This window comes from Bacillus sp. G402, from assembly GCF_051172515.1.
Lineage (GTDB): Bacteria > Bacillota > Bacilli > Bacillales > Bacillaceae > Bacillus > Bacillus altitudinis.
Window position 1 is genome coordinate 515,933 of the sequence record NZ_JBPIZC010000002.1, and the last position, 57,671, is coordinate 573,603.

57 protein-coding genes and 1 pseudogene (2 of these 58 running past the window's edge) are annotated in these 57,671 nt (G+C 42.2%); 34 read left to right on the forward strand and 24 right to left on the reverse strand.

Annotation, left to right across the window (positions count from 1 at the left end; all coding sequences use genetic code 11):
• Positions 1-389: the 5' portion of a LacI family DNA-binding transcriptional regulator gene (locus tag ACSBQP_RS11230; protein WP_272511179.1), read on the reverse strand. 622 nt of this gene lie to the left of the window's left edge; the window shows 389 of its 1,011 coding nt (coding positions 1-389); it begins with the start codon at positions 387-389; its stop codon lies beyond the left edge, outside the window.
• Between the two features lie 257 nt (positions 390-646).
• Here ACSBQP_RS11230 and kduI point away from each other — a divergent pair, with 257 nt between their 5' ends.
• The 5 genes from kduI to ACSBQP_RS11255 all read left to right on the forward strand — a co-directional run bounded on the left by kduI (position 647) and on the right by ACSBQP_RS11255 (position 6,069).
• Positions 647-1,474, forward strand: a complete 828-nt coding sequence (gene kduI, locus ACSBQP_RS11235; protein ID WP_342494329.1) for a 5-dehydro-4-deoxy-D-glucuronate isomerase — start codon at positions 647-649, stop codon at positions 1,472-1,474.
• A gap of 4 nt (positions 1,475-1,478) precedes the next feature.
• Entirely contained in the window at positions 1,479-2,252 is a 774-nt protein-coding gene (kduD, locus tag ACSBQP_RS11240) for a 2-dehydro-3-deoxy-D-gluconate 5-dehydrogenase KduD (protein WP_017368170.1), read from the forward strand.
• Between the two features lie 104 nt (positions 2,253-2,356).
• Positions 2,357-3,823: a spore germination protein gene (locus ACSBQP_RS11245; RefSeq protein WP_060832707.1), complete on the forward strand. Its 1,467-nt coding sequence runs from the start codon at positions 2,357-2,359 to the stop codon at positions 3,821-3,823.
• 3 nt (positions 3,824-3,826) lie between these two features.
• Positions 3,827-4,927, forward strand: coding sequence for a GerAB/ArcD/ProY family transporter (locus ACSBQP_RS11250; RefSeq protein ID WP_060832708.1), 1,101 nt, complete (start codon positions 3,827-3,829; stop codon positions 4,925-4,927).
• Positions 4,924-6,069: a Ger(x)C family spore germination protein gene (locus ACSBQP_RS11255; protein WP_060832709.1), complete on the forward strand. Its 1,146-nt coding sequence runs from the start codon at positions 4,924-4,926 to the stop codon at positions 6,067-6,069. The genes ACSBQP_RS11250 and ACSBQP_RS11255 overlap by 4 nt, the downstream gene beginning before the upstream one ends.
• A gap of 204 nt (positions 6,070-6,273) precedes the next feature.
• On the opposite strand, the gene ACSBQP_RS11260 is transcribed toward ACSBQP_RS11255, so the two are convergent.
• Together ACSBQP_RS11260 and ACSBQP_RS11265 are read right to left on the reverse strand one after the other, a co-directional pair.
• Entirely contained in the window at positions 6,274-7,671 is a 1,398-nt protein-coding gene (locus ACSBQP_RS11260; RefSeq protein ID WP_435028421.1) for a glycosyltransferase, read from the reverse strand.
• 136 nt (positions 7,672-7,807) lie between these two features.
• The gene (locus tag ACSBQP_RS11265; RefSeq protein WP_089374136.1) at positions 7,808-9,172 is read right to left on the reverse strand and encodes a sugar porter family MFS transporter; all 1,365 of its coding nucleotides are present in this window, start codon (positions 9,170-9,172) and stop codon (positions 7,808-7,810) included.
• A 270-nt stretch (positions 9,173-9,442) separates the two neighbouring features.
• On the opposite strand from ACSBQP_RS11265, the gene ACSBQP_RS11270 reads away from it, so the two are divergent.
• Together ACSBQP_RS11270 and ACSBQP_RS11275 are read left to right on the forward strand one after the other, a co-directional pair.
• Positions 9,443-10,408 (forward strand): LCP family protein, encoded by a 966-nt coding sequence (locus ACSBQP_RS11270; protein WP_035389731.1) that lies wholly within the window; start codon positions 9,443-9,445, stop codon positions 10,406-10,408.
• Between the two features lie 348 nt (positions 10,409-10,756).
• Entirely contained in the window at positions 10,757-11,638 is an 882-nt protein-coding gene (locus tag ACSBQP_RS11275) for a Cof-type HAD-IIB family hydrolase (RefSeq protein WP_193751541.1), read from the forward strand.
• 56 nt (positions 11,639-11,694) lie between these two features.
• Here the strand turns inward: ACSBQP_RS11275 and ACSBQP_RS11280 are convergent, their stop codons facing one another.
• The 5 genes from ACSBQP_RS11280 to pgsB form a co-directional block, all read right to left on the reverse strand.
• Positions 11,695-12,918 (reverse strand): C40 family peptidase, encoded by a 1,224-nt coding sequence (locus tag ACSBQP_RS11280; RefSeq protein ID WP_035389736.1) that lies wholly within the window; start codon positions 12,916-12,918, stop codon positions 11,695-11,697.
• 106 nt (positions 12,919-13,024) lie between these two features.
• Positions 13,025-13,195, reverse strand: a complete 171-nt coding sequence (locus tag ACSBQP_RS11285; protein WP_008343253.1) for a hypothetical protein — start codon at positions 13,193-13,195, stop codon at positions 13,025-13,027.
• Positions 13,192-14,358: a CapA family protein gene (locus tag ACSBQP_RS11290; protein ID WP_017360004.1), complete on the reverse strand. Its 1,167-nt coding sequence runs from the start codon at positions 14,356-14,358 to the stop codon at positions 13,192-13,194. The genes ACSBQP_RS11285 and ACSBQP_RS11290 overlap by 4 nt, the downstream gene beginning before the upstream one ends.
• 18 nt (positions 14,359-14,376) lie before the next feature.
• A complete protein-coding gene (gene pgsC, locus ACSBQP_RS11295; protein ID WP_007497520.1) occupies positions 14,377-14,826 on the reverse strand; it encodes a poly-gamma-glutamate biosynthesis protein PgsC in 450 nt (149 codons plus the stop codon).
• A gap of 15 nt (positions 14,827-14,841) precedes the next feature.
• Positions 14,842-16,023: a poly-gamma-glutamate synthase PgsB gene (pgsB, locus tag ACSBQP_RS11300; protein WP_007497522.1), complete on the reverse strand. Its 1,182-nt coding sequence runs from the start codon at positions 16,021-16,023 to the stop codon at positions 14,842-14,844.
• A 747-nt stretch (positions 16,024-16,770) separates the two neighbouring features.
• Between pgsB and ACSBQP_RS11305 the strand changes: the two genes are divergently transcribed.
• From ACSBQP_RS11305 to rbsB, 9 genes are all read left to right on the forward strand, one after another.
• Positions 16,771-18,252 carry a spore germination protein gene (locus ACSBQP_RS11305; protein WP_435028422.1) on the forward strand — a complete coding sequence of 494 codons (1,482 nt, stop codon included), beginning with the start codon at positions 16,771-16,773 and terminating at the stop codon, positions 18,250-18,252.
• The gene (locus tag ACSBQP_RS11310; protein WP_046526702.1) at positions 18,242-19,339 is read left to right on the forward strand and encodes a GerAB/ArcD/ProY family transporter; all 1,098 of its coding nucleotides are present in this window, start codon (positions 18,242-18,244) and stop codon (positions 19,337-19,339) included. The genes ACSBQP_RS11305 and ACSBQP_RS11310 overlap by 11 nt, the downstream gene beginning before the upstream one ends.
• Positions 19,329-20,471: a Ger(x)C family spore germination protein gene (locus tag ACSBQP_RS11315; protein ID WP_046526703.1), complete on the forward strand. Its 1,143-nt coding sequence runs from the start codon at positions 19,329-19,331 to the stop codon at positions 20,469-20,471. Before ACSBQP_RS11310 ends, ACSBQP_RS11315 begins: the two co-directional genes overlap by 11 nt.
• Before the next feature lie 117 nt (positions 20,472-20,588).
• On the forward strand, positions 20,589-21,575 hold the full coding sequence (locus ACSBQP_RS11320) for a LacI family DNA-binding transcriptional regulator (protein WP_007497527.1): 987 nt from the start codon (positions 20,589-20,591) through the stop codon (positions 21,573-21,575).
• Positions 21,572-22,450, forward strand: a complete 879-nt coding sequence (gene rbsK, locus ACSBQP_RS11325) for a ribokinase (RefSeq protein WP_435028423.1) — start codon at positions 21,572-21,574, stop codon at positions 22,448-22,450. The genes ACSBQP_RS11320 and rbsK overlap by 4 nt, the downstream gene beginning before the upstream one ends.
• Positions 22,447-22,839 (forward strand): D-ribose pyranase, encoded by a 393-nt coding sequence (gene rbsD, locus ACSBQP_RS11330; protein ID WP_428828652.1) that lies wholly within the window; start codon positions 22,447-22,449, stop codon positions 22,837-22,839. The genes rbsK and rbsD overlap by 4 nt, the downstream gene beginning before the upstream one ends.
• Positions 22,840-22,854: 15 nt before the next feature.
• Positions 22,855-24,336: a sugar ABC transporter ATP-binding protein gene (locus ACSBQP_RS11335; RefSeq protein ID WP_435028424.1), complete on the forward strand. Its 1,482-nt coding sequence runs from the start codon at positions 22,855-22,857 to the stop codon at positions 24,334-24,336.
• Position 24,337: 1 nt separating this feature from the next.
• On the forward strand, positions 24,338-25,291 hold the full coding sequence (rbsC, locus tag ACSBQP_RS11340) for a ribose ABC transporter permease RbsC (RefSeq protein ID WP_008343271.1): 954 nt from the start codon (positions 24,338-24,340) through the stop codon (positions 25,289-25,291).
• A gap of 13 nt (positions 25,292-25,304) precedes the next feature.
• Positions 25,305-26,222, forward strand: coding sequence for a ribose ABC transporter substrate-binding protein RbsB (gene rbsB / locus ACSBQP_RS11345; RefSeq protein ID WP_046526705.1), 918 nt, complete (start codon positions 25,305-25,307; stop codon positions 26,220-26,222).
• A 236-nt stretch (positions 26,223-26,458) separates the two neighbouring features.
• Here rbsB and ACSBQP_RS11350 read toward each other — a convergent pair whose 3' ends face one another.
• Both ACSBQP_RS11350 and alsR read right to left on the reverse strand, forming a co-directional pair.
• The gene (locus ACSBQP_RS11350; RefSeq protein WP_026050161.1) at positions 26,459-27,076 is read right to left on the reverse strand and encodes a flavin reductase family protein; all 618 of its coding nucleotides are present in this window, start codon (positions 27,074-27,076) and stop codon (positions 26,459-26,461) included.
• 59 nt (positions 27,077-27,135) lie between these two features.
• Entirely contained in the window at positions 27,136-28,023 is an 888-nt protein-coding gene (gene alsR, locus ACSBQP_RS11355; RefSeq protein ID WP_039962952.1) for an acetoin biosynthesis transcriptional regulator AlsR, read from the reverse strand.
• Positions 28,024-28,173: 150 nt separating this feature from the next.
• Here alsR and alsS point away from each other — a divergent pair, with 150 nt between their 5' ends.
• The 5 genes from alsS to ACSBQP_RS11380 all read left to right on the forward strand — a co-directional run bounded on the left by alsS (position 28,174) and on the right by ACSBQP_RS11380 (position 32,441).
• Entirely contained in the window at positions 28,174-29,874 is a 1,701-nt protein-coding gene (alsS, locus tag ACSBQP_RS11360; RefSeq protein WP_182488954.1) for an acetolactate synthase AlsS, read from the forward strand.
• Positions 29,875-29,909: 35 nt separating this feature from the next.
• On the forward strand, positions 29,910-30,680 hold the full coding sequence (gene budA, locus ACSBQP_RS11365; protein WP_017368184.1) for an acetolactate decarboxylase: 771 nt from the start codon (positions 29,910-29,912) through the stop codon (positions 30,678-30,680).
• 153 nt (positions 30,681-30,833) lie between these two features.
• Entirely contained in the window at positions 30,834-31,310 is a 477-nt protein-coding gene (locus tag ACSBQP_RS11370) for an Lrp/AsnC family transcriptional regulator (RefSeq protein ID WP_017360010.1), read from the forward strand.
• A 37-nt stretch (positions 31,311-31,347) separates the two neighbouring features.
• Positions 31,348-31,908, forward strand: a complete 561-nt coding sequence (locus tag ACSBQP_RS11375; RefSeq protein ID WP_039963093.1) for a chromate transporter — start codon at positions 31,348-31,350, stop codon at positions 31,906-31,908.
• A complete protein-coding gene (locus tag ACSBQP_RS11380; protein WP_007497548.1) occupies positions 31,908-32,441 on the forward strand; it encodes a chromate transporter in 534 nt (177 codons plus the stop codon). The genes ACSBQP_RS11375 and ACSBQP_RS11380 overlap by 1 nt, the downstream gene beginning before the upstream one ends.
• Before the next feature lie 40 nt (positions 32,442-32,481).
• Here the strand turns inward: ACSBQP_RS11380 and ACSBQP_RS11385 are convergent, their stop codons facing one another.
• Both ACSBQP_RS11385 and ACSBQP_RS11390 read right to left on the reverse strand, forming a co-directional pair.
• The gene (locus ACSBQP_RS11385; protein WP_435028425.1) at positions 32,482-33,801 is read right to left on the reverse strand and encodes a UDP-glucose dehydrogenase family protein; all 1,320 of its coding nucleotides are present in this window, start codon (positions 33,799-33,801) and stop codon (positions 32,482-32,484) included.
• A 114-nt stretch (positions 33,802-33,915) separates the two neighbouring features.
• Positions 33,916-34,059 carry a hypothetical protein gene (locus tag ACSBQP_RS11390; protein WP_003214884.1) on the reverse strand — a complete coding sequence of 48 codons (144 nt, stop codon included), beginning with the start codon at positions 34,057-34,059 and terminating at the stop codon, positions 33,916-33,918.
• Positions 34,060-34,245: 186 nt separating this feature from the next.
• Between ACSBQP_RS11390 and ACSBQP_RS11395 the strand changes: the two genes are divergently transcribed.
• Both ACSBQP_RS11395 and ACSBQP_RS11400 read left to right on the forward strand, forming a co-directional pair.
• Positions 34,246-35,853, forward strand: coding sequence for an SWIM zinc finger family protein (locus tag ACSBQP_RS11395; protein WP_017360013.1), 1,608 nt, complete (start codon positions 34,246-34,248; stop codon positions 35,851-35,853).
• Positions 35,840-38,617, forward strand: a complete 2,778-nt coding sequence (locus tag ACSBQP_RS11400) for a DEAD/DEAH box helicase (RefSeq protein WP_008343293.1) — start codon at positions 35,840-35,842, stop codon at positions 38,615-38,617. Before ACSBQP_RS11395 ends, ACSBQP_RS11400 begins: the two co-directional genes overlap by 14 nt.
• Positions 38,618-38,689: 72 nt before the next feature.
• Here ACSBQP_RS11400 and ACSBQP_RS11405 read toward each other — a convergent pair whose 3' ends face one another.
• The 3 genes from ACSBQP_RS11405 to ACSBQP_RS11415 form a co-directional block, all read right to left on the reverse strand.
• Entirely contained in the window at positions 38,690-39,478 is a 789-nt protein-coding gene (locus ACSBQP_RS11405) for an STAS domain-containing protein (protein WP_017360015.1), read from the reverse strand.
• A 153-nt stretch (positions 39,479-39,631) separates the two neighbouring features.
• Positions 39,632-40,492, reverse strand: a complete 861-nt coding sequence (locus ACSBQP_RS11410; RefSeq protein WP_025208115.1) for a Cof-type HAD-IIB family hydrolase — start codon at positions 40,490-40,492, stop codon at positions 39,632-39,634.
• A 391-nt stretch (positions 40,493-40,883) separates the two neighbouring features.
• Entirely contained in the window at positions 40,884-41,240 is a 357-nt protein-coding gene (locus tag ACSBQP_RS11415; protein ID WP_025208116.1) for a hypothetical protein, read from the reverse strand.
• A gap of 117 nt (positions 41,241-41,357) precedes the next feature.
• Here ACSBQP_RS11415 and ACSBQP_RS11420 point away from each other — a divergent pair, with 117 nt between their 5' ends.
• On the forward strand, positions 41,358-41,768 hold the full coding sequence (locus ACSBQP_RS11420) for a YwpF-like family protein (RefSeq protein WP_003215215.1): 411 nt from the start codon (positions 41,358-41,360) through the stop codon (positions 41,766-41,768).
• A gap of 224 nt (positions 41,769-41,992) precedes the next feature.
• Here the strand turns inward: ACSBQP_RS11420 and mscL are convergent.
• Both mscL and fabZ read right to left on the reverse strand, forming a co-directional pair.
• Positions 41,993-42,389: pseudogene (gene mscL, locus ACSBQP_RS11425) on the reverse strand (large conductance mechanosensitive channel protein MscL).
• 126 nt (positions 42,390-42,515) lie between these two features.
• The gene (fabZ, locus tag ACSBQP_RS11430) at positions 42,516-42,950 is read right to left on the reverse strand and encodes a 3-hydroxyacyl-ACP dehydratase FabZ (RefSeq protein WP_007497564.1); all 435 of its coding nucleotides are present in this window, start codon (positions 42,948-42,950) and stop codon (positions 42,516-42,518) included.
• Between the two features lie 219 nt (positions 42,951-43,169).
• On the opposite strand from fabZ, the gene ACSBQP_RS11435 reads away from it, so the two are divergent.
• Entirely contained in the window at positions 43,170-44,225 is a 1,056-nt protein-coding gene (locus ACSBQP_RS11435; protein WP_008343319.1) for a tetratricopeptide repeat protein, read from the forward strand.
• 14 nt (positions 44,226-44,239) lie between these two features.
• On the opposite strand, the gene ACSBQP_RS11440 is transcribed toward ACSBQP_RS11435, so the two are convergent.
• The 4 genes from ACSBQP_RS11440 to spoIIID form a co-directional block, all read right to left on the reverse strand.
• Positions 44,240-45,058 (reverse strand): flagellar hook-basal body protein, encoded by an 819-nt coding sequence (locus ACSBQP_RS11440; RefSeq protein ID WP_007497568.1) that lies wholly within the window; start codon positions 45,056-45,058, stop codon positions 44,240-44,242.
• Positions 45,059-45,088: 30 nt separating this feature from the next.
• Complete coding sequence (locus ACSBQP_RS11445; RefSeq protein WP_017360018.1) at positions 45,089-45,928, reverse strand: flagellar hook-basal body protein; 840 nt, start codon at positions 45,926-45,928, stop codon at positions 45,089-45,091.
• A gap of 134 nt (positions 45,929-46,062) precedes the next feature.
• Complete coding sequence (gene mbl / locus ACSBQP_RS11450; protein ID WP_007497573.1) at positions 46,063-47,064, reverse strand: cell shape-determining protein Mbl; 1,002 nt, start codon at positions 47,062-47,064, stop codon at positions 46,063-46,065.
• A gap of 185 nt (positions 47,065-47,249) precedes the next feature.
• Positions 47,250-47,528: a sporulation transcriptional regulator SpoIIID gene (gene spoIIID / locus ACSBQP_RS11455; protein WP_008343327.1), complete on the reverse strand. Its 279-nt coding sequence runs from the start codon at positions 47,526-47,528 to the stop codon at positions 47,250-47,252.
• Positions 47,529-47,875: 347 nt separating this feature from the next.
• On the opposite strand from spoIIID, the gene ACSBQP_RS11460 reads away from it, so the two are divergent.
• The 3 genes from ACSBQP_RS11460 to ACSBQP_RS11470 all read left to right on the forward strand — a co-directional run bounded on the left by ACSBQP_RS11460 (position 47,876) and on the right by ACSBQP_RS11470 (position 50,201).
• The gene (locus ACSBQP_RS11460) at positions 47,876-48,289 is read left to right on the forward strand and encodes a MarR family winged helix-turn-helix transcriptional regulator (RefSeq protein WP_026050165.1); all 414 of its coding nucleotides are present in this window, start codon (positions 47,876-47,878) and stop codon (positions 48,287-48,289) included.
• Between the two features lie 15 nt (positions 48,290-48,304).
• Positions 48,305-49,492 (forward strand): MFS transporter, encoded by a 1,188-nt coding sequence (locus ACSBQP_RS11465; protein ID WP_007497577.1) that lies wholly within the window; start codon positions 48,305-48,307, stop codon positions 49,490-49,492.
• Between the two features lie 109 nt (positions 49,493-49,601).
• Entirely contained in the window at positions 49,602-50,201 is a 600-nt protein-coding gene (locus ACSBQP_RS11470; RefSeq protein ID WP_008343330.1) for an undecaprenyl-diphosphatase, read from the forward strand.
• A 33-nt stretch (positions 50,202-50,234) separates the two neighbouring features.
• On the opposite strand, the gene ACSBQP_RS11475 is transcribed toward ACSBQP_RS11470, so the two are convergent.
• Positions 50,235-51,626: an MFS transporter gene (locus tag ACSBQP_RS11475; protein ID WP_435028426.1), complete on the reverse strand. Its 1,392-nt coding sequence runs from the start codon at positions 51,624-51,626 to the stop codon at positions 50,235-50,237.
• 176 nt (positions 51,627-51,802) lie between these two features.
• On the opposite strand from ACSBQP_RS11475, the gene ACSBQP_RS11480 reads away from it, so the two are divergent.
• From ACSBQP_RS11480 to ACSBQP_RS11500, 5 genes are all read left to right on the forward strand, one after another.
• Entirely contained in the window at positions 51,803-52,690 is an 888-nt protein-coding gene (locus ACSBQP_RS11480) for a transporter substrate-binding domain-containing protein (RefSeq protein WP_144683479.1), read from the forward strand.
• A 41-nt stretch (positions 52,691-52,731) separates the two neighbouring features.
• Positions 52,732-53,409: an amino acid ABC transporter permease gene (locus ACSBQP_RS11485; protein ID WP_007497584.1), complete on the forward strand. Its 678-nt coding sequence runs from the start codon at positions 52,732-52,734 to the stop codon at positions 53,407-53,409.
• 10 nt (positions 53,410-53,419) lie between these two features.
• Positions 53,420-54,160 (forward strand): amino acid ABC transporter ATP-binding protein, encoded by a 741-nt coding sequence (locus tag ACSBQP_RS11490; protein ID WP_035389775.1) that lies wholly within the window; start codon positions 53,420-53,422, stop codon positions 54,158-54,160.
• Positions 54,161-54,353: 193 nt separating this feature from the next.
• A complete protein-coding gene (locus ACSBQP_RS11495) occupies positions 54,354-55,562 on the forward strand; it encodes an ammonium transporter (RefSeq protein WP_435028427.1) in 1,209 nt (402 codons plus the stop codon).
• 19 nt (positions 55,563-55,581) lie between these two features.
• Complete coding sequence (locus tag ACSBQP_RS11500; protein WP_007497589.1) at positions 55,582-55,929, forward strand: P-II family nitrogen regulator; 348 nt, start codon at positions 55,582-55,584, stop codon at positions 55,927-55,929.
• 86 nt (positions 55,930-56,015) lie between these two features.
• On the opposite strand, the gene ACSBQP_RS11505 is transcribed toward ACSBQP_RS11500, so the two are convergent.
• Entirely contained in the window at positions 56,016-56,912 is an 897-nt protein-coding gene (locus ACSBQP_RS11505; protein WP_008343344.1) for a M23 family metallopeptidase, read from the reverse strand.
• Positions 56,913-57,039: 127 nt separating this feature from the next.
• Here ACSBQP_RS11505 and ACSBQP_RS11510 point away from each other — a divergent pair, with 127 nt between their 5' ends.
• A complete protein-coding gene (locus ACSBQP_RS11510) occupies positions 57,040-57,537 on the forward strand; it encodes a GNAT family N-acetyltransferase (RefSeq protein WP_008343345.1) in 498 nt (165 codons plus the stop codon).
• Positions 57,538-57,570: 33 nt separating this feature from the next.
• Here ACSBQP_RS11510 and ACSBQP_RS11515 read toward each other — a convergent pair whose 3' ends face one another.
• On the reverse strand, positions 57,571-57,671 hold the 3' portion of the coding sequence (locus tag ACSBQP_RS11515; RefSeq protein WP_007497592.1) for a TlpA family protein disulfide reductase. It continues 430 nt past the right edge of the window; only the last 101 of its 531 coding nucleotides appear in the window; its start codon lies beyond the right edge, outside the window; its stop codon occupies positions 57,571-57,573.

Here is a 57,671-nt window from a genome sequence, read left to right on the forward strand (position 1 = left end):
TTGATGATCAGCCCTTCAATATAATGAGCATGCAGCTTCAGTAGCATTTCTCGTTCTTTTTCTGGACGATTATCTGTGTTGCACACCATGATGCTGTATCCATATTCATCACAAATCTCTTCCACACCACGAAGTGTCGCAACAGAGAATGGGTTCGTAATATCAGCCACAATAAAACCAATGACCTTGCTCTTTCTTACTTTCAATCCTTGGGCAAGCTGACTCGGACGATAATGGAGCTCCTCAATGGCTTTTTTAATCTTTTTTACCTTTTCAGGAGAAATTTCATTTGTTCTGCCATTGATGTATCTGGATACCGTTGATTTTGAGACACCTGCATATGCTGCAACTTCGTTAATGGTGACTTTCGTTTGCTTTTTCTCTTTCATACAAAAAACTCCCAAGATCGATCTTCTCATTTGTTTCGAAACCGATTTCAAATAAACTTAAAAAAAGCATACCACAAGTTAAGCTGTATCAGAAGATTTTTTTCATAAAAATGAAGAAAAAAAGCTTTTATACAAATAAAGAAAGCGATTTCAAATTAACGGTTGACGCCACTCTCTTTTTCCTCTAGAATTTTCCTTGAAACCGATACCAAATAAAACAATTATATGTTTCAGATGGAAAGGGAGGCTTATCTCAAATGGAAAATCGTTATGCTGTACATCCTGAGCAGGTCAAGCGTTTTACAACAGAGGAACTTCGTCGTCATTTTCATATTCCGATACTTTTTGTCAGTGGTGAATTGAAGCTGTATTATTCGCATGAGGACCGTGTGGTGATTGGCGGCGTTATGCCGATATCAGAACCGATCAAGCTAGATGCCGGCGACTTTTTACGTACAGAATATTTCCTTGAAAGACGGGAAATTGGCATTGTAAATGTCGGCGGCCAAGGTACGGTCACAGTCGATGGTGAGTCATTTGTGCTGGAGCATAAAGATTTCTTATATATTGGACTTGGACACGAACATGTACAGTTTGCTAGTTCATCAGGTGAGCAGGCCAAATTTTATCTTGTGTCAGCCACAGCTCATAGAGCGTATCCGACACAAAAGGCTGCGATCGCTGAATTAACACCGAATCATTTAGGAGAAGCATCCGCCTCGAACGTACGGAATCTGTATCAGGTCATTCATGCAGACGGCATCCAAAGCTGCCAGCTTATGATGGGCATCACTCAGCTTGAAACCAATAACACATGGAACACGATGCCTGCTCATATACATGACCGGCGGATGGAAGTGTACTTATATCTTGATATAGAGGAAGACGCACGTGTCTTTCATTTTATGGGGGAGCCATCTGAAACGAGACATCTCGTTGTGGCAAATGAAGAAGCCGTCATCTCACCTGCCTGGTCCATTCATTCAGGCTCAGGTACAGCAAATTATTCATTTATTTGGGCAATGGCGGGAGAAAACTATACGTTTAAAGATATGGACTTTGTCCCGATGGACCAGCTGAGGTAATGAGATGACGTCGACATCATATGTAGCGTCCCTCTTTTCCCTCGAAGGCAAAACAGCTCTTGTCACAGGTCCTGGAACTGGTATTGGGCAAGGGATTGCCGTAGCGCTTGCCCGTTCAGGTGCAGATATCATCGGCACCTACCACCATACGCCGCTTGATGAAACAAAAGAACTTGTCGAACAGACCGGCAGATCATTTCATGCGATTCAAGTAGACTTTTCAGATCCTCAGTCCGCAAAGCGGGATGTTGATGCCCTTTTAAAGCAGCATTCAATTGATATTTTGATTAATAATGCTGGGACCATTAAAAGAGAAGAGGCCGCTCAATATTCAGAGGAAAACTGGCATACTGTGATGGATGTGAATATCAACAGTCTCTTTTTCCTCACGCAAAAGGTCGGACAGCAGATGCTGAAAAAAGGGCGAGGGAAAATTGTCAATATCGCTTCCCTTCTATCATTTCAAGGTGGTGTCTTTGTTCCCGCTTATACAGCAAGTAAGCATGCTGTCGCAGGTTTGACGAAAGCTTTTGCAAATGAATGGGCAAGTCAGCATATTCAGGTCAATGCGATCGCACCTGGTTATATTGCAACCAATAACACGCAAGCCATTCGTGACGATGCGAACCGGAATGAAGAGATTCTGAAACGAATCCCCGCTGGACGCTGGGGACGGCCTGAAGATCTAGCAGGTGCCGCCGTCTTTCTCAGCTCCCCTGCCTCTGATTATATGAACGGTCATATTTTAGCCGTAGATGGCGGCTGGCTGGCGAGATAAACATGTGAAGAGAATTCCTATTTTAGGGGATTCTCTTTTTTCTATTTGCATAATTCTTCTCCTTCCGAGTCACTCTATAAAAAAAGACATGAGGGTGAGGTATTATGAAAAGTCGTATTGAACAAGATATAGAGTCCGTCATTCAGCGTGTCAAAAGCTTTGCCGGCAAAAGTGATGATATCGTGTTCCACTCTTTTTCATTTGGTCCTTCCGCTGTCTCTGCATGTCTCGTGTACGTTGAAGGACTCACAGAATTTGAGATGCTTTCCAAACAAATCATTTCACCTATGCAAAAGGAACTGACCATCACCAAGGTCGACCACACCACACTTTCTTCCCTTTCTAAAACGTTCTTTGGTATTCAAAATGATGTGCTGGAAGATATGAACCTTGCCATCGAGCAGTTATACAGCGGCAGGGCTATTTTATTTGTGGATAGGGCCACTCAAGCGCTTGCGCTCCATACGAATCTTTTTCAATTTAGAGAAGTAGAGGAGCCGCAATCAGAAGTCCTTGTAAGAGGACCCCGGATTGGATTTATTGAAAATCTTGAAAAAAACACGGCATTGCTTCGTGAAAGAGCAAATGATCCGAACCTTGTCATTCAAAAGGTAAACATAGGAACTCGCAACAAGAAATCTGCTGCTCTTGTGTATGTTCGTGATATCGCAGACCCCAAACTAGTAGATGATGTATTCTCTCGTATGAAGCAAATCAAAATGGATGATATTCCTGAGTCCGGCTACATAGAACAGCTGATTGAAGACAGTCATATCTCTATTTTCCCGCAGATTCAAAATACAGAACGTCCTGATCGGGTGATTGCCTCTGTGCTAGAAGGAAAGGTGTCTATTTTGCTCGATGGTACGCCATTTGCCCTCATTATGCCGATGACTCTCACTGCCTTGATGCAATCACCGGAGGATTATTATCAAAGATGGACAAGTGCGACTCTTTTGCGTTTGCTCCGTTATATTGCCGTGCTTTTGACGATCTTTTTACCGGGACTCTATATCGCCCTTGTTTCCTATCATCCTGGTTTATTACCAACACGAATGGCACTGACCATCGCAGGTAGCCGGCAAAATGTGCCCTTTCCTCCTGTAGTGGAAGCCATTTTGATGTCGTTTACGATTGAACTGCTGCGGGAAGCTGGACTTCGTCTTCCTAGGGCGATCGGGCAGACGATTGGACTGATTGGCGGCGTCATTATTGGACAGGCGGCTGTCCAAGCCAATATCGTCAGTGCCTTAATGGTCATTATTGTGTCTCTGACGGCACTAGCCGATTTCACTGCTCCATCATATGATTTCAGCTTTCCCTTACGCATCCTGCGGTTTATGGCGATCTTCAGTTCAGCCATGTTTGGATTATACGGCTTAATCATGTGTTATTTATTTGTACTTTGTCACTTGATGCAGCTAAAGACCTTTGGTTTTGACTATTTCACACCTGTTTTGTCTTCACCGTTTTCAGATTTAAAAGATACGTACGTTCGTTTACCAATAGGGCTATTTAAATCAAGACCGAAAACAGCCAAGACAAAAAATCTCAAAAGACAAGGAGAGTAAACGATGTACAGAGCTGAGAAGCTATCATTGTTACAAGTCACCATTCTGTGCAGTTCTACAATGATAGGCGCTGGAATTTTAACCATTCCACGCAGTTCTGCCAATTCAGGATTCCCTGATGGCTGGATCATTGTATTAATACAGGGAGTCATCTTTGCTTTCGTTGCTTTTTTGCTAGGTTGGATTGCTGAGAAGAATGCACCGGATACCATTTTTGAATCGAATACAAAAGGAGCCGGTGCATTCTTTGGCACGATCTTTAACCTAATGCTGATCGGTTATTTACTAGCCATTGTTGGCTTTGAGGCGCGTGTACTAGGGGAAGTGGTTCAATTTTTCCTGCTGCAATCGACCCCGATGACCGTGATTGTGATGATTTTTTTACTGGTGGCCACCTATCATTTAAAAAGCGGAATTTTTCCGGTAGTGAAAATGGTGACATATATTTATCCGATGACCATGATCATTTACATTGGGCTCATGCTGTTTAGTTTGAAAATATTTGATTTTGATTACTTACGCCCAGTGATGGCGCACGGGTTTAAAGATTTTAGTAATTTGTTCTCTCAAACATTTATTCAATTTACAGGCTTTGAAGTCATTTTGTTTGTCGTACCGCTTATCTATAAAGACAAATGGTCAAAAGCGAAATGGGCCGCAGCGATCGGTGTAGGGATCACCACACTTATTTACTCCCTCACGCTCTTTATTGTGATTGGTTCCATGACGGTTGGAGAAACGAAATCACTCACCTGGCCCACTGTCTCCCTCATTCAAGCGCTAGAACTAGAAGGGGTCTTCATTGAACGCTTTGATATTTTCTTACTGACGATCTGGACGTGCCAACAGTTTATTTGTATGCTTGGCTTTTTCCAATTTGCGATTAAAGGCTGTCAAACGGTGTTTAAGACGACCAATTTAACGAGACTGCTATGGTTGCTGTTTTTGCTGACCTCAGCTCTCTCTCTTTTTCCGAGAAATATCAATGAAGTCTTTTACTACTCGACTTTACTCGGCTATGCATTATTCGTTGTGTTAGCGATTCCTTTTTTAACAGCTGTTCTGCTCATGATACGTAAAAAATGGGGAGGTCGATCTGCATGAAAGGACGGCGTTTATGGCTCACCTTTCTGTCTTGCTGTCTTTTGCTTTTATCGACAGGCTGCTGGGACTTAAAGGATATTGAGAAATTATCGTTTGTGCGCGGTGTTGGCATTGACGAGGAAGATGATAACGGAGTCAAACTCACCTATCAAAACCTTGTCCCTAAAATGGGCGGAACACAAGAAGCAGATTCCCCTGGCTATGTGAATGTCGTCTCAAAGGGGAAAAATGTACTGGAAGCAGTCAGCAATGTCGCTTTGAAGGACCCGCCGATTTACAGTGATCACCTCAAAATCTTTTTGTTTGGCAAAAATCAAGCCGAGCATCATGATATTCAAGGAACACTCAACCACTTTATACGAGATGATGAGGTTCGAAGAAGCAGCTACCTCTTAGTGTCACGCCATGAGGCTTCAAAAGTCATCAATCAAAAATTAAAATCACAACAAAAGGTGCCAGTTGAGCATATTTTTGAAACATCAAAAAACCGGAGCTTTAACGGGAAGATTTTACTGCCAACACGTATTGGCCGAGCGTCCGATTACTTTCAGATGGGTACAAGCTTTCTTGTCCAAAGTGTGGATGTCGTAAACGGAGAACTCACCTATGATGGCGCAGGCATTATCCATGGGAAAACGCGAAAGCTGATAGGATTCATTCCAGCAAAAGATGTCCAATCTTTAAACTGGGTCATGAATCGCATCTCAGGCGGAGTCGTACCCGCCACCTACAAAGGCTTTCCGATTACGTATGAAATCAAGAAAGCAAAGTCCAAGATTGAACCCTATCTGAAGAACGGAAAGATTTCCTTTAAAATTAGTGTACAAACAAACGGGAAACTATCAGAAGATCAATATCCCCCTGAAAACTCATACGATGAGCAATACATCAAACGATTTGAGCGCATTTTTGAACGCAAAATCAAAGAACGCATTCAAAAAGCTGTCCACCACATGCAAAAAGAAGTTGGTGTTGACCCGATCCTTTTAAATCGGCAGGTGCGCATCAAGTATCCAGACTTTTGGGATCAGCACCGTAATGAATGGGATACACTATTTCAAGAAGTAGACATTGCATATGACGTCAAAGTTAGCATTTTGAACTTTGGTGCAGAAGGCGCAACGAAAAGCTTTAAATGGTAGCACAAAAGGCGGTCATCCGCCTTAGATGGTTGACAAAGGGCTAAAATGAACTTTGTTTTAGCCCTTTGTCTTCTTTTCAGCGTGATAGAAAACCTTTGCAGTCTAGGAAGGACGAGTACCGGAGCAGAGCGAATGAGGGATTCGCGAGCACCGGCGCAGAGGACTGACAAAAAATGCGATGGTTTGCCTACACGCTGAGGCGGATTACCCGGAGGGGGGACCGCCTTTTTTACGTGCAACGATCAAAAGCTGATAGAGCGTCACTTGATCAGATAATGCTTTTGTTTGAAAGCCAAGTGACTCTCCTACTCTCGCCACTTCGTCAAAAAACAATTGAACGTTTTGATCAATTGGCACATTGATCGGCTGTTCAATCACGCGATGAAATAAATGGTCTGGAAAGAGCGCCCGCATTGTGTTTGGTGTGAAAAATCTCATATGTGTTCGATCTAAAATCCCCACATCTTGATACGTAAAATCACCTGCCAATAAAGGCAGCAGTACTTCCGCATGCATCATATTAGGTAAGCAGCAAATGATCACGCCACCTGGTTTTAAAGACGCATGCGCTTGAGCAATCATCTGCCATGGGTCTGACACATGCTCTAACACATCAGAAAAGATAACAGCATCAAAAAAAGCTTCTTTCTCTGACCAAGGATACGCCTCCGCTTTTGTCTCAATCACTTCTTTGTAATACGCCTTTGCCATCTCTGCTTTTAATGCATCCGCCTCTACTCCGTACATGTCAACGGACTGCCGGTTGATCAGTTCAAGTCCTGTCGCCCCAGCACCACAGCCAACATCCAGCACACATCCGGCATCCTCAGGGAGCAGTGTTGCAAAATATGGATGGGGCGTTATCAGATTTAAATCAATGCCCCATTTATCTAAAAAACGAAGCCTGTTCTCCGCAAACAACGTAGAGATGTTCGTTTCTTCATTGGCATTGAAGGTAGCATGACCGTGATGATGCACAAAAGAATCATGGACGATTTGCAGCTGGTACCCCTTCAGCAATGAGCGCAGACAAAGGTCATCATCCTCAAATGATCCATATACAAACCGCTCATCAAATAACCCTACATCCTCGATCAGCTCTCTTTTGACCAGCAGACAAAAACCAACAAGTCTATGCACATATGTTCTTTGACCTTTTCTCGAAGCCGTATATGCCTTTGCAAAGGCAGGAAGCTCCTTCACATCTGTGTAAGATGGCTGAACGAGCTGAAGACCACTCACATAATTGGAGACAGGGCCTACCATGCCAATACGATCTGATGCAAAAAGGGCTTCTCTTAAAGGCAAAAGCCAGTTTTCGGTCACAATCGTGTCGTTATTTAAAAAAAGAATACTATCTCCTGTTGCCTTTTTCGCCCCTTGGTTACAGCCCTTGGCAAAACCTTGATTCTTCTCGTTGTCAATCAACACGACATCTTCCAGTTGTCTCACATATTCCTTTGTTCCGTCTGATGAAGCATTATCCACGATAATGAGTTCATATTCATCACGCCGAGTATGCTCCTTGATACTGTCGATACATTTTTTCGTTAGGTGCAGTTCATTGTACGTCAGCATCACAATGCTCGTTTTTCCTTTCATCTCATTTCCACCTTTCGCCCGCCTGTTCCATATGTATGTCATAGGCAGCACGTTCAGAAGATGAGTGATTGTCCTTTCTTGATTAAACGTTTGTTTAACAAAGGAAGACCAGCTGCCTCATGCAGCTGGTCTTTTTTCATACCGTTTCCCCTTCGTCATTCACGACGGCACGGTTTCTCTTTTTTAAATCTTCTTCAATCTCTTCAAGACTTTTTCCTTTCGTTTCTGTGACTAAATATTTCACAAATAAGAAGGCACCTATGCCGATGGCTGCATAAATAAGGAAAAGGTTACTGATGCCAATTGCACTTAACAAGGTTGGGAATGTGAGCGAGATGATCAAATTCCCTGTATGCAGTAGGAAGGTCGATACCCCCGTACCGATTCCCCGGACATGTACTGGGAACAGCTCCGGCAGCATCACCCATACGACCGGGCCCCAGCTGACAGCAAAAATGACGATGAAAAGTCCTAAACATATAATTGTCGTCCACCCTGCAGCTGTTGATCCCTCGAAAAAACGATTGACCACTGCTAGAACAATCAAACTAAGAACCATCCCTACATTTCCAAATAGGAGTAACGCTTTCCGCCCGACACGATCAATGATTTTAATCGCAACAAACGTCATGACAACATTGACTGCACCAATTCCTACAGTTCCTAAAATGGCTGCTGAATCGCCAAAGCCGACACTTGTAAATGTTTTTGGTGCATAATAAATGATCGTATTTGTCCCAATAAACTGCTGTAAAAAGGCTAAACCGACACCAGCAATTAAAGCGGGGCGCACCCATGGTTCGAGTAATTCCTTAAGACCGCCTTTTTCTTCACTTTCTGCTTTTTGAATATCCGCAATTTCGTCTTCAACTTCTTGCTTACTTTGTCTAAGTTTGGACAATATTTCTTTCGCCCGGTCCGCCTGTCCTTGGACAAACAGCCAGCGAGGACTTTCTGGCATAAACAAAATACCACATAACAAGAGAACAGAAGGAACAACGGCAATTCCAAGCATCAGACGCCATGCCTCTGCATCTGCTAAAACGTAGTTCACAATATAGGCAAGAAGAATACCAAATGTGATCATGAGTTGGTTTAATGAGGAAAGTGCCCCTCTTGATTCCTTTGGCGCAAGTTCAGATAAATATAATGGAACAATCGTCGTCGAGCATCCGACAGCAAGTCCTAGCACGATTCGGAATAAGACCATGACCTCCGTATTCGGTGCAAGGGCTGTTCCAAATCCGCCGATAATAAATAAAATGGCTGCGGCAATAATCGCTTTTTTCCGTCCGAATTGATCTGTCAGTTTTCCAGAAAGAGAAGACCCGAGCATCGCCCCAATTAAAATCGAGCTGACCACAAGTCCCTCTGTAAATGCATTTAAACCTAAATCCTCTTTCATAAATAAGATAGCGCCAGAAATGACACCTGTATCGTAACCATATAAGGCGCCGCCAAGTGCGCCGAAGAAATAAAGCCACCCATTCCGATTTTTCATGATCATAACCCCTCTTTTATCTATGTAATGACTGGATGTTTCTCTATGAAAAATCATTTTCCTCACTTCCTGTCATTTCAAACATTTCGATGTTTTATGACAAATATATTTCATTTGCGTATCATTGAAACTTTTTTAGATAAGGAAACGTCAATTAAGCGTTAGTGAAAAAAATGTCGCACTATATCCCGTTTTAAGGTATATTTGTTTTAGTTTGTAAGCAGGAAGAAGGACATCTTTACTATAAAATCATAGCGAGGGTTTAAATATATGGATCAAACAAGAAGTAAACGCAAAGGCAAAAAGCGTTTAAAACCATGGGTGAAAGTCACTCTTTTTATTTTTGGTATTCTTTTACTGACAACCGCTTCTGTCACCGGCTATGCCTACTATAAAGTGACAACAGCTGCGAAAAAAGCACAAGTCTCTCTAGACCGCGGTGCACAATCTGTCAAACGGATTGAAGCATTTGATCCTGGGAAAGACAGCTTTTCTGTCTTGCTGCTTGGCATTGACAGCAGACCAGGCGAAACCGTCAAACAAGCACGAAGCGATGCAATGGTATTAGCGACAGTAAATCGTACGAATAAAACCGTGAAATTATTAAGTATTCCAAGGGACTCATATGTTAATATTCCAGGTCATGGTTATGACAAAATTACACATGCACACGCATTTGGTGATGCAGACCTCACGGTGAGTACAGTTGAGAATTTACTAGATATCCCTGTCGACTTTGTGATTGAAAGTAATTTCAAAGCATTTAAGGAAATTGTGAACGAATTGAATGGTGTTTCCGTTAACATTAAAGATGAATATGTTGTGAAACAAATTCTTAAAGATACAAAGGGCAAAGTTCAGCTGCAAACGGGTACTCACACACTAGATGGTAATCAAGCTCTCGCTTATGTGAGAACAAGAAAAGCAGACAGTGATCTCATGCGTGGACAGCGTCAAATGGAAGTTTTAAAAGCCATTTTCGATAAATCAAAATCAGTAACGTCCATTCCGTCTTATGACAATATCATAGATACTCTAGGTGATAACGTCTCAACTAACCTGTCAATGAAAGAACTAGTCGGTCTTTTCCCACTACTCACTTCATTGAAATCTGTTGATACGATTCAACTAAAAGGATCTGATTACCAGCCAAATGGCGTTTATTATTACCAATTGGATCAAAACCAACTGAACGAAGTCAAAACGGAATTAAAGAAACAGCTTGAATTATCATAAACACAGAAAGCGTCCTTTTGGGCGCTTTTTATGTGTCGAAAAAGGTGTTTGCGCTTTTTCTTCTTTTCAGCGTGATAGAAAACCTTTGCAGTCTAGGAAGGACGAGCACCGGAGCAGAGCGAATTTGACATTCGTGAGCACCGGAGCGCAGGACTGACAAAGAATGCGAGGGTTTGTCTACACGCTGAAAGCGTCCTTTTGGGCGCTTTTTCTTATATCCTTGATCAATTGACCATTTTTGTTTAGCCTTAAAGAGAGGAATCCACGATCCGACTCTTTCATGAGAATGAAGGAAATCGTACATACTTTGAAGAGGCTATTGCATGAATGAAGGAGGATATAACAGCAATGAAAAAAATGATTGCGATTGATTTAGACGGTACACTCTTAAATACGAAAAGTGAAATATCCGCTCAAAACCGGCAAGCATTGATTCGTGCGAAGGAAGCTGGATATATTGTAACCATTTGTACAGGGCGCGCGACTTTTGATGTAAAAGAGCTTCTTGGGGATTTGGACATTCCCATTATTGCGGCAAATGGAGGAACTGTCCATACAGAAGGGTACAAGCTCTTCAGCAGAATCACCCTTGATCAAGAAGCTGGAAGACGTGCTGCAAAGGAATTAGTGGAACGGAACATTTATTTCGAGGTCTATACAGACGATGCCCTCCTTTCCCCATTTGATGGAAAAGAAAAGCTCAAAGCTGAATTTGATATGATCAAAAGCGCCAATCCTCATGAGGATGTAGCTGATTTATGGGAAGGGGCGATGACTCAATTTAAACAGTTTGGCATCAAACCTGTCGATGACATCCGTCAAATTTTCGAGTCGAATGAACCAACTTATAAATTACTATGCTTCTCCTTTGATATGAATAAGCTGCAAGAAGCACGAGATCTTCTTTCTAAGATGCCTGAGCTCTCCTTGACCTCATCTGGAGAACATATCATTGAGGTACTGCCAAAAGAGTCAGGTAAAGGACATGCCCTCAAAAAACTTGCAGCCCATTATGGCGTAGACTCATCCGATATTTATGCGATCGGTGATAGCCCTAATGATCTATCCATGTTCGATGAAGCAGGACACAGGATAGCGATGGGGAATGCGGTGGATGTCATTAAAGAAAAAAGCACCTATATCACAAAAGGCAACCATGAAGATGGCGTCGCCTATTTTATTGATCTGCTTTTGCAGAATCAATTTCAAGAAAAAAAGACGCTTGTCTGATCAGCGCCTAGTGAGAAGTCGAGAAGTCCGATCTGAGCATTGATCGGGCTTTTTCTTTATTTTTTGATTCTAACAGCCGTCTCATATTTATCCTTCCAATACGTACTTGTTTTCATATTGGTAATGACAACGCCATTTGAAACCGTCACATGAATGACTTGATTTGAACCAGCATAAATGGCTGGCATCAACGAAGTCCCTTTAAAAAAGACAAGATCTCCTGGCTTTAGTTCCGATCGTTTCACAGGTGTACCTGCTTTAACTTGTCCCGGCGCATAGCGAGGCATCTCCATTCCAAGCACTTCTTGATAGATATACTGCGTGAATCCTGCTGTATCAAAGCCTTGCTTTGGGCTCGCACCACCTTTTACATAGGGTACTTCTCCAATATACGTGGCAGCTTTTGATACGACTGGGTCTTCTTTCGCTAGTTTCAGCTCAGTTAATCGTTTCGCACCTGTCCATTTCTCACGCCAATACGATTCAGACAAATAAGAAATCGTCACACTTTCCGAACGGCTCGCATGAATAAAGCGGTCTCCTCCGATGTACATGCCTACATGTGAAATTCCTTTTTTATACGTGTTGCTAAAAAAAACAAAGTCTCCAGGGCGAATATCGTCTCGTGCTACTTTCTCTCCAACCATCCATTGCTGCTCAGCACTTCTTGGTAAATAAATCCCAAGTGATTTTTCAAATAAATATTGTAAAAAACCTGAACAATCGAAGCCTACTTTTGGATCTGATGCCCCGAATACATAAGGGATCCCCAAATATTTCATCGCATCTTTCACCAGTTGATCATCCGACATCTCTTGGGAGACAGGCAGCCGTTTGACCGCATAGAACCGATCGGTCCAATATTTACTTTTGCTGACATCTGTTTTCACCACCCCTTGACTGAGTGTGATGTGGATCACTTGATCATTTCCAGCGTACAAAGCAACATGTGTCGGGATGTCTTTTGTTTCTTCAAGACTGCGAAAATAGACAAGGTCTCCAGGCTTCGCTTTTTCCCATGATACGTTTTCACCGATTTGGTATTGATCAATCACCTTTCGCGGCAAATCAAATGCACCGGTTGTTTTATATACATATTGTATAAAGCCAGACGCATCAAAGCCCGTTTTCGGATCGATTCCTCCTTTATGATAAGGCGTACCTATCAGCGTTTCCGCTTGTTTTAAAGGAGATGTTGTTTGAGCAGACACCTCTGTTTGAGACATAAACATGAGTCCTACAATGGCACATCCTCCAAGCAGTATTCCTTTCCATTTCATCCTCTCTTCCCCCTTTCTTTTATAGTTTCGACATGACCCCTTTCATTTTACACCTTTTTCCGTCAAAAAAGAGCACGCCTCGCGTGCTCTTTTCATCATCATTTCTTTATTTACTCGCTTCCGCTTTTGACTGCTTTTGCTGTTCAATTTTCTGCATTTCAACCGAGATCTTTTGTTTCTCATGATCTGTGAGGCTGTCACTGAATTTAAAAGCAGACATAAAGACAAAGACTAAAATTAACGCAACAAACGGCCAGCTTGCTTTAAGGAATTTCATTTTTTATCCTTCCCTTCGTTTTCTTTTAATGTTTGAACTTTATCAGAATGATCGACTTCAAAGAAAATATGTCCGTCTTTTTCTTTCCAATCCGCATTCGTGCCATTTGTCAGCATACGGATAATCGATTTTGATTCAAGAGATCCTGCTTTGACTGGAGCAGGTGTCGCTTCTTTGATGTACATTGGAACCACTTCAAATGTCGCTTTTCCATCTTCATTCAGATGATACTGAACAATAGCAGAATCACGTGTTCTTGACCAACCTTGGTCAAAAATAAAGTTCCCCAAGCTATAGAAAATCGCTGTTCCGTTATAGACTTCCATCGGCTCAAGAACGTGCGGGTGTGCACCGATAATGATATCAGCACCAGCCTTTGACATCGCTCTTGCCAGCTCTCTTTGTCTGTCGTTTACTTCATTGTTATATTCCTGTCCCCAGTGCGCATGAACAACAACGATATCTGCCTTTTCAGCAGCTTGTGAAATCATCGGAATAAAGATAGATGGATCAGCTGGCAGAATACCTGCCTTTCGATTTGTTGCTTTAAAATCTTTTCCATATACATCTGTAAAACCAAGGGTAGCGATTTTAACGCCATTCACTTCTTTGTATGAAATGTTCTGCTTCGCATCATTGACGTTGCGCCCAGCCCCTGTATAATCCATGTCAGCTTTTTCAAAAGCATCAATCGTGTTATTTAAGCCTTTTTCACCGTAGTCTGCTGCATGGTTATTCGCAAAGTTTAGTACAGAGAAATTCAAATCCTTTAACGCTTGTACAGAATCTTCATCTGTTTTCAAATGAATATTCTTTTGTGCTGCCTGTTCCTTATCTGAAGCCACTGGATGCTCAAAATTCCCAGTTACATAATCTGATACATCAAAATACGGCTTCGCATAGCGGAACAGGTGCTGCTTTCCATAGCGGTCTGTTACTTTCTCTACATTTCTTCCAAACATAATATCTCCGACAAACGAAGCGGTCAGGATGTTTTCTGGATTCTTTTCTACAGTTGGTACTTGTGCTTTCCCGATAAATGTAAATAGAAATGTACAAGCAATGACAATCGGTAAAGCAATCAGTACGTGTTTATTCGTCTTTTTCTTTTGGTTCTTTGTGATTTTCAGCAGCTTTTCCTGAAAGCTCAATTTTTTATTCATCATTGGACACACCTTATCTTAAAATAGATAGTAAACATACATGATGGCAAATGTTGCACCACTTAGAAGTAATGTGCTTCCAAGGGTAATCGTAAGACCTTGCTTTTGAATCGTATTCGCAATCAATCCAGGCACGATGATTCCGATTCCGCGGAATTCTGCTATTTCAAACGGAACCACTGGATAGAAGAAATCAAATATGAGCTTTAGGGCAATTCCTGTAATCAGCATCGCCGCAAACTTTCTGCGTCCGTACAAAATCATAAATTTCGATAGACCAAAACGAACGATCACATATGTCAGCAAGCTGACAGATAAAACAACTAAAATGAAGACTGGCTGGTTAAAGACGAGCGCCAGATAACCTGGAACAACCAACCCAGCTGGTACGATTCCTGTTTTTTCTGCAAAAATTAAACTGAGTAGAACACCTAAAATTAACGAGATATAAAGATCTGATCCGAACATTTTCTATATTTCCTCCTAGCTGACAAGCTGCTTAATTTTGTATTCTTGAATTTTTTCGATTAAAGGTTCAGCGGCGCCGTGAATATTGCCGACTCCATAAACCACTCGATTATGAAGCTTTTTCTCAAGCATGTTCATAATTTGTTCTGTAGATTGATATTCAAGGTTGTGTAAGTGGTCAGCCGGAATTTTCCCATCCTCAAATGCCTTCACAATTGGATCTGTCGTTTCACCAATTAAGACAAGATCACTTGCTTCAATATAAGGAAGTACATCCTCCGCAAACTGGATCGTTCTATCTACGCGATCCGCACGACAGTTCATGATAATAATCGGTTCATCTGTTGGATACCCAATTTCCTTCACACGCTTCCAAATGTTCAATGTAGATGCTGCGTCATTAGCCGCAAATCCATTTACAAAATGTCCAGGTGTTTTTGCGTCCATTAATGGAAGAATTCTCATCGCTCCTGGATCAGGCGGCGCATTTAACATGCCTCTAAATGCCGTATCTTCATCAATTCCCAATGCTTGTGCGACACCAAGTGCAAGTGAAGCATTATCCGGGAACACCATATACTCAAATTTCCGTAAATACTCATCGGTAATCTTGGAATTATCTGCAACAATCACTTCAGTATTGCGTTTTTTCGCAATCTCTTTAAAGAAATCTGTATATTCACTATCCGTAATAACCAAGTGCCCATTGTAAGGAATTGTCGCTGTAAAGGCTTCAGCTATTTCATCAAGAGTTGGCCCCATCACATCCATATGATCTTCAAGAACGTTTACGATCACGCCAATATTCGCTTGAAGCAGCTCTTCCTGAAAGATAATTTGGTAATCTGGATTCACCGCCATACATTCACTGACGATGGCATTTGCTCCTCTTTCAACTGTTTCTCTCATAACTTCTTTCTGCTCTCCGATATTTGGTCCTTGCGGTTTCCTTTTAATCGGTTTCTCTTCTGGCGTATCCCAATAAATCATTCTTGCATCCGTTCCTGTTGTTTTGCCGACAGTTTTATAACCTGCCTCCATTAAGATACCGGTTGTCAATCTTGTAACGGTAGACTTTCCGCGTATACCATTAATATTGACGCGTACCGGCAGGGCATCGATATTTTTCTGATGACGCTTCTTTTCAATAAAGCCAATCCCTAACATGATGACACAGGCTATAACGATTAACCACATCGCTTATCTACATCTCCTTTTTTTATGAGTGTGATATGTAAATTCAATCAACAGTATATAGGTTCAGCATAAAATCACAATCGGTATTATGTAACATAATCTTTCACTTCCTCGTATGCCAAATTCCTCTAATCAGAAGGCGTATTTGCCTACCTCATGCTCAAATGAAAAGGCCAAAAGACGGACAAAATGACGACTGAATTTCTGCTTCAAACAAGAGAAAGCGTTACCATCAAACAGTGAAAAATCTTTTGTCCTTTTCTCCCTAAATTTTTCGACAATTATTAAGATGTATTTTGAATCAATGTTTTAAAGTCCTTTCATCTCTATGAAATCAGTCATATCAGTGCTTTAAATGAATAGTGCGTGTTTTAGAATATTTTATATTTTTAAATGAACAGGTTAGAAAGTCATCCTCATTGGTCAGAACGCTATGTGTTGACCTATGACAAAGGTCACCTGTCAAAAAATCAAGTCATCTGCTTATTTTCAGGTCACAAAAAATTGGGATAAGATGTCAAATATTAATCATTTTGTTATAGCCTCTCTTTACGATATTCACTCCTTATGACCTAAACAATGAAACATTATTCATTTCTTTTTATCAAGATTCATCATTTCTTAACATTTTTAATGTGATTTTAGTTGAAAGTTGTCGGTTCGTGTCATGCTTTCCCCAAAGATGACGCATAAAATCATCTTCTCGGCTTACACTATGGTTAAAAAATCTGTGAGAGGAGGCTAAAGATGCCAAATACGAATGAGCAAACACGCTTACACTTTTTATCAGGCGGTTTTGAGGAAAAGATTCGGATTCTGAACAAAGCATTTCAACAAAGCGCTGATTTTGAATACCGGGAATTGATGGTGAATGAAACGAAATCAGTGCTGTTTTTTATTAAAACTAGAGTCGATGAAAGCAAATTAAACGACTTCATTATCGGCAACTTGCTCGGTCCTCCTGGAGAGCAGAACTATACAAAATCTCTTAGTTCACTCGAAACAGGTGACTTGACGCTGATTGTCGACAGCATTATTGCCGGAAGTATTGCCTTCCTTGATGAAAAATCCGCACAGATCAAAATATTTGCTGTTGGGCAGCCGCCGCTGCGTTCCATTTCTGAACCTTCTTCTGAAAGTATTATTGCAGGCGCACATGATGGGTTTGTTGAGAGTTTAGATACCAATTTATATTTGCTGCGTTCACACTTAAATGATCGAAAACTTGCAATCCAGTATCATAAGGTCGGTACAAAATCTGAAACAAAGGTTGCAACGGTTTATATTTCTGATATTGCCAATCAAGAAAAGATAGATGAGGTTAACAAACGAATTACTTCTATTAAAGTAGACACGCTGCTTAGCCCCGGTTCTATTGTAGAGGCGATTGAAGATGATTCGTATTCCATCTTCCCGCAGCTTATTGACACAGAACGACCTGACAAAGTGAGATCTGCCATTCTTGAAGGAAGAATTGTCGTCTTAATGGATGGCAGCCCAATGGCTATCATTTTGCCTATTACGTTCTTTAGCTTCTTTCAATCACCAGATGACTATAATAGCCGCTGGATTCCGGCTACATTTATTCGTATTCTTCGTTATATTGCCTGTATCATCGCTGTGATTTTGCCTTCTTTTTATATTGCAGTCATCGGCTTTCATTATGAGGTAGTCCCGGATGAATTAGCGATTACGATGAAAAATTCCATTATCGGCATTCCTTTTCCGCCGTTAATTGAAGCAATGCTGATGGAGATTACGATTGAGCTCATACGAGAAGCAGGGGTGCGACTGCCAAAGCCAATTGGTCAGACGATTGGGATTGTAGGCGGTTTGGTGATTGGAGACGCTGTGGTAAAAGCTGGACTCATTTCGAATGTCCTTGTCATTGTTGTTGCCGTGACAGCTGTTGCATCCTTTGTCCTCCCATCCTTTGAAATGACGTCCACCATTCGTATGCTTCGTTTCCCTCTCATGTTTATGGCATCGATGTTTGGGTTTATTGGCATTTCATTCGGCCTGTCGATCGTATTGATGAATTTATGCCGCCTCGAATCACTAGGTGTCCCGTACTTATCACCAGTGGCTCCATTTAACTGGCAGGACTTAAAAGATACTGTGATTCGATTACCGATGTGGATGTACAAAAAGCGCCCTGTTTACTTAAATCCAAAAAAGAAAGAGCAAATTGAAAATTTGAGAGGATGGAAAAATAAAGATGAAAAATAAAATATCTCCACCTCAAGCTGTCTTTTTTATCATTCAATCTCAAATTGGTGTCGGTATTCTAGCCCTGCCTCATTTGCTGATGAAAGACATGGGACACGATGGGTGGATGGCGATTATCTTAGCCTGTTTTTTCATTCAAATCATTAACACCATTTTTATTTACATCATTCAGAAGTATCCTGATATATCATTTTTCCAAGCCTTAATTGAAGTGTTCGGAAAATGGATCGGCCGGACTTTGGTGGCACTATATACGTTATACTTCGCCTCCGTCTGCATTGTTGTTTTATCCATTTTCACAAGAATTCTTGGCATTTGGGTACTGCCGCTCACACCAAATTGGGTCATTAATCTGTTACTGATGATCTCCATCATTTACATTGCAAAGGAGCAAATTACGGCCATTGTCAGGTTTAACTTCGTTTTGACGCCCTTTTTGCTCATGCTCTCTCTCTTAATGCTCTATTCATTAAAAGGAACCAATATCGACTACCTCATGCCTTTTTTCCAAGTGGATCTTTCTCAAGTTTCACTTGGATTAAAAGACGTCGTTCTATCTATGAATGGGTTCGAGATGATCCTCATTATCTCTCCATTGATGAAAGGAACCATTAAGGAACGATATAAAGTCATGACCATTGCCAATATATGCACGACGCTTTACTACCTATTTATTACATTGATTTGTTTTATGTTCTTCAGTCCGATTGAGCTCAATATCATTCCCAACCCAGTTCTTTATCTATTAAAAACCATTTCGTTCGGTGTGATTGAACGGACCGATTTAATTTTCCTTAGTTTCTGGGTATTTGTCATTTTAGCTACACTCAGTAATTACCTTTACTTTTGTGCGAAAGGCGTGGCAAGTATTCTTAAGAAAAAAGAACACAAAAAATATGTCTTATATTTTGCCATTTTGATTTATGCGGCTAGCTGTTATCTTGCAACTGATAATTTTAGAATACAGCGCTTTAATGACTTTACCACCATCGCTCAATATTCATTTATTTACACACTCCCAATCTTTATGGCCATTATCATCTTTATCAAACATCGCAAAGGGAAGGTGAAATCACATGCGTCATAAGTACATACTGACGTTGCTTATGTGTCTTTCTCTCATATTCATGCCTGGCTGCTGGGATCAAAATTTATTAAAGAACATCTCTCTTGTGTTAACCTCCGCGGTTGATCAAGGAGAGGATGACAATGCGAAGTACTCAATCACTTATCGAAAAGTGCAGCAGTCTCAAAGTATGGAGCAGGGAAATACCGGCAGCTTTTTAACCACTCTTCTCACAACGGAAGCACCTACTTTAAGAAAAGCAAGAACCAACTTCAGCCGGATAGTGGATCAAAAAATAGACATGTCGAAAATGCGGGTGATGCTGATCGGTGATGAATTTGCGCAAAAGCGTCTTCTGCCCTACTTAGATATGTTTTATCGTGATCCAAAAAGCCCTCTCCTTGCAAACCTTGCCGTTGTTCAAGGGGGAACCTGTGAAGAATTGATAAACGCGCTGCTCAAGGAGAAACTCATCGTGAGTGACTATTTAAATAACTTGATCACAACCGCATCCCGCTCCTCCCAAGTAGCACCTAAAAACATTCAAAGTATTCGATCTAAAATGCTCCAAACTGGAGAAGACTTCACACTGCCGTTGATTCATTTCGATCAATCGAAGAAATTAATCAGTGTAAAAGGGGTTGCTCTATTTGATAATGAGAAGAAGAAAGGCGAGTTGTACGGTCAAGATGCAATTCTGCTCACCGTCATGGACGGAAAAATGGGCAAATATGCCAACTTCACAAAAAAAGTGAGAAGCGACATGAAGTCAAAAGAAAACAATTACATCACCATCCAAGTCACTGATGTGAAGAGAGACATCGAGATTCTGAATCCTGATCATCGAAACTTAACATACTCACTCAAATTTGAATTTAATACTTCTGTCCTTGAGTACCCAAAAGATAATCTAGATACAGACAAAAAAATTGAAATGCTGAACAAAAGACTTTCAACCATCTTAACAAAAGAAGCAGAAAAAATTGTTGCTACATTACAAGAAGCAAATTCTGACGTCTTAAGCCTCGGCAGAAAATACAGAGTCAGACATTATGATGAGTATATGAAAATGAATTGGGTCACCGATTATCCAAAAGTGAAGATCATTCCAAAAATCAAAGTGAACATTACCCAAACGGGCATTATTAGTTAAGAAAAGGAAGACGCCCTCTTTCTTTTCTTTTTTTATTTTTTTAAGATTGTCTTTTTAATGCTTTCGTGATAATCTATCTGTGTAAACGGTTACACATCAAAGAAGGGAGGCACTCCATTGGCTACAATTAAAGATGTTGCAAAAGCTGCTCAAGTGTCTGTTGCGACTGTTTCACGCGTGCTCAACGATACTGGATACGTCCATATTGATACGAAAACCCGTGTGACACAAGCGATGCAGGAGCTAAATTACTTCCCCAATGAAGTGGCACGATCCCTTTTTAAAAGAGAATCAAGATTAGTTGGTCTCATCTTACCTGATATCACAAACCCCTTCTTCCCTCAGCTGGCTAGAGGCGTTGAGGATGAGATTCATGCACACGGTTTTCGCTTATTATTCGGAAACAGTGATGAAGATCGGGAGAAGGAAATGGCCTATTTACAAACCTTTAAGCAAAACCAGGTGGTCGGTGTCATCGCTGTCACAAACGAACCTGAATCGGATTTGTACAATGATGATGAACTGCCTGTTGTCTTCTTAGATCGTACCGTTCCAAATGCGCCTTCTGTGTTTGCAGATGCTACGGCTGGCGGGAAAATGGCTGCAATGGAATTAATCAAACGCGGCAGTCAGCAGATTACATTGCTAAAAGGGCCCGCTCATCTTCAAACGGCGCGGCAAAGATTCAAAGGCGCACTTGATGTTCTGACTGAAGAAGGTGCTAACTTTCATGTGATGTCTAACGCTTCTTTTTCTTTTCAGGAAGCCCGAAAAAGCGCCAAGGCTCTTTTCAAGCTGTACCCTGAAACAGATGGCATCATTGCCAGCAATGACATCGTCGCAGCAGCCGTCGTACACGAAGCGCTTCGTATTGGAAAAGCCATTCCAGAAGACGTCCAAATCATTGGATTTGATGATATTCCGCAAAGTGAACTGCTCTTCCCTTCTCTATCAACGATCCGGCAGCCTGCCTATGATATGGGGAAAGAAGCCGCAAAGCTGATCATTAAAGCCATTCAAAAACAGCCTATAGATCAAGCAGTTATTCAAATGCCCGTCTCTTTTATTGAACGAGAGACCACAAGAAAGGTGGATTCACAATGAGTCAAATAGTTGTCGTAGGAAGTTGTTCCATGGATCTAGTTGTCACATCGAATAAGCGTCCTAGTGCCGGAGAAACCGTCCTAGGCGAATCATTTAAAACGGTTCCTGGGGGAAAAGGAGCAAATCAAGCAGTAGCAAGCGCAAGGCTCGGTGCAGATGTATATATGATCGGCCGAGTTGGTGATGACGCGTATGGTCAGGACATTATGAGCAATTTGCAAGCACAAGGTGTTCGCACCACCTATATGAAACCGGTTACCGAAATGGAAAGCGGAACAGCTCATATCATTTTAGCTGAAGGGGATAACAGCATTGTTGTCGTCAAAGGAGCAAACAATGAGGTAACACCTCATTATGTAAAAGATGCTCTTTCTTCTATTGAAGATATCGGAATCGTCCTCATTCAGCAGGAAATTCCTGAAGAAACAGTCGAAGCCGTCTGCACCATTTGCAGCGAAAAAGGGATTCCAGTCATCTTAAATCCCGCACCAGCTCGCAAAGTCTCTCAGCAAATATTAGATCAAGCTGCCTATATCACGCCAAACGAACACGAAGCAGCTCTTATGTTTGATGGACTCACCATAGCAGAAGCTTTGCGCCAATATCCAAACAAATTACTCATTACAGAAGGAAAAAATGGTGTTCGTTACTTTGATGGATCAAAAGAAGTGTTGGTACCGGGCTATCCTGTGAAAGCCGTCGACACTACAGGCGCTGGTGATACTTTTAACGGCGCTCTAGCTGTAGCACTAACAGAAGGAAAATCGCTATACGACGCACTTGCCTTTGCCAACTTAGCTGCATCTATCTCAGTCACAAAATTTGGTGCCCAAGGCGGCATGCCAGCAAGAGAAGAATTGGAGAATAAGAAATGAAGAAAAATGGTATTTTAAATAGTCATATCGCCAAGGTGCTTGCTGACCTTGGTCATACAGATACGATTGTCATCGCAGACTGTGGCCTGCCCATTCCAGAAGGCCCGGTCAAGATCGACCTTGCATTATCCATCGGCACACCATCCTTTCAGGAGGTTACTTCCCTCCTTCTTGAGGAAATGGCCGTTGAACACGTCACAATCGCCAGTGAAATCAAAGAAGCCAATGAGAGAGATCATTTATTTCTAAAGAAAGCGTTCTCACATCCGTTAGATGAAGTCGATCACGAGACGTTCAAAGACATGACCAAACAGGCAAAAGCAGTGATTCGCACGGGTGAAGCCACCCCATACGCAAACTGCATTCTTCATGCCGGTGTCATCTTTTAAAAGGAGGAGCCACTTATGAACATTGAAATGCATAACATCCATAAGGCCTTTGGAAAAAACACCGTTCTCGCCGGGGTCTCCTTTGACCTCGTCACAGGTGAAGTCCATGCACTTATGGGTGAAAACGGGGCAGGAAAATCAACGTTAATGAATCTGCTGACAGGACTCTATTCCCTGGATCAAGGAACGATTCAAATCGACGGAAAAGAAACCGCTTTCAAGAATCCGAAAGAAGCCGAGCAGAACGGGATTGCCTTCATTCATCAGGAGCTGAATATATGGCCTGATATGACGGTACTCGAGAATTTATTTATCGGGAAAGAAATCTATACAACACTTGGTCTCCTAGACACCAAGAAAATGAAAGCCCTCGCCCAAGCGCAGCTCGACCGATTGTCTGTCAACCTCTCGCTCGATCAAGAGGCAGGAAGCTGTTCTGTCGGACAAAAGCAGATGATTGAGATTGCGAAAGCGTTAATGACCGATGCAAAGGTCATTATTATGGATGAACCAACAGCTGCTCTCACAGACCGTGAGATTGAAAAGCTATTTCAGGTCATTGATTCACTCAAAAAAGAAGGCGTATCTATCGTCTACATTTCTCATCGCATGGAAGAAATCTTTGCCATTTGTGACCGGATTACCATCATGCGTGACGGAAAAACGGTCGATACGAAAGCGATACCAGACACGAATTTCCATGAAGTCGTCAAAAAAATGGTCGGCCGCGAATTAACCGATCGTTACCCTGAGCGCACACCTTCTACTGGTGATACCGTCCTAGAAGTGAAGCAAGCAACGAGGAAAGGCCGCTTTCAAGATGTCAGTTTTTCCGTCAAAGCTGGAGAAATTGTCGGCGTTGCAGGCTTAATGGGCGCTGGCCGGACGGAAATGATGCGGTCGCTCTTTGGACTCGATCCCCTGGATCAAGGAGAAATTTGGGTTCATGGGAAAAAGGCTGTCATTAAAAAACCAAGTGATGCAGTCAAACTTGGCATCGGTTTTATCACGGAGGATCGTAAAGATGAAGGACTGATGCTGGATGCATCCATTCGGGAAAACATCGGCTTGCCTAACTTAGACAGCTTCTCTCCAAAGGGGCTGATCGATAAGAAAAACGAGCAGGACTTTGTTGATCTGCTCATCAAACGACTCACGATCAAAACCGCTTCATCTGAAATTTCTGCACGCAGCCTGTCCGGTGGAAATCAGCAAAAAGTCGTCATCGCCAAATGGATCGGCATTCAGCCGAAGGTACTGATTTTAGATGAACCAACAAGAGGTGTCGACGTCGGGGCGAAACGAGAAATTTATCAGCTCATGAACGAGCTGACAGATCGAGGTGTTGCCATTTTGATGGTCTCCTCTGAGCTCCCAGAAGTTCTTGGGATGAGCGATCGAGTGCTTGTCATCCATGAAGGAACCATCAGCGGAGAATTAAGTAAAACAGAAGCTACACAAGAACGAATTATGACACTAGCTACAGGAGGGAAGTAACATGAAACCACTTACTTCAAATGGACGATTTGATCACATCATGCAAAAGCTTGGGCCATTCTTAGGACTCATCATCCTTGTCGCCATTGTTTCTATCTTAAATCCGGCCTTTTTAGAACCATTAAACATTTTAAACTTACTGAGACAAATCTCCATTAACGCCCTCATTGCCTTTGGCATGACGTTTGTTATTTTAACCGGAGGAATTGATTTGTCTGTCGGTGCCATTCTAGCGCTGTCTAGTGCTCTGACTGCCGGCTTTATTGTATCTGGTTTAGACCCGATTCTTGCCATCATCGTTGGATGTATCATCGGTGCCATCCTTGGAATGATCAACGGTCTTTTAATCACAAAAGGAAAAATGGCTCCTTTTATCGCAACACTTGCGACGATGACGATTTTCAGAGGATTGACGCTTGTTTATACAGACGGAAACCCAATTACAGGGCTTGGCTCTAACTATGCATTTCAGCTATTTGGCCGTGGATATTTCTTAGGAATTCCTGTTCCAGCGATCACCATGCTTCTCACCTTTATCGTACTTTGGGTCTTGCTTCATAAAACACCGTTTGGCAGAAGAACGTATGCCATTGGCGGAAATGAAAAAGCAGCCCTCATCTCAGGCATTAAAGTACCACGCGTCAAAATCATGATTTACTCATTAGCCGGCTTTATGTCTGCTTTAGCAGGTGCGATCTTAACATCTCGTCTCAACTCAGCACAGCCAACAGCTGGTACGTCGTATGAACTTGATGCAATTGCTGCCGTTGTACTTGGCGGGACAAGCCTATCCGGCGGAAGAGGACGAATTGTCGGCACACTCATCGGGGTGCTCATCATCGGTGTCTTGAACAATGGTATGAACTTACTTGGTGTTTCATCATTTTATCAATCTGTTGTGAAAGGGATTGTCATCTTAATTGCAGTCCTATTAGACAGAAAGAAATCTGCTTAAGGAGGCAGCTGCTATGAAAAAATATGTAATCCTGATCGTGACTCTCTCATTATTCATGCTCTCTGCCTGCTCGCTTGAACCGCCAGAGTGGGCCAAATCAACAAAGGATGGCAAGAAAAAAGACATTAAAATCGGACTGTCGATCTCGACTTTAAATAACCCATTCTTCGTTTCTCTTAAAAACGGCGTGACAAAAGAAGCGAAAAAGCTTGGCATCGAAGTTGTCATTGCCGATGCACAAAATGATTCAGCGAAACAAACGAGTGATGTAGAAGATTTAATTCAACAAGGGGTTGATGCATTACTCATTAACCCAGCCGATTCCTCTGCCATATCAACGGCTGTCGAATCTGCGAATGCTTCAGACATACCGGTCATCACATTAGACCGCTCCGCAGAAAGCGGAAAGGTTGAAGCGCTCGTTGCTTCCGATAACATCAAAGGCGGCGAAATGGCCGCTAACTTTATCATCGACAAGGTTGGTAAAGGCGCAAAAGTGGCTGAACTAGAAGGTGTACCAGGTGCTTCTGCGACACGTGAACGAGGAAAAGGTTTCCATCAAATTGCAGACAAACAGTTAGATGTCACAGCAAAACAAGCCGCTGACTTCGACCGGACAAAAGGGCTCAACGTGATGGAAAACCTTCTTCAAGGAAACCCTGACATCAAAGCCGTTTTTGCCCACAATGATGAAATGGCGCTTGGCGCACTAGAGGCCATCCAAAGCTCTGGAAAAGACATTCTTGTCGTCGGTTTTGACGGTAACGAAGATGCACTCAACTCGATCAAAGCAGGAAAACTATCTGCAACAGTCGCGCAGCAGCCAGAGCTGATCGGTCAACTGGCAGTCGGCGCTGCTGACGATGTATTAAAAGGCAAAAAGGTAGAAAAAAATATCGCCGCTCCATTGAAACTAGAACAAAAGAAATAAACACTAAACCCCCGATAGCCTCGGGGGTTTTAGATTGTAGACAAAGTGCTGAAATGAACTTTATTTTAGCACTTTGTCTTCTTTTCAGCGTGATATAGAAAACCTTTGCAGTCTAGGAAGGACGAGCACCGGAGCAGAGCGAATTGACATTCGTGAGCACCGAAGCGCAGGACTGACAAAGAATGCGAGGGTTTGTCTACACGCTGGACCCCCGATAGCCTCGGGGGTTTTAGATGTTATTCCGGTCTCTTCAGTACAAATGGCGTGCCTAAATGGGCATAATCATTCCCTGCTAGGCGCGCAACTGGCTTTAATTCATTCGTAAAAATATATCCTTTTTCCGCATCATAGACGGATTCATCTAAATGCGCACACACCACCCGGCCAATGATATGATCGACTGTGATCTCCCCTTCATCATTTTGAAAGGTCAGATGTTTTTCCAGCTGACATTCAAAGCGAATGCGTGCTTCCTTGATTCCTGGCACTGACACCACGCTGCTCTTCACTTGATGAAGACCGGTACGAGTCAGCTCACTCTCTTCCTCTGGCAAAGTAGCAGCTGTTTCATTAATATCTTCAATCATCGCTTCATCACTCACATGGACAACAAATTCTTCCCTGTCGATGATATGTTTTGCTGTATCTTTCATCTCTCCTTGACGACGTCCAATAGAAACAGCGATCAGCGGAGGATGACCGCTGATGACATTAAAGAAACTAAATGGTGCAGCATTGACGATTTCTTCTTTAGAAAGGCTTGTAATAAATGCAATGGGTCTTGGAACGACGGAACCAGATAATACTTTATATGCTTCTTTTCGTGACAACTGATCCATTTGTAATGTAATCACTTCAGACATGCCTCCTCTTATATGTAACGACATCATACCATACCCCGTTCTCTCTTCCCTTATTCCGGCTCAGCACGATGGAGAATATGATGGACAAGATGAAACAATGCCGGATTATGATTTTCTCGTCTATAAGAAATGGTCCATTCCGCGAGTAGCTGCTCACCTTCAATTGACCGATACACCACATCTAAATTAAATAAACGCCGGGCCGATGTTGGAATGATAGCAATTCCGATTCCCGCTGTGACAAGACCAATGACCATTTGATATTCTGCTGCTTCCTGCACGATATTGGGTGAAAATCCGTACTTTTCACAAAGTAGGACAAAATGCTGATAAAGGGACGGCCATGATTCCTTTGATAAAGAAATAATCGGCTCATCACGAATATCTTCAATCGTGACCGCTTCTTTTTCCGCCAGCGGATGGTTTTTCGGAATCGCAAAAATACATTCACTTTGCTTCATTAAACGACTGACCAATTCTTCTTGCGGTGATGTAGGATGCAAAAAACCAATATCAATCTCACCATTCAAAAGCGCCTCAAGCTGCTGCGGGACAGAGAGCTGTTGCAGCTCAATACTGACAGAAGGGTACCGCTCTCTGAATTCACGGACAACTGGCGGCAGAATATCATATGTCGCTGTACCAACGAAACCGATGATAATCTTCCCAAGCTCCCCTCTTGCCGTATGCCGGGCATGATCAACGGCTTTATCAAGCTGATGCAGCACCCCCCGGACCTCATGTAAAAAAACCTTTCCAGCAGCTGTTAACTCCACCACCCTTTTAGACCGGTGAAACAAAGGAAATCCCAATTCTTCCTCAAACTGCTTAATTTGCTGACTAAGTGGAGGCTGTGTCATGTTCAATCGTGCGGCCGCTCTGCCGAAATGCAGCTCCTCCGCGACTGTGACAAAATACTGCAAATGTCTCAGTTCCATCCTTTCACTCCTCAAACACTTATTCGTGAAACATATTAAAACTACGTTAAACATATATTGGAAAATTTATTTTGTGAAATGTATAGTAAATCATATCATGAAAATATATTTTCATAAAAAATTTTACTTGCCGAAAGGAGTGCGGGGTAAATGAATTCTCAAACACAACCCCTAACAAAACGAGGAGCAGAGTTGATTGTCGATACGCTCATTGCCCAAGGTGTGACCCATGTTTTTGCGATTCCAGGTGCAAAAATTGATGCAGTATTTGATGTATTAAAAGACAGAGGTCCAGAGCTTGTGCTATGCAGACACGAACAAAATGCGGCATTCATGGCAGCAGCTGTCGGTCGTTTAACTGGCAAACCAGGCGTTTGTCTCGTTACATCAGGTCCTGGCGCATCCAATTTAGCGACAGGTCTATTAACAGCCAATACAGAAGGTGACCCTGTTGTTGCAATCGCTGGAAACGTCATCCGTGCGGATCGGCTCAAACGAACACATCAATCACTCGACAATGCGGCATTATTCAAACCAGTGACAAAATATAGCGTTGAAGTACAAGACGTAAACAATATACCAGAAGCCTTAACAAATGCTTTTCGCGCGGCACAAAGAGGTCAAGCTGGGGCAGCATTTATCAGCTTTCCACAAGATGTCGTGACCGAACACACCACACAAACACCAGTGTCTGCTCACCCTTCTCCAGAACTAGGTTCTGCACCGGATGCTCTCATCAGTTCGGCCATCGCCAAAATTCAAAATGCGCACTTACCTGTTGCAATTGTGGGAATGAAAGCTAGCCGTCCAGCTGCGGCAAATGCGACAAGAACATTATTAAAAACACTTGGTATCCCATTTGTCGAAACGTACCAAGGAGCCGGTGTTCTCTCAAGAGAGCTTGAGGCTCAATATGTGGGCAGAATCGGCTTATTCCGTAATCAGCCAGGCGACCTTCTCATTGAGAAAGCGGATGTGATTTTAACTATTGGCTTTGATCCAATCGAATACGATCCGAAGCATTGGAATTTGAAACCGCAGCAGCGTCAAATCATCCATGTGGATGACATGCAGGCAGATATTGACCATTTCTATGAACCGACGCTTGAGCTTGTGGGCAATATATCTGAAACGGTGCAACATCTAGCCCACGACAGCGTTCCACTTTCATTATGCAAAAAGAACGTAGATCTCGTCACAGAATTACAAGAGCTGTTAAATGATATCGAAAAAGCACCAGAAAGAGAAAGTCATTTATCACACCCGCTGGATGTCATTCATACGTTGAGACGTATCATCCCAGATGACACGAAAGTGACATGTGATATCGGATCGCACGCCATTTGGATGTCTCGCCACTTCCGTGTTTATGAACCGAACACGTTCCTAGTGAGTAACGGAATGCAAACACTTGGCGTGGCATTACCGTGGGCGATTGCAGCCTCCATATTGAATCCAGCTGAAAAGATCATTTCAGTCTCAGGTGATGGCGGTTTTCTCTTCTCCGCCATGGAATTAGAAACAGCCGTGCGCATGAAAACAAATCTCGTTCATCTCGTTTGGAACGACAGCACATACGATATGGTGGCATTCCAGCAGGAAATGAAGTATGACCGTACGTCTTGTGTTGAGTTCGGTCAGATCGACTTAGTGAAATATGCAGAAAGCTTTGGAGCAACTGGATTACGTGTCAACTCACCTGAAGAGCTTTCAACTGTCCTTCAAAAGGGTATAAACATAGAAGGACCCGTTATTATTGATATTCCGATAGACTATCAAGACAACCCAGACCTCGCCAGTCAAAAATGGCCAGAAGTCTTTCGTGAAAAACACACAACGAACGTCAGATAAGACTTCGATACATTACGTTAAAGGAGTGAGCGGATATGGGTATGATGCACCCAATGAATCAACAAAACAGCACAAGACAGCATGACAAAAAGCTAGAGGTCTATCAAGTATCAACCATGACCTCCTTGCTGGAAGCTGTATATGATGGAGATTTCTCCCTATCACATATTCCCGAGCATGGTGATTTTGGCATTGGCACATTCAATCAATTAGATGGGGAACTAATCGGCTTTGATGGCGCTTTTTATCGACTGCGCTCTGATGGAACAGCCACACCAGTAACCGATCAAGATTATTCACCATTCTGCTCTCTAGCATTCTTTGAAACGGACATCGTTCATCGAATTGATGCACCGATGACGTCCAAAGAGCTAGAGGAAGAAATCGACCGAATCTTACCGAGCAAAAATGTCTTTTATGCGATCCGCATCGATGGGTCATTCAAAAAGGTTCAAACCCGTACGGTTGAAAAACAGGAAAAACCTTACGTTCCGATGGTAGAAGCAGTCAAGTCACAGCCTATTTTCGATTTCGAAAATATTCGCGGGACAATCGCAGGCTTCCGTACACCCCAGTACGCACATGGCATTGCGGTAAGCGGATATCATCTCCACTTTATTGATGATGATCGAAGCGTAGGCGGACATGTATTTGATTACACTGTGGATCAAGTGACCATCCGAATTTCCCAAAAACGTCACATGAATTTACACCTTCCAAATACGCAGGAGTTCTTCCAAGCAGACATTGATCGTGCTGACCTTGCACAGCAAATTGCCAGTGCGGAAAGTAGCCCAGAAAAATAAAATGAACACATCCCGGTGATGCCGGGGTGTTTTTTTATGCAAAAAGATATGTTATCTTCTTTCATCATTTCATTTCGTTACTCAATTAAAAATCAAACATTCTATTCGTAATAAAATATGATAGAATATCAACAGAAGAAAGGTGGTTATACGATGGCACATGAATATCGCATTCCAAACTTAACATTAGATGAAAGAGATAAACAAATTCTTTCCTTATTACACGAGGACGGGCGTATGTCCTATACAGATTTAGGGAAACAAGTCGGCCTTTCCCGTGTTGCAGTACAAGCCCGTATTCAGCAGCTCATTGAAGCAGGTGTCATTGAACGATTCACCGCTGTCATTAATCCAGCAAAGATCGGCATTCATGTCTCTGTCTTTTTTAACGTAGAGGTTGAGCCGAAATGTTTAGAAACAGTCGCCCTTCAGCTTGAGCAGGAAACAGCCGTCACAAGCCTTTATCATATGACAGGACCAAGCAAGCTGCATATGCATGGCATTTTTCAAAATGAACAGGAAATGGAGACGTTCCTGACAAAGAAGCTGTACCCGCTTGAAGGCGTCGTCAGTGTGGACTGTCAAATGCTCATTAAACGATACAAAAGCCGAATGGGCATGAAATTGTAGTTAGGAGTTGAACCACTTGCAATCATATCTTGAACTCATGATCGCCATGGTGCGAACCGGTATTCTGGGATTTGGCGGAGGACCTTCTGTAATCCCGCTCATTCGCCATGAAGCGGTCGTCAAATACAAATGGATCAATGATGACGAATTTGGAGAAACACTCGCCATCGCCAACGCATTGCCCGGACCGATTGCTACGAAAATGTCGGCATACCTCGGCTATCGATTAAAAGGTGTATCTGGCGCCATTGTTGCAACAGCTGCACATATTTTACCGACATGTCTCGCTATGGTGGCACTTGTTACACTTGTCAGCGTCTTAAGCTCTTCAGTCATCATTCAAAATATGATCGGTGCTGTGACACCAGTGATTGCCGTTCTGTTAGGAATGATGGCATATGAATTTGGACAAAAAGCGTTGAAGGGCTTCGGCATGATCTTCGGAATCGCCCTATTCCTTTTGGCATTTGTCGGTCTTCAAGTACTCTCGATTCATCCAGGAATCATTGTCATCATCTTTTTATGTTATGGTGCCTTTCATTTCAAACTGAAAGATCGCTGGACTCGAACAAATAAAGAGAAAGGAGTGTCTTCGTGATGCTGATTCTCTTTTTATTCTGGGCATTCTTCTTATCCAATCTGTTAGGGTATGGCGGAGGACCTGCTTCCATTCCGCTCAATTATGAAGAAATCGTCAATCATTTTCATTGGATGACAAACGAAGGGTTCTCCAATATGCTCGCATTAGCCAACGCACTTCCAGGTCCAATCGCTACGAAAATTGCGGCTTATGTAGGCTATGATGTCATGGGATGGCCAGGCTTTATTGTTGCACTGCTTGCCACGGTCCTGCCGTCTGCGATCGGATTGATTTTACTGCTAAAACTCATTGACCGTTTTCGCCAATCTTCTGTCGTCAAAGGCATGACTTTATCTGTGCAGCCTGTCATTGCGATGATGATGCTTTTATTAACATGGGAAATTGGCGGAGATGCCGTGAAAGCCATTGGCTGGACGCAATCACTCGCCATTGCTGCCATTTCATTTTTCTTTATGACCAAATTCAAATTGCACCCTGCCTTTCTGATTGTGGCTGCATTTTTATATGGCGGATTCATTCTTCCGCATTAACGCAAAAACCGATAACACGTGAAGTTATCGGTTTTTCTCATTACATATAAATAGGAGAGATAGGCCTGCGCCCAATAGAATGATACTCGACCCCAGCTACTTCTGCCGCTTCAAGCGTATGACAATTCCGGCCATCAAAAATGATCGGCTGCCTCATGAAATCTTTATAAGCTGAAAGTGGAAATGACTGAATATCCGCCCACTCAGTTAATATACAGACAGCATCAGCATCCTTGATCGCCTCTTCAATCGTTTGAGCAAAAAGGACTTGATCAGGCAGTTCTTGAGCTGCATTGCGAGCGGCAGCAGGATCATAGGCTACGATCTCCGCTCCTAATTGATGGAGCTGATGAGCGATCGGGATTGACGGCGCCTCTCTCATATCATCTGTATTCGGCTTAAAGGAAAGGCCAAGAAGAGCCATTCTCTTCCCTTCCAAGTTTTCTCCCATCCGCTCCTTCACACTTCGAATAAAACTTGCTCGCTGCTCATTGTTGACTTTGATGACAGCCTTCAATAGCTCAAAATCATGGGACACATGCCCTGCAATTTGGACAAGGGCATTTGTATCCTTCGGAAAACAGGAACCTCCGTAACCAATGCCTGCCCTAAGAAACGAAGCACCAATCCGCTGATCGAGTCCCATCCCTTCTGCAACTCTCTCAACATCAGCTCCTGTTTTTCCACAAATCGAAGCAATTTCATTCATGAAGCTGATTTTTGTGGCAAGAAATGCATTTGATGCGTATTTGATCATCTCTGCGCTTTTCCGATCTGTTCTCACGAATGGAATGTGGAAATCCGCATACATAGACTCTAGCTGATCTAATCCGTTCTTTGTTTCGGCTCCAATCACCAGCCGATCCGCTCGCAGCGTATCTGAGATAGCAGACCCTTCTCGTAAAAATTCTGGATTCGATGCGATAGATAATGGCTCCTTACGACCTAACACGTGATGAATCAAATGATCAATTTGATCGCCCGTTCCGACAGGCACTGTACTTTTCACGACAAGCACTGCGCCTGGCTTTGCTTGTAAGCCCATCTCCTTTGCCGCTTGAAAGACATACTGCAAATCAGCTTGACCGTCTGCCTGCTGCGGGGTACCGACAGCAATCATTAACACGTCAGCCTGCGAATAGGCTGACGCTCCATTAATATGAAAACGAATGCGTCCTTGCTCCATATTCCGTTTGAGCAGTTCTTTTAATCCCGGCTCGTACATCGGAGGATTCCCTTGCTTCAGCTGCATGACCTTCCGCCGGTCAATATCCATACATGTCACATCATGTCCCGCCTCTGCTAAACACACCCCTGTGACAAGCCCTACATACCCACAGCCTGCAATCGCAACCTTCATGACACATCAGCTCCCCATACTCCTTATGCTTGTAATGTCATCGTATGCCGGGGATTTTCGTTCCATTCATAAAAGCATACAAAAACCCCCTGCTGAGAGAGCAGGGGGTTACTTTTATGAAACAAGGCCATTTCGAATATGAGCAATCAGATTTTCAAGCATTTCTTTTGTTGTGACATCATTGGAATTTTCACCAATATCATGAGCGTACATCAAAATCTTTAAAAACTCTTCTTGATTTAAACCCTTATTATCCATGTCTGTATCCTTTCGATTCCACTAATTTCATTATTATATGCTGTATGGTTGGTTTATGCAATACTCTAATACATCATTCGACAGCTTTTGAAATTTATGACCATTTTCATGAAAAACTTTTTTATAAATCACCATTGAGCTATAATAAAAGAATTGGAATCTTTTACTTGGTTAGGAGCGGATCAAATGCTTCAGCACAACATCAACGAAGAAGAAATCAAACAAACAGCCGAACAGATCAAAGAACTTCTTCCTGCAACAGATGAAAACAAGCAACTCATCAAAAAAGCATTGATTACTTATAGACAGGACAGCGTATATCGGCTCAAGCAAGAGTCTGATACCGAATGGTCAGCTTATGTACATGATGTCGTGGCAGCAAGAGTCCACCTTCATGTGCTGTTTCCAGTGAGAAGCAGCTGCTCATGTCCAGCTGATGGACTATGTAAACACATCCTCGCTGTCTTCTTTTCGCTATACGCTCAAGTAGAGAGTGTGACCGGCTTTACAGAAAATTGGTCAGAGAAGGATGAATTACAGCGCAGCAAAGAACTCATTCGCCAGCACTTCCAAGTGAAGCGCCCAGATGAACAATCACTTCAGAGCTGGCTGAATTTTTTCCAGGAGGAATTTCACCTCTGGCTGAAACGGACACCGAAGCACCAGCAAACACCACAACATTTGTATTACGGCTATTTATCGATCCTGAAAAAACACGCACCCACTTCACCTGAATTCAAGAGTTTGTATGCGATTCATACGTCCATCGATGTGTGGTTAAGGCTCCATGAGCTAATCGACCTCGGCCGCCTTGATGCCGAAAAAGACTTTTATTCAATGAATCCATATGTAGAACAGCTCATGAACACCATTTTTGATTCAGTGGATCATTTGAGGACATACGCCCTTTCCTTTTCCCTCGATCCGTTTCTTGAAAACACACCAACTGCCGTTCGGACACTTCTTCAAATCAGCGGACCTTTCCAGCATGAACGAGTTGCGGTCTTTATGGAAATGTGGGGAACTATATTAAATAGAGGGAAATGGGTCAAAAAAGAAACAGAATTACTCAAGAGCGCCCAACAGCAGGAGCAAACGGTTGAGCGCACCATTGGGCTGATGCATATGGATTATTTGCTAAAAGAAGACGAAAGACTTTTTCAGCAATTAAAATTGCTCAATGCAGATATGCTGCCAAATGTGCTCAATTGGCTAAAGGATCTCACAAACCGCAAGGACTGGAAGCGTCTCAAACTTTGGTATCAAGAGATCACATATGTATTAGAAGAATATTGCCAGCTTGACCTATCTTATAGAGAACTGCGTGGAGCCGTCAGCGATTTCTTCTTTTATTTAGACGCGTACTTTAAACAGACGAAAGATCATTTCTTGTATGAACGCTATCTCCAAATCTGTATGCCTTATGCATTTACTGAATATAGTCAGCTCTTATATGCACAAGAACGCTATGCAGAATGGATTGAAATACACAGCCTCGTTGGTTTCTCCATCAGTGAATTGGAGAAAGAACTGATCAAACAGATTGCAAAGGAAGAGCCTGAAGCACTCATTCCTTCGTACCACCGGGAAATCTCACTGCTTCTCGATCAAAAGAATCGAAGTGCTTACCGGGAATCTGTGAAAATGCTCAAAAAACTGCGTACGCTTTATCATAAAACGAAAAAAACCGCGGTGTGGGAAAGATATGTACAGCAGCTGCAAGATTCAACAAAACGGCTGCGTGCGTTCCAAGAGGAAATGAAGAAAGGAAAATTAATTGATGACACGCCATAAACAAATTGTCATTCATGCAGAACAAACCGAAGATTTCTCTTTCACCATTTCAGCGCAAGCAGAGGACGGACAGCCTGTACCGCTAAATGAAATGAAGAGGCAGCTTTTCCAATGGCACGAATCATCTTTTTACGGAACATTCTTAGAAGATGTGAGCTTTATTGGCACACCTGCCTTCCTGTTAAGTCCTTGGATGACCGTTGAATTGCTAGGGAAAAATTCATTCAATACTTTCAGCCATGTGACGTTAACGGATGAAACAGAGCCGCTTATGAAAACAGCCTCAACCATTTACGAATTCATCGAGGATGAAGATTTTGTCCCAGATTTCGAGGCATGGACACAAGGCATGCTTCGCTTTAAAGACAAAGAAGGTCTGTTAGATGGCTACACAGCTGATTGGTTCTCCTTTGCCGTACAGGATTACATTCAGTATGATGATGCCCTGCAGCACAAATGGAACCGAATGACTGCACAATCGCCTGCTCTTTCCTCCTTCCAAGGACATTTTTTAGATGAACAGGATTTCTTGGAAACGATCGGCTGGATTGATGATGAGACGCCTTTCACTGTCGGCTTGCGTTTAAATGAGCCTGATTTCGACGGGGATGATTGGAAAATTGAATTGTTTTTGCGTGATAAGAAAAACAGTGATCTGCATTTCTTTGAAGGCATCCGTTCTTTAAAAAAATCATGGCGTCCGTTTCAAGAAAAAATCACCAGAGAGCTGGAGCGGTTCGGTCAGATTGTCCCTTGGCTCTCATTCACATCTGGTACCACCCTCATGTCAGAAGAAGAAGCGTGGCTCTTCCTATCTGAAGCGAGTGAAACACTTGTGAACATGGGGATTGAGATCCTGCTCCCATCATGGTGGCAGATCGTCAAAGAAAGCACCATGATGCTAAAAGCACGGATTTCCTCCACACCACGAGGCGAATCGCACGTTGGAATGGATGCCCTTATGGACTTTAATTGGCGCTTTGCCACAAACGGTATTGAGTTGACAGAAGATGAGTTCAACGAGCTTGTTCAAAGTAAACGTCGTCTTGTCAACATTCGTGGACAATGGATTAAAATCGATCCGACCTTTATCCAGCAAATGAAGAAATGGATGGAGCGCGCTGAGAACGAAGGACTTCATATGTCGGATATTTTGTCGCGTGAACTCGCAGACCAAGAGGCCTCTTCTGAGTCGATTCCTGAGCTACTAGACAGTTCGGCCTTTGCCCATATTCAATTTGAACTTTCGTCTCAATTACGAGGGCTTGTTCATCAGTTAAATGATACACAAGAGCTGCCATCCTACGAGATGAGTGAGTCCTTTAAGGGCACACTGCGCCCGTATCAGCAGCACGGTGTCAACTGGCTTCTGTTCTTAAGGTCTCATGGATTCGGGGCTTGTTTAGCAGATGATATGGGTCTTGGAAAAACGATTCAAATGATCGCTTATTTCACCTATTTGAAGGAGCATCAACAAGACGCCGCTCCATCTCTCATCATTGCACCGACTTCCGTATTAGGGAACTGGCAAAGAGAGCTTGAAACATTCGCACCACATTTAAATGTCGCTCTGCATTATGGACCGTCACGTCCACAAGGTGAGAACTTTACAAAAGCATACGAGTCAACAGATATCGTCCTCACTTCGTATGGTCTCTCACATTCTGACCGTGATGAATTAACAGCAGCCAAATGGAATACCATTTGCTTAGACGAAGCCCAGAACATTAAAAATGCCCATACGAAACAATCGAGAGCCATTAGGCAATTAAAAGGACAGCACCACATTGCCCTCAGCGGGACACCGATGGAGAACCGTTTGACAGAGCTTTGGTCTATTTTCGACTTCGTGAACAAAGGATATCTCGGCAGCCTGACCAGTTTTCATAAAAAGTTCGTCCTTCCGATTGAAAAAGACCGTGAAGAAAAAAGAATCCAACAGCTACAGCAGCTGATCAAGCCATTCTTATTAAGACGAACAAAACAAGATGAAGAAGTCGCACTCAATCTACCAGAGAAACTAGAAGAAAAAGAATTCATCCCGTTATCTGCAGAGCAGGCATCTTTATATGAACAGCTGGTCAAAGATACATTCGAACATATGGCCTCATTAACAGGGATGCAGCGGAAAGCCATCATTTTAAGTATGCTTGGCAGACTCAAACAAATTTGCGATCACCCTGCCCTTTATTTAAAAGAGAGCGGAACAGATGTGAAATTGTTGAAACGTTCATTAAAAATGGATAAATTAGCAGAGCTGTTAAAAGCCATACACGAACAAGGAGAAAGCTGCCTCATTTTTACGCAGTATATTGAAATGGGCAACATGATCAAACAGCTCGCCGAAAAGATGTTTGGAGAACCAGTTCAATTTTTAAATGGGAGCTTATCAAAACATGATCGGGACAAAATGGTGGAACGCTTCCAGAAAAAAGAGTTCAACATCTTAATTCTTTCTTTAAAAGCAGGAGGAACCGGACTAAACTTAACCGCCGCCAATCATGTCATTCACTACGATAGATGGTGGAATCCTGCTGTAGAAAACCAAGCAACAGACCGTGCTTACCGCATCGGGCAAAAGCGGTTTGTTCATGTCCATAAGATGATCACAACCGGCACGATAGAGGAAAAAATTGATCAAATGCTCGAAACAAAACAAACGTTAAATGATCAAATTATCCAAAGTGAAAGCTGGATTACAGAGCTGTCAACGAACGAACTAGAAGATTTATTCACGTTAAGTGCAGCCGCTCAATCATCGTAATGACAGCAAAAAGAGGACTTTTCTCAAACTTGATGAAAAGTCCTCTTTTTTTAATCTCATCTAAAGGAATGCTTAAATTTGCAGCTTTTTCAATGCAGATTTCACATTCATATACGTGTTCAACTCACGGAAGTCCTCTCTCATTTCTCCCATTTTCATCGCAAGATTTGGTTTAATACCTGTCACGATCAGTTCTGTGCCAGTCATTAAAATCAAATCATTCAGCTTAAAGATCGCATCCGCCACAAATGAATCCACCTCTAATAAACCAGACAGATCCACAATGAAGTAATCGTCTTTGGATTGAGAGATATAAGTGGAGACTGTTGAGATGATTTTATCAAATCTTGGCGCTGTTAACGTACCTATGATCGGCAGGACAGAAATACCATCCTTCACCGGAACAATCGGGACAGAAATATTCAATACTTCATCAATAGATTGCTCAAGAAGCTCTTGCTGTTCCTTCTCTTTCGTAACATCCTTTTGCAGACCAACGAAATAAAGGCGTTTCCCTTCATTTTCATCAATCCATAGAGGCGCCACACTTAATTCGTTCCAAAACATTTGACCGGATTTTTTATAGTTTTTCAACTGAACAGTGACAGCCTCTTTGTTCTCAATGGCTGCCCTAATTTGTTTGAGAGCAATCTGTTCAGTTTCATCTCCTTGAAGGAAACGACAGTTCTTTCCTAATACTTCGGTTTCTTGATAGCCTGTCATATCTAAAAAGCCCTTGTTCACATATATTAAAGGATTATCAGGTAAAGACGGGTCCGTCACCGTCAGGCCAACCTGAGTATAGTCTAAGGCTTCCTTGATTAAATGCAGATTGTCGGACTTATAAGATTCCAGCGCCATTCGTTTACTCTCCTTAACTTCCTTACAAGCGGGTTATATTCATAATTAAATTATATGATGTTCCATAGCGGGTGTAAATAGAAGTAGTTCTGAATTCCTCTTTTGTAGAATGCGCTTCACCCTATGTCATTTATACAAATACATACGATTCAATTATTTCAAAAGATGTTGAATCATATGTGCCACCCCATGTTCATCATTTGTTAACGTGACGTGATCAGCTAATTCTTTTATATCCTTTCTCGCATTCCCCATTGCAATTCCAACCCCAGCTGCCCGAATCATCGATTCATCATTTAAACTGTCTCCTACAGCCGCTGTTTGGCTTAATGGAATACCGAGCTTTTCTGCCAGCCTGGTTAACGCCTGCCCTTTCGACGCTTCCTTTGCACCAATTTCAAAGTTATGATCAGCCGAACTAACCAATGTTAATTCAGAATCATGTCCAAACGCATCCCATCCGGCTTTCAATCTGTCTTGAAAAAATGAGAAACCTAAGATGTTATAAAACGAAAGATTCTGATCCTCACGAAACAATTCTTGATATGTATCAATATAAGCAAAACCTGACTGGCTGTATTGAACTTCAGCCGCTTGCTCAAGAACACGCTGATCCGTTTCTGGATTTGCACTCTTTAAGCGGTCCATTTCTATCGCCAGAAGCTCTCTGCCGCGGTTTGGTGTGTAAATGGCTTCATTCGTAAACACTTCATAGTAATAATCACGCTCCTCAAGCCATGATAAGATGTGTTTTGCTTTTTCTTCTTCTAGAACAGCCGAATGATATACCTGACCTTTGGGATCATGAATCACAGCTCCATTTGCACTGATGACCCACGTATTCATCCCAAGCTGATCAAAAATAGATTTCACATCAAAATACGCTCTTCCTGTTGAAACGACAACCTCAATCCCACTCGCCGCTGCTTCCTTTAACGCCTGCTCGTTTTCCTGACTCACTTTGTGCTCACTGTTCAATAAAGTTCCGTCTAAATCCGTTGCGATTAATTGAATGTTTGTCATCGGTCTCTCCTTTTTTGCCTGCATTTTCAGTTGACCTTCCGTTTATCAAATCCATCATCATTATGAAATGAGTATCCACTATTTGCAAGGGATGATCGGCTTATCAATGAATATAAGAGTACCCGGTCACGCTACATGACCGGATACGCATAAGGGGATTCACAGGGGACACATGACTGATACAAAGAAACCTTGGTTCTACTATTACGCAGTGAATATGTGTACAAGACAAAGTCTATCAGCTATAGCTAGAGGGGGGCCGCGAGATGATAGACCTTTGCCTTTTGCCTCCTTTCCTTTCAGCTAACCCTAGTCTACTGAGAAATAGCACAAGAGACAAAAAACGAAAATGACAAAATCGTTCTTCAAATTCTTTATTTCCTCAATCATTTTTACTTTTTACCGCTTGCGTATAAAACATCATCTTATTTTGTTTGACGAAATACTTATTTTTCATAAATTGATAAAAAACATCTGAATGAATCCAATTACTAGAAGGCATGTGAATATAGTCAGACCCGTCCCACGCGAACCAATAAAAACAAAGCCTTCCATCATGAATTGACAATTGAAATTCAAAACAGTCCATTTGATCGTCTGTCACGTATTGAAAAGTGAGGGACTCCCCTTCTTCCATATACACATCACAAAATGAGAGAATATCTCCCCATGTATAGACCCTCACATTGCTTTCCTTTTCCTCACCAATCTGTATGTTTCGAAGTTGATAGGACTCCATAAAACATCTCCTTTCACTTATATGCAGCTAGTTCTGAGTAGGCAGCGGTTTCATTTATACAGATGTTGTATGCTATAATGATACTTACGAATAATGAACGCTTGTGAGGTGATAAATATGAAAACCTTTAGGCTGATTGATTTAAAAATCGAACTTGATCCAAAGCAAGATAAAATGTCCAGCATTCCCCTTCGTGACGGCTTAATCATTAATAAAGAAGATGGCGAAAATCACTGGATGATCGAGGCACTGATTCCAAAGAAGCATAGACAAGTGTTTGAGGTGCTCTTCCAGCAGCATACAGAAGTAAAGATTCTCGTGACGATTACAAAAGAAAACAACCGCCCTGTTCATCTATCGGTCCAAGTCAAAAACATCGTTGCCTTAGAAGAAAACATATCTGTATTACTCGACGGTAAAATGATCACAAATCGTTACAGAACAGAAACCGAAGAAGTATTAAAAGACCTCGTCAAAGAGGGGCTGTCAGGAGAAAAACTGCTGGATGCTTTTAAACAGAACACATAAAAAAAGAGCGGGATGAGCCGCTCTTAGATGATTGACAAAGGGCTAAAATGAACTTTATTTTAGCCCTTTGTCTTCCTTTTCAGTGTGATAGAAAACCTTTGAAGTCTAGGAAGGGCGAGCACCGGAGCAGAGCGAATTTAATATTCGTGAGCACCGGAGCACAGCCCTGACAAAGAATGCGAGGGTTTGTCTACACGCTGAGAGCGGGATGAGCCGCTCTTTTTCTATTGCACATCTTTCGATTGGCTTTGATTTTTCAATAAATCTCTAATTTCGGTTAACAACACTTCCGTTTGATCTGGCGTTTCAACCACTTCTTCTTCCTCTACCTTTTTCCGTTTTAATTTATTTAAATAACGAATAAAGATAAAAATGGAAAAGGAGATAATCAAGAAGTCGACCACTGTTTGAATGAAACTTCCATACAAAATTTGAGCAGAACCGATTTTAATAGACAATCCACTAAAATCATGCCCCCCCAACAATAATACCAACAAGCGGCATAATTAAATCATTCACAAGAGAAGTGACAATTTTGCCAAATGCTCCCCCGATGATGACACCGACAGCCAGGTCAATCACATTCCCCTTGACGGCAAACTCTCTAAATTCTTTCAGCATTGTTTATCACCTTCATCTTTTTTTGTCTAATATGACGTTTTTTTGTCAAAAAAGCAAGTCCTTATCCGCTTGGGCTGAATGTTTCCATATAAAAAACGGTTCATACAAGATGAACCGTCAGACATATTACGATACTTTCGGACCGATAGAAAATGTCAGTTCTGCTTCACATGCCACTTCGCCATCTACTGTTGCAACTGCTTTTCCTTTGGCAACTGGACCGCGAAGACGCGTGACTTCAACCTCTAAACGTAGCTGATCGCCGGGCTTGACCTGTCTTTTGAATCGGCAGCTGTCAATCCCTGCAAACAAACCAATTTTCCCTTTGTTCTCTTCTTTACCTAACATGATGACCCCAAAAACTTGAGCGAGCGCTTCTACAATAAGCACACCTGGCATGACGGGGTATCCTGGGAAATGGCCATTAAAAAATTCTTCATTTACTGTGACATTTTTGATTCCAACCGCTCTTTTCTCACCATCAACTTCTAAAATACGGTCAACCAATAAAAATGGATAACGGTGTGGAATAATGTCTTGAATTTGCTGAGCATCAAGCATGTCTTGATCTCTCCTTCTTTTCTATATCGCTAATCTTCATTTGATTCCTATTGAAGTATATTATGAATGCAGTCATTTTTCAATGTCTAGCCAACAATTATGGTAAAAAATAACATCTATTATTACCTATTGTCATGAAATATAATCCACTCTACACTCATCGTTTTTTCACAAATATGGTAATATATATTACATCATTGATTGAATAAGAGGGTAAAAATGAATTTTATAAGCGATAAATCCATTAAAAAACTTCTCCATTCGTGGTATACAATGCTAAAACATCGACACTTTTCGAAGGCTGAAGAGATCAAAACGTCCTTAACCAAATATAAACGTAGATTGTCAAAGAAACAGGAGCTTCATTTACATTATCAGCTTATGCTTTTTCGCCATCAGCTCTGGATGAACCAAACAGAAGACTTAGAAAAACTGAAGCATGAACTCATGCTCCACAAAGATCAAATGAACGATCAACTACAATATTATTTTTACTTTTTTCTCGGTTTATACGAATCTTTAAAGAGCGATCAAAATGATGCCATTCATTATCTTGAAAAAGCAGAAGAGAAACTGCCCCTGCTAGACGATGAGCTAGAGGAAGCAGAGTTTCATTTCCGTACAAGTGGTGTTTATTATAACAACCGCTATTCACTGTTATCCATTCGACATGTTGAAAAAGCCATGAATATCTTTGCAAAGCACGGGGATATCCACAGCATTTATCGGTGCAAAATTGTGCTCGCACTTAACTTTAGTGACCAAAAAAAATATGAAGAAGCAGAAGCTATTTTTATTGAAATTATCGAATACGTGAAAATGATTGATGACCAAGAACTGCTTGGTATCGTGTATTATGACGCTGGTTTTATCAAGTCAAGACAAAACCGTCATAAGGAAGCACTAGAATACTTTAAAAAAGCGCTTCGGCTCCCAGCATACCGGAAATCTGCCCACTCCTATGTATCGTGTCTCTATGAAACTGTGCGTTCCTGCTTTAAAGAGAATTTAACTGATGAAGGAATGAAATATATTCAAAAAGGGCTAAAAGAAGCCGTTGATGCCCAATTTGATCTATTAAGAATCAAGTTCCAAATTTTATTCCTTCTCTACAGCCAAACGCCCAAGGCAGATGAACAGATTGCTACACTCGTCACATGTCTTGAACGAAAAGAAGCCTGGATTGATCTTGAAGATCTGCTTGCAGATGTCTCAGATTTTTATAAAAAAAAGGGCGACTTTGAGCGAGCCGCCTTTTTTATCATGAGAGGCTGACATCCGCCTGCTCATTATCGAATGGTATTAATGAGTCCTAGCATCTGATCGCCCATCGTAATGGTTCTTGAGTTCATCTGATACGAACGCTGTGTTGTCATGAGGTCTGTTAATTCTTTAGACATGTCCACATTCGACGTTTCAAGTGCACCTTGCTGAAGTTGAATGGCCTGACGGTTTGCCCCATTCAGTGCCGTTAAAGCGCCTTGATAGTTGCCGTCGACTGAGAACAAATTTTCTCCTTCAGAGATGAGTGCTGAAGAATTATTCACTTGAACAACCCCAAGATTCACCTGCTGATTCGGTTGATTGCCTCGAGAAATAGCTGTAAGCCGGCCATTTTTATCGATAGAAATATCACGGAAATTCGCATTTAAGACAATCTCATTCCCGTTTTCGTCAAGAATCGGATGGCCTTCGCTTGTCACCAGCTGGACTTGATTCCGATTATTTCCTGGCTGTAAATAAAGAGAGCCATCTCTTGTATACCGGATGTTACCGCCAGCATTGACCTGCAAATACTGAGATGGCGCACCAAATGCAACATCAAGGTCACGGCCTGTTTCTTTAATAGAACCTTGCAATGAGTTAATGGATGCATTGACCATCGTACCAGTTCCAAGCCTTAAACCAGCAGGTGTCAGACGACTGTTTGCCACCTGCTCATTTTTTTCATCTACCTGATTAAACTGTTGTCTGACCAGCTCTGAAAAACGGGTGTTTTTCGCACGATACCCTGTTGTTTCACTGTTTGCGATGTTATTACTAATGATATCAAGCTGCTTTTGCACCTCGTTCATCGACACAGCTGCATTGATCATCGTTCTAAGCATGAGAATCCTCCTCTCTCTTTCATTTCTTCATTAATACACTCTTCCGATTTCATTCACTGCTTTTTCTAAACTTTTATCATATGCCTGAACCACTTTTTGGTTTGTTTCAAACGCGCGGTAGGCTGTTGTCATTTCTGTATATGATTTCGTCACATCAACGTTCGACAGCTCTGATACACCTTGGCTTAATGTATAGGACATTTGACCGTTATTGACCGCACTTGGAAGAGGTTGGTTATCAGCTGTACGGTATAAATCATTTCCTTCACGCGCAAGGTTTCTTGTATCCATTGCAACACGTACATCAATTTGTCCAAGGTTTTGTCCGTTTTCACTCACGGTTCCATCTGCGTTCACTTTGAAATTCTCACTTTGAACGGTAATCGGCTGGCCCGTCACGGAAAGAAGGGCACGTCCATTGATCGTCAACTGATTTTGATCATTCAATGTAATGGAACTGCTTTTCGTATAACGAACGCCTTCTGGTGTATTCACAGCATAAAAAAGCGCTGACTTTTGATTTGTCTCCGGGTTGATGGGTACATTATTTTCTACTAATGCGATATCCGTTGTTTGATCCGTTGTTTTTAATGTTCCTTGTGTAAATTGGGGAATCAATTCCTGCATGTATGTTCCCGTATTAATTCCGCCAATCGCCGTTTGCTGCGGGATACTAAAGCCTTTGCCTGAAGATGTTTGGAAACGTCCTGATTCCATTCGGCTTAGCAGCATTTCTGGAAATGCGCGCATGGCCCCTTCATCTGCTTTATAGCCTGGAGTATTCGCATTTGCGATATTATTTGAAAGCATTTCTGTCCGCCGCTCTTGAGCGATCATGGCAGATGTTGCGGTGTATAGTCCTTTTAACACGTGCTCACCTCATTCAAATTCTTTCACATGACCTAAAATCATCAGTACACAATCTTCTATGAAATATATCGGCATATTGGCAGGCTTCTTTAATAAAAATCCCCCATTCTTTCTAAAAAGAATGAGGGAAATCATTAGCTGAGTTTACGCTTTGGCAGCTTGTCCATATTATCAAGCATCACGCCAGTACCAACTGCTACACAATCCATTGGATTTTCTGCAACGAAAACTGGTACTTTCAGCTCTTCTGCAAGCAATTGATCAAGCCCGTTTAGAAGCGCTCCGCCACCAGTAATGATGACGCCGCGGTCAATGATATCAGCTGATAATTCAGGTGGTGTTCTTTCAAGAACTTGTTTCGCAGCCTGAACAATGGCAGATACAGATTCACGTAATGCTTCTTCTACTTCTTTGCTTGTGACGGTAATCGTTCTTGGTAATCCTGTCACCATATCTCGTCCACGAATCGAGATCTCTTCGTGACGTGCGTCTGGGAATACCGTTGCAACTTGGATCTTAATGTCCTCTGCAGTTCGCTCACCGATCAACAGCTTGTACTCTTTTTTGATGTAGTTGAGAATTTCCAGATCAAATTTGTCTCCAGCCATTTTAATAGAAGAGGCGGTTACAATGTCACCCATCGAGATGACAGCGATATCTGTCGTTCCGCCTCCAATATCTACGACCATGTTTCCACTTGGCTGAAAAATATCCATACCAGCACCAATTGCTGCTACTTTTGGCTCTTCTTCAAGAAATACATGCTTCCCGCCGCTTTTTTCAGCAGCTTCTTTGATTGCCTTCTGCTCAACAGATGTAATGTTTGTCGGGCAGCAGATGAGCATACGCGGCTTAGAGAACAGCCCTTTCACATTCAATTTGTTAATAAAATGCTTGAGCATCGCTTCAGTTACTTCAAAATCAGCAATTACGCCATCTTTTAATGGACGAATCGCAACAATATTCCCAGGCGTACGTCCAACCATACGTCTCGCTTCTTCTCCAACAGCTAATACTTTCCCACTGTTTTTATCAAGAGCGACAACAGATGGTTCATTTAACACAATTCCTTTTCCTTTGACATGAATCAGTACATTTGCAGTACCAAGATCAATTCCAATATCCCTAGCAAACATCTATATATATCCTCCTTGAAAATCTGTTTCCATAGCAAATACCACATTCTGCCCTAATTATATATTCTATCATAATTTGCAGAAAAAAAGATATTTCTTTACAAAAGTCTTTACAAAATTTGTGGTTAGAAACTACCGATAAGAGGAAGATATATATATCATGTTTATGAACAAAGAACTAAAGCTTACTGTTTTACAGGCTCACCTTCTAAAATTTCTTCTTTTTTATACTTTAACTTTGTGGCTTCTCCCCCTCGCAGGTGACGGATTGATTTATGATAATCCAGTATCTCCTTCACTTCGTTAGCCAGATCTGGATTAATTTCTGGCAGTCTTTCTGTTAGATCCTTGTGTACAGTACTTTTAGAGACTCCAAATTCTTTCGCAATTACACGAACGGTTTTCTTTGTCTCCACGATATACTTTCCTATCTTGATTGTTCGCTCTTTGATGTAATCGTGCACACCACTCGACCTCCCTAAAATGGATGTGAGAAGTGTGAAATGAGATCCGTATCAATATTATCCATTTTCAGCGGCGCTTGTTCGTCTTAATTTCTCATCCATTAGGTAGTAAATGCCAAACACGATCCCTCACCTCAAACACTCTCTTTGTCAGGTTTGTAACAGTGTATTAGCATTGCATAGGGAATATGCTAAAAATGAAGATGGGACAAGGGATTTATCAGAAAAGACAAAACAAAAAATCATTTCGAGTGGCGAAAATTTTCACTTTACAAGCATCGGTGTAACACGTAAAATAGGAAAGGTGAATTTATTTACCTAGATAAATAATGAATAAAGGTGAGCCTATGGATACGTTAAACAGAGAGTGTTTACATCAAATACATCAAAGCGCGCGGCTGCTGTCTAAAAAAGCGAACGAAGCGCTTGCTGCTTATGACTTGTACATGTCCCAGTGGACTGTACTTTTTTGTTTGGATACATTCGGCCCTAAAACGCAAAAAGACATTTGGACCTATTTGAACGTCGAAGCACCGACGATTACCAGAACCGTGACACGTCTAGAAGCAAACGGCTGGGTGAAACGAGTCCAAGGAAAAGACAAACGTGAGAATCTCATCGTCATGACAGACGATGCAAAAGCAAAGTTTAAAAAAATCAAACAGACGATGGAACAATTTGAAGAAGAATGTCTTTCAGATTTTACCTACGAAGAAAAACAACTCCTCCATACACTTTTACACAAATTATCAACTGAATAGGAAGTGACTTACACCATGAACGAACGCATTTGGACAAAAGACTTTATCATGATTGTCCTGGTGAATTTATTTACATTCACCTCTTTTTATGCCCTTTTGACACTACTCCCCATATACACAATGGATGAATTAAATGGAACAGAATCACAGGGCGGCCTCCTTGTGACGGTCTTCTTATTATCAGCAATTGTGACAAGACCATTTTCAGGGGCCATTATTGAGAAATTCGGCAAGAAACGCATGGCGATTTTTTCTTCAACGGCTTTTGCCCTGCTCACTTATTTATACATTCCAATTGATCAATTCCAAACACTTCTCATGTTGCGTTTCGTGCAAGGAATCTTCTTCAGCATTTTGACAACCGTAGCAAGTGCTATTGCAGCTGATATGATTCCGAAACATAAACGAGGAGAGGGTCTTGGATACTTTGTGATGTCGATGAACCTCGCCGTGGTCATCGGTCCGTTTATCGCACTGAATCAAGTCGGAAAAGTAGGATTCCATTCTTTATTTCTGCTCTTTTCCATCATCGTCTCCATCGGCGCAGCTTTCACGATGCTGATTAGACAGCCAGAGCCTGAAAACGGCGGAAGTGTCATCTTTCGATTCACTTTTTCTCACCTGTTTGAAAAAGGTGCTTTAAAAACGGCAGCAGTTGGAATCATTATCTCCTTCTGTTACTCGCCGATCATTTCATTTATTTCAGTCTATGCCAATTCCCTGAACCTAATGGGTGCAAGCAGTTATTTCTTCATTGTTTTTGCAGCTGCAATGCTTGGATCACGTCCATTTACAGGCAGACTGTTTGACCGAGTCGGGCCTCATATTGTGATCTACCCATCTATTGCTCTCTTTGCGATTGGTTTATGGATGCTGACCGCTACACAAACAGCCACCATGCTTCTTTTATCCGGCGCTGTCATCGGCCTTGGCTACGGCTCTTTGGTGCCATGTCTACAAACACTTGCGATACAGCACTCACCAGCACACCGTACAGGCTACGCCACAGCAACTTTCTTTACCTTGTATGATACGGGGATTGCCGCTGGATCCTTTGTCTTCGGACTGCTTGTCAGCTTCACAGATTTTTCAAATGTATATCTCATTGCTGGCGTTGTCGTGTTACTCAGCATGGGCGTTTTTTATTGGAGCGAACGAAAACCGCAAGAAGCAAAAGCACAAAAGGTTTCCCTATCAGAATAGGATACTGTTTTAAACTTCACTGAAAACATGCTAAAATATAGGATATTTCAAATGAACAGATAGGTCTTTTGAAAAATAGTTGGCGTTAAGCGAAAGTATAGGTGATGTTTTGAATTACGAATTGTTTAAAGTCATACACGGGATGGCTCATCATTCTGAGTTTTTAGATCAGGCCATGATTTTCATTACGAAAAAGGCCATTCTCGTATATGCCCTCGTCTTATTGATTTGCTGGTTTTTAGGTAATCACAAATTTAAGAAGCATGTCTTCTTTTCTGGTGTAACAGGCATCGTGGCACTCATCGTCAATTTTGCCATTACGCTGTTTTATTATGAAGAGCGGCCGTTTGTGGCGCACAAAGTCGACACACTCATCCCGCACTCAGCAGACGCTTCCTTCCCAAGTGACCACACAACAGGTGCACTGGCTCTTTCACTAGCCATTCGATCCCGTAATAAAAAACTCGGCAATATTTTGCTTGTTTTTGGATTACTGACAGGGTTCTCCCGCATCTGGGTCGGTCATCATTATCCATTTGATGTATTAGGCAGCTTGATCGTATCGATTGTGGTTGTCTTTATCATGAATAAATTATGGAAGTTCTTTGACTCTCCAATTGACCGTATCGTGACATTTTACGAGAACATTGTGGGCAAAATTTTCAGAAGGAAGCAAAAGGACCAAGGGTCAGACCTGTCCAACTCTTAAGCGGCTTGCGATAAAGTATGGAAGACCTCTCTTCTACTTTATCCCAGCCGCTTTTTTCATTGTTTGTTTTCCTCTGACCATACTCGAAAAATAAAGGCTGACGCTAATGCCGACAAGAGAAATCATGATCAATGTCCAGCCTAATTGGTCAAAATGAGAACCTGCAATTTCCTCACCAAACAGCATGCCAAGCACGGCAGATGATAGAATGGAACCAAGGTACCTGCATGTTTGAAAAAGCCCAGAGGTCGTGCCAATCATTTGTTGAGGGCTCGCTTTTAACATCGCAGCTTGAAGCGCAACATTTCCAATCCCGTAACTGAGTCCAAGCAAAGCAAGAACCAGTCCTTTCCCCCAGAATGGCGCAGGAATAAAAAAGAAAGTCATGGCGGAAGCGCCGGCCAGCATCAGCACAGCACTTGCCAAAACAGGATGCCGTTCATCGCCGCGATCTACCCACTTGCCAGTCAGCGGCGATACCATTATGCTCACGCCAGACATGCAAAGCATAAAGAGGCCCGTCATCTCCACACGCCAGCCCAATTCATCTTGAAAATAACTTGGCAAGCCAAAAAAGAGGCAATAGAAGAAAATATTTAAAATGATAAATTGCACATACACAAGTGAAAGCCGTTTCTCCTGCCTGAACATCCGAATTTGGATAAATGGCTCATCCACCTGATGCTCCCACCATATAAAAGCACCCGCACTCACAAGACAGAGAATGCCCTGCACATACTGAATACCATCAGATAGTGATAATAAAAAAGAAAGCAAAAGGACAATACAAACTGTAAATAGAAACATCCCTGGCAAATCAAGCTTTCGGACAGTGTCTCCAATACGCAATTTTTTCTTCTTCTCCTTAGGAAACAAGGAAAGGCCTAGAAAAAAACTAATCAATATGAATGGCAGATTCACTAAAAAGATCGCCGGCCAGCTGCCGATCGTCATCAAAAACCCGCCAAGTGTCGGCCCGAGTGCTGTCATCGCTGAAGCAAAGATGGACAATACCGCTAAAGCAGAAGCTTGTCGTTCCTTCACATGATCCCGAATCAGTCCAACACCTGAAGGATAGATCGCACTACTTCCAATCGCCTGAAGAAGCCGGATCACAATCAGCACCGCAAAAGTCGGGGCAAACGGCGCACAAATGGCTGAGACTGCCACTAGAACTAGTCCAAATAAAAATAAAGTTCTCCGGCTCATCACATGATCTCCAATTCGTCCACTCACCGGCTGCGTGACCGCACTAGCCAAATAAAAGGTTGAAATGAGCCAAGATACCGTCGTAAATGACAAACCGAACTCATGCTGAATTTGATGCAAGGCTAAAGAAATCATCGAGGAATTCAGTGGATTTAACATCGTGCCAAAAGCAATCGCCGTTAAAAAGACTTTTCGGTTGTTTTTCCATTTGATCATACACCCGCCCCCTTCTTTTGACATACACGTTCTTTGTCTATCTCCTCGTTATTATGAGATTCATTTCCCTTTTTTACCCTTAGCAATTCAAGTTCTCTCTCCGAAAAGCAAGACATACATTCTAAAAAGGGCAAGTGTTGGAAAAGCGCATATAAAATTGAGAATATGAGGAACAAATGGTAAGATGCTACACATATTTAAAAGCCTACTTTCTCCTTATACGGAGAACGGCTGAAAAGGAGGAGAAGCTTATTATTAAAAAAAGACGGTTTTGGGTCCCAGCCCTTTTCTCGGTTGCAGTATTACTTCTGTCTTCGTGCGGTTCAAATGAAACAAATGGGAACGGAGATAAACGTAATTCTACAGCGAAAGGGTCGCCGATTTTGGAAGATGGGAAATTTATTTTTGCAGCATCAGGTGAATTCCACCCATTCAGTTACATGGATGGAAACCAAATGTCCGGCTTTGATATTGATGTCGGCAATGCGATTAGTGACAAGATGGGCCTAGAGCCTGTACAGAAAAAATATAAATTCGCAGGCATCGTCGAAGGCGTCAAAGCAGGTAAATTTGATGCGGCCGTTGCAAGTCATACCATCAACGAGGAACGAAAAAAACACGTCCTTTTTTCTCAACCGTATTACTACTCCGGTCCGCAAATCTTCACAAGACCCGGCGCAGACATTCACAGTGCAGATGACTTAAAAGACAAAGAAATCGCTGTCTCTAAAGGTTCGTCCTATGCGGATATTGCCAAAGAACATAGCGGGCAGGAACCAAAATATTACGACAGTGATGTTGTCGCTTTAGAAGCACTAGCCAACGGCAAACACGATGCGGTCGTCACTGATTTTGCCACAGGTGCAGAAGCCATGAAGAAAAAACTTAAAATTGAAGCACAAGAAAGACTCGGGCAAAGTGAGCAAGCAATCGCTGTCTCTAAAGACAATAAAGAGCTCATAAAAGAAATCAACGATGCGATTGATGCACTCAAAAAAGACGGAACATTAAGACAAATTAGCGAAAAGTATTTTGACGAAGATATTACCGTCAAACAGGATTAAAACCACGATTGTGCGCCTTTCTCTAGGCGCACTTTCTTCAAATGGAGATGATTGTTTTGCCTACCTTATCACACTTTTTTCAAACGCTGATTGATTCTAGAGGCGTTTTCTTAGAAGGAATGCTGCTCACCTTACAACTCACTGTCATCAGTATTTTCATCGGCATGTTCATCGGGCTTTTCTTTGCCTTACTAAAAATATCCCGCGTAGCCGTTTTCGGTTATATCGCAAATGCCTATATCTTCCTTGTACGCGGGACACCACTCATTGTGCAGATTTTTATCCTGTATTTTGGGCTGACAGAATTAAATATACCCGACTTTTGGGCAGCCTCTATTGCGCTTGCCTTCCATAACGGTGCCTATATAGCAGAAATATTTAGAGGTGCGATTCAATCAATCGATCAAGGTCAAAAAGAAGCAGGACGTTCTCTTGGCATGGGGCGATTTCTAACCATGAGACGTATCATTCTCCCGCAAGCGATGCGGCGTGCCCTCCCCCCTCTCGGCAATCAGTTTATTATCGGCTTAAAAGATTCATCACTTGCCGCCTTCATCAGCGTCAATGAACTCTTTAACATCGCCACCACTCAAGGTTCCAACAGTTTTGACAACATGACGTACTTACTTGTCGTGGCTGTCTATTACTTAGTTCTTGTCCTGCTGTTAACATTCGCTGTGCAAACCGTTGAGAAGAAACTTTCAGTCAGTGATCATTAGGAGGAGAAGCATGACAGAATCAAAAGAGATCATTCGTGTTGAAAAACTGAATAAATACTTTGGAGAGCTGCATGTCTTAAAAGATATCGATCTCACTGTATATGAAAATGATGTCGTCGTCTTAATTGGTGCAAGCGGCTCTGGGAAAAGCACCTTGCTCCGTTGTATGAATTTTTTAGAAATAAAAAATGACGGTCAGATCATCATTGATGGCAGTCCCGTTCATCCAAAACGAGATCAATTAAATGAAATGAGGCAGAAAATAGGCATGGTGTTTCAGCATTTTAATCTCTTCCCGCACAAAACCGTGCTTGAAAACATCATCGAAGCACCGGTCATGGTGAAAAAAACAAAGAAAGCACAAGCGATAACTGAAGCCAATATCTTATTAGAGAAAGTCGGACTAGCGGATAAAGCAAAAGTGTACCCTTCAAAGCTATCAGGCGGTCAAAAACAGCGCGTTGCCATCGCACGAGCTCTCGCCATGAAGCCCGATGTCATGTTATTTGACGAGCCTACTTCTGCGCTGGACCCAGAGCTTGTAGGCGAAGTGCTGCAAACCATGAAAAGTCTTGCCAAAGAAGGCATGACAATGGTCATCGTCACTCATGAAATGGGCTTCGCAAAAGAAGTAGCTGACCGAGTTGTTTATATGCATGAAGGACGAATTGTCGAACAAGGTACCCCATCAGAATTATTTGATTCTCCTCAAGAGGAGCGAACCAAATTGTTTCTCAGTTCGATTTTATAGGTCAAACGCCCTTTATTTTTCGTCGTTCATACACGTTTATTCTCATTTTTTACGAACTTTTCATCCATTTATATTGATAATGACCAAAAAACCATGTTAGATAAACTTACATGAATATGTTATATATGACTTTTCTCTCTATAATGAAGAATTAAGAAATCTATTAATTCTGAATGATTCGGGGGAATGCAGCATGCAAATGGGTGATACAGTATTTATGTTCTTCTGCGCACTACTCGTGTGGTTAATGACACCGGGTTTAGCCTTATTCTACGGAGGACTTGTGAGAAGTAAAAACGTGTTAAGTACGACAATGCACAGCTTAACCTCACTAGCCATTGTCTCTATCGTCTGGATCGTGTTTGGCTATTCACTGGCCTTTGCGCCAGGCAATGCATGGATCGGAGGCTTTGACTGGGTTGGACTAAAAGGCGTTGGCTTTGAACCTGGTTCATATAGTGATACGATTCCACATTCATTGTTCATGATGTTCCAAATGACCTTTGCCGTCCTCACAACAGCCATTATCTCTGGTGCCTTCGCTGAACGTATTCGTTACTCAGCGGTGGTCGTGTTTACACTCCTTTGGGTCACATTTGTATACGCTCCAGTCGCACACTGGGTATGGGGTGGCGGCTGGATTGGCGAAATGGGAGCACTTGACTTCGCCGGTGGAAACGTCGTCCACATATCATCCGGTGTGGCTGGTCTAGTCGTAGCCATTGTTCTCGGGAAGCGAAAAGAAGTGGCAAACTCTTCTCCGCATAACTTGATCTACACACTTCTTGGCGGAGCTGTGATTTGGTTTGGCTGGTTTGGGTTTAACGTAGGAAGTGCCCTCACATTAGATAGTGTCGCCATGTATGCCTTTATTAACACGAATACAGCAGCTGCTGCAGGAATCATCGGCTGGCTGTTAGTCGAATGGATGATCAACAAAAAACCAACGATGCTAGGTGCAATCTCTGGCGCCATTGCAGGCCTAGTAGCGATTACACCTGCCGCAGGTTTTGTCACACCATTCGCTTCGATCATCATCGGAATCATCGGCGGAATCGTTTGTTTCTGGGGCGTCTATTCACTCAAAGCCAAGTTCGGCTATGACGATGCACTGGATGCATTCGGTCTCCACGGAATCGGCGGTACGTGGGGAGGCATTGCTACAGGCCTTTTCGCCACTACATCTGTCAATGATGGCGGAGCCAACGGCTTATTTTACGGCGATCCAAGCTTACTTTGGAAACAAGTTGTCGCCATCGTGGCCACATACGTCTTTGTTGCAGTTGTCACATACGTGATCATCAAAGTCGTCAACATCTTCTTCAAGATCCGCGCAACTGAAGAAGAAGAATCAGTCGGTCTTGATTTAACGATGCACGGCGAAAAAGCATATCAAGATTAAAGAAAAAAGGGGTGTCTCTATGAGCAAAATGTATAAAGTGGAGATTGTCACACGTCCAGCTAATTTTGAAACATTAAAGGTGGAGCTTGGAAAGATTGGTGTCACCTCGATTACCTTTTCCAATGTGCACGGCTGCGGATTACAAAAGGGACATACGGAACTATACCGTGGCGTCAAAAAGGAAAGCAATGTGTACGAACGTTTAAAGATTGAAATCGTCTTAAGCAAAGTACCTGTTGAACAGGTCGTGGAAACGGCTCAAAAGGTACTTCGTACAGGCGAACCAGGGGATGGGAAGATTTTTATATATGAGATAGAAAATACAATCAACATTCGGACAGGTGAAGAAGGACCTGCCGCCTTATAGCATCCCCTCCGCCATATGGCGGAGGTTTTTTTAAAGACAGAAAAAAACCTCTGTGCATTTATCTACACAGAGGATCTGACATGACATTAAGATTGTTTTGTTTCTTCTGACTGACTGCGGTCTTTAGAGGAATCTGAAGACTTTTCTTGATCAGAGGATTTCCCCTTCTCATCAGACTTATCTTCAGATTTTTCTTCAGTCGGCTCTTTTGCCTTATCGTCAGCAGCAGGTTCCTTCATTTTGTCATCAGCTTTTGGCTGAGCAGGTTCTTTTGCTTCTTCCGTCACTTCTTGCGCTGCTTTTTCAATGGAAGAAACAGGCTTATCAATGAAGCTAAGTGGATTAAGCGCTAAACCTTCCATACGAATTTCAAAGTGAACATGGTTGCCGCTTTCAGCACCATATAGATTCTTACCAGAAGCCCCGATGACATCATTCTGTTTCACTTCATCGCCTTCTTTTACACTCACTTGAGACAATGATTGATAAACAGTAGACAATCCATCTTCATGTTCAATTTCAACAACGTGACCGAGAACTGGATCTTTTTTCGCCTGAACGACTGTTCCACTAAGAGCAGCTGTGACATCAAACACTTTGCCATCTTTATCTGCAAGATCAATACCTTTGCTTAAGGTATAGGTGTTATTATAGTTTACAAGTGCTGCTTCTTTTTCTTTTTGATCAGCATCTGCTTCATAGAACTTTTTCACGACAGAAACATTCTCAGAATTCTGGACCGGCATAGCAACATTTTCAATTGGCTTTCCAACTTCAACGGCATCATCACGCTGTTCTTGTCCTGTTTGATTTCCATCAGATAATTGGTCTTTCACATCTTTCGATACAGCTTGATACCAAAGAACGGCTGTTAACACGACCGCTGCGCTGACCAAGTAAATAGCAGGGAATACCCAGCGCTTACGGAAAAATTGCTGAACTTTTGTGATTTTGGAAGTACGTTTCTTTTCTTCCTCTCTCATTTTTCATCACCTCAGCAACATTCTGAACACTTTTCAAAAAATATATACACACGAAATCATTTTTCTTTTTATTTTGCGCAATCGCATCAATAATATGTATGATGAATGAAAAAAGATGGGGGTACATATGGTGAAAACTTTCAACCGCATGGCAACAGAAGATGACCTCAAAGAGATCGTCGATATCTACAATTCAACGATTGCTTCAAGAGAAGTAACGGCCGATACAGAACCTGTTACAGTAGAAGACCGCCGTCAGTGGTTTTTGAATCATTCAGAGAAACGTCCTCTCTATGTGAAAACAGATGAGGAAGGAAATATCTACGGCTGGCTCAGTTTTGAAACGTTTTACGGGAGACCTGCATACAACGGTACTGTTGAAATGAGTATTTACTTGAACCAAAACTATCGAGGAAAAGGTTTAGGGTCACTGTTCTTACAAGAGGCGCTCGAATTGGCACCCTCATTAGGCATCCGAACGTTACTTGCCTTTATTTTCGGCCACAACGAAGCCAGCATCAAATTATTTAAGAAGCACGGATTTGAGACTTGGGGACATTTGCCACGCATCGCAGAAATGGACGGCAATCGGTACGACTTAGATATTTTAGGAAAAGAATTATAAACTGAGCGTCTCTTGAAGAAAGAGACGCTTTTTTTATGAAGCATGCACCAACTGCTCAAATTGCTTCGCATTTTGAAGCGATTTTCTTTTCAGAATGATACCATGTTCATCAATCAGAAGCGCTTGTGGAACAA

Bases quoted from the DNA above. Each gene is read 5' to 3' on its own strand.
- alsS (WP_182488954.1), top strand. From the start codon at position 28,174: ATGAATTCTCAAACACAACCCCTAACAAAACGAGGAGCAGAGTTGATT.
- ACSBQP_RS11460 (WP_026050165.1), top strand. From the start codon at position 47,876: ATGGATACGTTAAACAGAGAGTGTTTACATCAAATACATCAAAGCGCG.
- ACSBQP_RS11280 (WP_035389736.1), bottom strand. From the start codon at position 12,918: ATGAAATGGAAAGGAATACTGCTTGGAGGATGTGCCATTGTAGGACTC.
- ACSBQP_RS11255 (WP_060832709.1), top strand. From the start codon at position 4,924: ATGAAAGGACGGCGTTTATGGCTCACCTTTCTGTCTTGCTGTCTTTTG.
- ACSBQP_RS11375 (WP_039963093.1), top strand. From the start codon at position 31,348: ATGATCGCCATGGTGCGAACCGGTATTCTGGGATTTGGCGGAGGACCT.
- ACSBQP_RS11475 (WP_435028426.1), bottom strand. From the start codon at position 51,626: ATGATCAAATGGAAAAACAACCGAAAAGTCTTTTTAACGGCGATTGCT.
- ACSBQP_RS11405 (WP_017360015.1), bottom strand. From the start codon at position 39,478: ATGGCGCTGGAATCTTATAAGTCCGACAATCTGCATTTAATCAAGGAA.
- ACSBQP_RS11245 (WP_060832707.1), top strand. From the start codon at position 2,357: ATGAAAAGTCGTATTGAACAAGATATAGAGTCCGTCATTCAGCGTGTC.
- ACSBQP_RS11285 (WP_008343253.1), bottom strand. From the start codon at position 13,195: ATGAAATTCCTTAAAGCAAGCTGGCCGTTTGTTGCGTTAATTTTAGTC.
- kduD (WP_017368170.1), top strand. From the start codon at position 1,479: ATGACGTCGACATCATATGTAGCGTCCCTCTTTTCCCTCGAAGGCAAA.
- ACSBQP_RS11265 (WP_089374136.1), bottom strand. From the start codon at position 9,172: ATGAAAAATCGGAATGGGTGGCTTTATTTCTTCGGCGCACTTGGCGGC.
- ACSBQP_RS11260 (WP_435028421.1), bottom strand. From the start codon at position 7,671: ATGAAAGGAAAAACGAGCATTGTGATGCTGACGTACAATGAACTGCAC.
- ACSBQP_RS11485 (WP_007497584.1), top strand. From the start codon at position 52,732: ATGGAGATGATTGTTTTGCCTACCTTATCACACTTTTTTCAAACGCTG.
- ACSBQP_RS11440 (WP_007497568.1), bottom strand. From the start codon at position 45,058: ATGCTTAGAACGATGATCAATGCAGCTGTGTCGATGAACGAGGTGCAA.
- ACSBQP_RS11395 (WP_017360013.1), top strand. From the start codon at position 34,246: ATGCTTCAGCACAACATCAACGAAGAAGAAATCAAACAAACAGCCGAA.
- kduI (WP_342494329.1), top strand. From the start codon at position 647: ATGGAAAATCGTTATGCTGTACATCCTGAGCAGGTCAAGCGTTTTACA.
- budA (WP_017368184.1), top strand. From the start codon at position 29,910: ATGGGTATGATGCACCCAATGAATCAACAAAACAGCACAAGACAGCAT.
- ACSBQP_RS11400 (WP_008343293.1), top strand. From the start codon at position 35,840: ATGACACGCCATAAACAAATTGTCATTCATGCAGAACAAACCGAAGAT.
- pgsC (WP_007497520.1), bottom strand. From the start codon at position 14,826: ATGTTCGGATCAGATCTTTATATCTCGTTAATTTTAGGTGTTCTACTC.
- rbsC (WP_008343271.1), top strand. From the start codon at position 24,338: ATGAAACCACTTACTTCAAATGGACGATTTGATCACATCATGCAAAAG.
- mbl (WP_007497573.1), bottom strand. From the start codon at position 47,064: ATGTTTGCTAGGGATATTGGAATTGATCTTGGTACTGCAAATGTACTG.
- ACSBQP_RS11370 (WP_017360010.1), top strand. From the start codon at position 30,834: ATGGCACATGAATATCGCATTCCAAACTTAACATTAGATGAAAGAGAT.
- ACSBQP_RS11270 (WP_035389731.1), top strand. From the start codon at position 9,443: ATGGATCAAACAAGAAGTAAACGCAAAGGCAAAAAGCGTTTAAAACCA.
- ACSBQP_RS11415 (WP_025208116.1), bottom strand. From the start codon at position 41,240: ATGGAGTCCTATCAACTTCGAAACATACAGATTGGTGAGGAAAAGGAA.
- rbsK (WP_435028423.1), top strand. From the start codon at position 21,572: ATGAGTCAAATAGTTGTCGTAGGAAGTTGTTCCATGGATCTAGTTGTC.
- ACSBQP_RS11290 (WP_017360004.1), bottom strand. From the start codon at position 14,358: ATGAATAAAAAATTGAGCTTTCAGGAAAAGCTGCTGAAAATCACAAAG.
- ACSBQP_RS11250 (WP_060832708.1), top strand. From the start codon at position 3,827: ATGTACAGAGCTGAGAAGCTATCATTGTTACAAGTCACCATTCTGTGC.
- ACSBQP_RS11490 (WP_035389775.1), top strand. From the start codon at position 53,420: ATGACAGAATCAAAAGAGATCATTCGTGTTGAAAAACTGAATAAATAC.
- ACSBQP_RS11465 (WP_007497577.1), top strand. From the start codon at position 48,305: ATGAACGAACGCATTTGGACAAAAGACTTTATCATGATTGTCCTGGTG.
- ACSBQP_RS11495 (WP_435028427.1), top strand. From the start codon at position 54,354: ATGCAAATGGGTGATACAGTATTTATGTTCTTCTGCGCACTACTCGTG.
- ACSBQP_RS11505 (WP_008343344.1), bottom strand. From the start codon at position 56,912: ATGAGAGAGGAAGAAAAGAAACGTACTTCCAAAATCACAAAAGTTCAG.
- pgsB (WP_007497522.1), bottom strand. From the start codon at position 16,023: ATGTGGTTAATCGTTATAGCCTGTGTCATCATGTTAGGGATTGGCTTT.
- ACSBQP_RS11480 (WP_144683479.1), top strand. From the start codon at position 51,803: ATGGTAAGATGCTACACATATTTAAAAGCCTACTTTCTCCTTATACGG.
- ACSBQP_RS11500 (WP_007497589.1), top strand. From the start codon at position 55,582: ATGAGCAAAATGTATAAAGTGGAGATTGTCACACGTCCAGCTAATTTT.
- ACSBQP_RS11510 (WP_008343345.1), top strand. From the start codon at position 57,040: ATGGTGAAAACTTTCAACCGCATGGCAACAGAAGATGACCTCAAAGAG.
- ACSBQP_RS11390 (WP_003214884.1), bottom strand. From the start codon at position 34,059: ATGGATAATAAGGGTTTAAATCAAGAAGAGTTTTTAAAGATTTTGATG.
- ACSBQP_RS11435 (WP_008343319.1), top strand. From the start codon at position 43,170: ATGAATTTTATAAGCGATAAATCCATTAAAAAACTTCTCCATTCGTGG.
- ACSBQP_RS11275 (WP_193751541.1), top strand. From the start codon at position 10,757: ATGAAAAAAATGATTGCGATTGATTTAGACGGTACACTCTTAAATACG.
- ACSBQP_RS11335 (WP_435028424.1), top strand. From the start codon at position 22,855: ATGAACATTGAAATGCATAACATCCATAAGGCCTTTGGAAAAAACACC.
- ACSBQP_RS11315 (WP_046526703.1), top strand. From the start codon at position 19,329: ATGCGTCATAAGTACATACTGACGTTGCTTATGTGTCTTTCTCTCATA.
- fabZ (WP_007497564.1), bottom strand. From the start codon at position 42,950: ATGCTTGATGCTCAGCAAATTCAAGACATTATTCCACACCGTTATCCA.
- alsR (WP_039962952.1), bottom strand. From the start codon at position 28,023: ATGGAACTGAGACATTTGCAGTATTTTGTCACAGTCGCGGAGGAGCTG.
- ACSBQP_RS11310 (WP_046526702.1), top strand. From the start codon at position 18,242: ATGAAAAATAAAATATCTCCACCTCAAGCTGTCTTTTTTATCATTCAA.
- rbsD (WP_428828652.1), top strand. From the start codon at position 22,447: ATGAAGAAAAATGGTATTTTAAATAGTCATATCGCCAAGGTGCTTGCT.
- ACSBQP_RS11305 (WP_435028422.1), top strand. From the start codon at position 16,771: ATGCCAAATACGAATGAGCAAACACGCTTACACTTTTTATCAGGCGGT.
- ACSBQP_RS11380 (WP_007497548.1), top strand. From the start codon at position 31,908: ATGCTGATTCTCTTTTTATTCTGGGCATTCTTCTTATCCAATCTGTTA.
- ACSBQP_RS11420 (WP_003215215.1), top strand. From the start codon at position 41,358: ATGAAAACCTTTAGGCTGATTGATTTAAAAATCGAACTTGATCCAAAG.
- rbsB (WP_046526705.1), top strand. From the start codon at position 25,305: ATGAAAAAATATGTAATCCTGATCGTGACTCTCTCATTATTCATGCTC.
- ACSBQP_RS11385 (WP_435028425.1), bottom strand. From the start codon at position 33,801: ATGAAGGTTGCGATTGCAGGCTGTGGGTATGTAGGGCTTGTCACAGGG.